Origin of the sequence: Luteococcus sp. Sow4_B9, assembly GCF_052116585.1 — a bacterium.
GTDB lineage: Bacteria > Actinomycetota > Actinomycetes > Propionibacteriales > Propionibacteriaceae > Luteococcus.
The window spans coordinates 1-57,379 of sequence record NZ_JBQKKT010000007.1; the positions used below are offsets into that span (position 1 = coordinate 1).

General features: G+C 67.6%; 46 protein-coding genes, 2 tRNA genes and 2 pseudogenes. 26 read left to right on the plus strand and 24 right to left on the minus strand.

Features of this window, described 5'->3' with window-relative positions; translation table 11 throughout:
• Nucleotides 1-168: 168 nt before the first annotated feature.
• Nucleotides 169-262, minus strand: a tRNA-Ser gene (locus ACTQ49_RS06175).
• Between the two features lie 220 nt (nt 263-482).
• Here ACTQ49_RS06175 and ACTQ49_RS06180 point away from each other — a divergent pair.
• Nucleotides 483-2,297, plus strand: coding sequence for an LCP family protein (locus ACTQ49_RS06180; protein ID WP_441826976.1), 1,815 nt, complete (start codon nt 483-485; stop codon nt 2,295-2,297).
• A gap of 180 nt (nt 2,298-2,477) precedes the next feature.
• On the opposite strand, the gene ACTQ49_RS06185 is transcribed toward ACTQ49_RS06180, so the two are convergent.
• Entirely contained in the window at nt 2,478-3,005 is a 528-nt protein-coding gene (locus ACTQ49_RS06185) for a hypothetical protein (protein WP_441826977.1), read from the minus strand.
• A gap of 30 nt (nt 3,006-3,035) precedes the next feature.
• Nucleotides 3,036-3,123, minus strand: a tRNA-Ser gene (locus ACTQ49_RS06190).
• A 90-nt stretch (nt 3,124-3,213) separates the two neighbouring features.
• On the opposite strand from ACTQ49_RS06190, the gene ACTQ49_RS06195 reads away from it, so the two are divergent.
• Both ACTQ49_RS06195 and ACTQ49_RS06200 read left to right on the plus strand, forming a co-directional pair.
• On the plus strand, nt 3,214-4,203 hold the full coding sequence (locus tag ACTQ49_RS06195) for an NAD(P)H-quinone oxidoreductase (protein ID WP_441826978.1): 990 nt from the start codon (nt 3,214-3,216) through the stop codon (nt 4,201-4,203).
• Nucleotides 4,200-4,778, plus strand: coding sequence for a DUF1349 domain-containing protein (locus ACTQ49_RS06200; RefSeq protein WP_441826979.1), 579 nt, complete (start codon nt 4,200-4,202; stop codon nt 4,776-4,778). Before ACTQ49_RS06195 ends, ACTQ49_RS06200 begins: the two co-directional genes overlap by 4 nt.
• Before the next feature lie 77 nt (nt 4,779-4,855).
• Here ACTQ49_RS06200 and ACTQ49_RS06205 read toward each other — a convergent pair whose 3' ends face one another.
• On the minus strand, nt 4,856-5,248 hold the full coding sequence (locus ACTQ49_RS06205; protein WP_441826980.1) for a hypothetical protein: 393 nt from the start codon (nt 5,246-5,248) through the stop codon (nt 4,856-4,858).
• A gap of 112 nt (nt 5,249-5,360) precedes the next feature.
• Between ACTQ49_RS06205 and argG the strand changes: the two genes are divergently transcribed.
• Nucleotides 5,361-6,788: an argininosuccinate synthase gene (argG, locus tag ACTQ49_RS06210; RefSeq protein ID WP_441827093.1), complete on the plus strand. Its 1,428-nt coding sequence runs from the start codon at nt 5,361-5,363 to the stop codon at nt 6,786-6,788.
• A 109-nt stretch (nt 6,789-6,897) separates the two neighbouring features.
• On the opposite strand, the gene ACTQ49_RS06215 is transcribed toward argG, so the two are convergent.
• The 3 genes from ACTQ49_RS06215 to ACTQ49_RS06225 form a co-directional block, all read right to left on the minus strand.
• Nucleotides 6,898-7,839, minus strand: coding sequence for a DUF1963 domain-containing protein (locus ACTQ49_RS06215; protein ID WP_441826981.1), 942 nt, complete (start codon nt 7,837-7,839; stop codon nt 6,898-6,900).
• A 213-nt stretch (nt 7,840-8,052) separates the two neighbouring features.
• On the minus strand, nt 8,053-8,319 hold the full coding sequence (locus ACTQ49_RS06220) for a hypothetical protein (protein WP_441826982.1): 267 nt from the start codon (nt 8,317-8,319) through the stop codon (nt 8,053-8,055).
• 46 nt (nt 8,320-8,365) lie between these two features.
• Nucleotides 8,366-10,108 carry a pyruvate dehydrogenase gene (locus ACTQ49_RS06225; protein ID WP_441826983.1) on the minus strand — a complete coding sequence of 581 codons (1,743 nt, stop codon included), beginning with the start codon at nt 10,106-10,108 and terminating at the stop codon, nt 8,366-8,368.
• A 161-nt stretch (nt 10,109-10,269) separates the two neighbouring features.
• Here ACTQ49_RS06225 and ACTQ49_RS06230 point away from each other — a divergent pair, with 161 nt between their 5' ends.
• From ACTQ49_RS06230 to ACTQ49_RS06240, 3 genes are all read left to right on the plus strand, one after another.
• Nucleotides 10,270-11,460: an amidohydrolase gene (locus ACTQ49_RS06230; protein ID WP_441826984.1), complete on the plus strand. Its 1,191-nt coding sequence runs from the start codon at nt 10,270-10,272 to the stop codon at nt 11,458-11,460.
• Nucleotides 11,457-12,959 (plus strand): MFS transporter, encoded by a 1,503-nt coding sequence (locus ACTQ49_RS06235; RefSeq protein WP_441826985.1) that lies wholly within the window; start codon nt 11,457-11,459, stop codon nt 12,957-12,959. The genes ACTQ49_RS06230 and ACTQ49_RS06235 overlap by 4 nt, the downstream gene beginning before the upstream one ends.
• Nucleotides 12,960-13,150: 191 nt before the next feature.
• Nucleotides 13,151-14,647 (plus strand): MFS transporter, encoded by a 1,497-nt coding sequence (locus ACTQ49_RS06240; protein WP_441826986.1) that lies wholly within the window; start codon nt 13,151-13,153, stop codon nt 14,645-14,647.
• A 24-nt stretch (nt 14,648-14,671) separates the two neighbouring features.
• Here ACTQ49_RS06240 and ACTQ49_RS06245 read toward each other — a convergent pair whose 3' ends face one another.
• From ACTQ49_RS06245 to ACTQ49_RS06260, 4 genes are all read right to left on the minus strand, one after another.
• Nucleotides 14,672-16,105 carry a DUF222 domain-containing protein gene (locus ACTQ49_RS06245; protein WP_441826987.1) on the minus strand — a complete coding sequence of 478 codons (1,434 nt, stop codon included), beginning with the start codon at nt 16,103-16,105 and terminating at the stop codon, nt 14,672-14,674.
• A 118-nt stretch (nt 16,106-16,223) separates the two neighbouring features.
• Nucleotides 16,224-18,161, minus strand: a complete 1,938-nt coding sequence (locus ACTQ49_RS06250) for an ABC transporter ATP-binding protein (protein WP_441826988.1) — start codon at nt 18,159-18,161, stop codon at nt 16,224-16,226.
• Nucleotides 18,158-20,152, minus strand: coding sequence for an ABC transporter ATP-binding protein (locus tag ACTQ49_RS06255; RefSeq protein WP_441826989.1), 1,995 nt, complete (start codon nt 20,150-20,152; stop codon nt 18,158-18,160). Before ACTQ49_RS06255 ends, ACTQ49_RS06250 begins: the two co-directional genes overlap by 4 nt.
• 68 nt (nt 20,153-20,220) lie before the next feature.
• Nucleotides 20,221-21,537, minus strand: a complete 1,317-nt coding sequence (locus ACTQ49_RS06260) for a DUF4921 family protein (RefSeq protein WP_441826990.1) — start codon at nt 21,535-21,537, stop codon at nt 20,221-20,223.
• A gap of 465 nt (nt 21,538-22,002) precedes the next feature.
• Here ACTQ49_RS06260 and ACTQ49_RS06265 point away from each other — a divergent pair, with 465 nt between their 5' ends.
• A complete protein-coding gene (locus ACTQ49_RS06265) occupies nt 22,003-22,572 on the plus strand; it encodes a WhiB family transcriptional regulator (protein ID WP_441826991.1) in 570 nt (189 codons plus the stop codon).
• Between the two features lie 112 nt (nt 22,573-22,684).
• Complete coding sequence (locus ACTQ49_RS06270; RefSeq protein WP_441827094.1) at nt 22,685-23,449, plus strand: HAD family hydrolase; 765 nt, start codon at nt 22,685-22,687, stop codon at nt 23,447-23,449.
• A gap of 122 nt (nt 23,450-23,571) precedes the next feature.
• Here ACTQ49_RS06270 and serS read toward each other — a convergent pair whose 3' ends face one another.
• Complete coding sequence (gene serS, locus ACTQ49_RS06275; protein ID WP_441826992.1) at nt 23,572-24,846, minus strand: serine--tRNA ligase; 1,275 nt, start codon at nt 24,844-24,846, stop codon at nt 23,572-23,574.
• A gap of 79 nt (nt 24,847-24,925) precedes the next feature.
• On the opposite strand from serS, the gene ACTQ49_RS06280 reads away from it, so the two are divergent.
• Nucleotides 24,926-26,491 (plus strand): YegS/Rv2252/BmrU family lipid kinase, encoded by a 1,566-nt coding sequence (locus ACTQ49_RS06280; RefSeq protein WP_441826993.1) that lies wholly within the window; start codon nt 24,926-24,928, stop codon nt 26,489-26,491.
• Here ACTQ49_RS06280 and ACTQ49_RS06285 read toward each other — a convergent pair whose 3' ends face one another.
• Together ACTQ49_RS06285 and ACTQ49_RS06290 are read right to left on the minus strand one after the other, a co-directional pair.
• Complete coding sequence (locus ACTQ49_RS06285) at nt 26,492-27,505, minus strand: zinc-dependent alcohol dehydrogenase family protein (RefSeq protein ID WP_441826994.1); 1,014 nt, start codon at nt 27,503-27,505, stop codon at nt 26,492-26,494. It abuts the gene before it with no gap.
• A 37-nt stretch (nt 27,506-27,542) separates the two neighbouring features.
• A pseudogene (locus ACTQ49_RS06290) lies at nt 27,543-27,875 on the minus strand (nuclear transport factor 2 family protein); the annotation flags it as partial.
• Nucleotides 27,876-28,121: 246 nt separating this feature from the next.
• Here ACTQ49_RS06290 and ACTQ49_RS06295 point away from each other — a divergent pair.
• Together ACTQ49_RS06295 and ACTQ49_RS06300 are read left to right on the plus strand one after the other, a co-directional pair.
• Nucleotides 28,122-28,628: pseudogene (locus tag ACTQ49_RS06295) on the plus strand (LysR family transcriptional regulator); the annotation flags it as partial.
• 80 nt (nt 28,629-28,708) lie between these two features.
• Nucleotides 28,709-29,005, plus strand: coding sequence for a hypothetical protein (locus ACTQ49_RS06300; protein ID WP_441827096.1), 297 nt, complete (start codon nt 28,709-28,711; stop codon nt 29,003-29,005).
• A gap of 15 nt (nt 29,006-29,020) precedes the next feature.
• Here ACTQ49_RS06300 and ACTQ49_RS06305 read toward each other — a convergent pair whose 3' ends face one another.
• Nucleotides 29,021-30,223, minus strand: a complete 1,203-nt coding sequence (locus ACTQ49_RS06305) for an MFS transporter (RefSeq protein WP_441826995.1) — start codon at nt 30,221-30,223, stop codon at nt 29,021-29,023.
• Nucleotides 30,224-30,502: 279 nt separating this feature from the next.
• Here ACTQ49_RS06305 and ACTQ49_RS06310 point away from each other — a divergent pair, with 279 nt between their 5' ends.
• The 7 genes from ACTQ49_RS06310 (at nt 30,503) to ACTQ49_RS06340 (ending at nt 40,480) form a co-directional block, all read left to right on the plus strand.
• Nucleotides 30,503-32,386, plus strand: coding sequence for a beta-glucoside-specific PTS transporter subunit IIABC (locus tag ACTQ49_RS06310; protein WP_441826996.1), 1,884 nt, complete (start codon nt 30,503-30,505; stop codon nt 32,384-32,386).
• A gap of 28 nt (nt 32,387-32,414) precedes the next feature.
• Nucleotides 32,415-33,824, plus strand: a complete 1,410-nt coding sequence (locus ACTQ49_RS06315) for a glycoside hydrolase family 1 protein (RefSeq protein ID WP_441826997.1) — start codon at nt 32,415-32,417, stop codon at nt 33,822-33,824.
• A gap of 110 nt (nt 33,825-33,934) precedes the next feature.
• Nucleotides 33,935-34,810, plus strand: a complete 876-nt coding sequence (locus tag ACTQ49_RS06320; RefSeq protein ID WP_441826998.1) for a PRD domain-containing protein — start codon at nt 33,935-33,937, stop codon at nt 34,808-34,810.
• A complete protein-coding gene (locus ACTQ49_RS06325; protein WP_441826999.1) occupies nt 34,803-35,615 on the plus strand; it encodes an HAD family hydrolase in 813 nt (270 codons plus the stop codon). The genes ACTQ49_RS06320 and ACTQ49_RS06325 overlap by 8 nt, the downstream gene beginning before the upstream one ends.
• Nucleotides 35,616-35,762: 147 nt before the next feature.
• On the plus strand, nt 35,763-36,743 hold the full coding sequence (locus ACTQ49_RS06330) for an aldo/keto reductase (protein ID WP_441827000.1): 981 nt from the start codon (nt 35,763-35,765) through the stop codon (nt 36,741-36,743).
• A gap of 94 nt (nt 36,744-36,837) precedes the next feature.
• A complete protein-coding gene (locus ACTQ49_RS06335; protein WP_441827001.1) occupies nt 36,838-39,366 on the plus strand; it encodes an FAD-dependent oxidoreductase in 2,529 nt (842 codons plus the stop codon).
• Nucleotides 39,367-39,805: 439 nt separating this feature from the next.
• Complete coding sequence (locus ACTQ49_RS06340) at nt 39,806-40,480, plus strand: hypothetical protein (protein ID WP_441827002.1); 675 nt, start codon at nt 39,806-39,808, stop codon at nt 40,478-40,480.
• 86 nt (nt 40,481-40,566) lie between these two features.
• Here the strand turns inward: ACTQ49_RS06340 and ACTQ49_RS06345 are convergent, their stop codons facing one another.
• On the minus strand, nt 40,567-41,967 hold the full coding sequence (locus tag ACTQ49_RS06345) for an Nramp family divalent metal transporter (protein WP_441827003.1): 1,401 nt from the start codon (nt 41,965-41,967) through the stop codon (nt 40,567-40,569).
• 132 nt (nt 41,968-42,099) lie between these two features.
• Between ACTQ49_RS06345 and ACTQ49_RS06350 the strand changes: the two genes are divergently transcribed.
• The gene (locus ACTQ49_RS06350; RefSeq protein WP_441827004.1) at nt 42,100-42,777 is read left to right on the plus strand and encodes an FMN-binding negative transcriptional regulator; all 678 of its coding nucleotides are present in this window, start codon (nt 42,100-42,102) and stop codon (nt 42,775-42,777) included.
• Between the two features lie 18 nt (nt 42,778-42,795).
• Here the strand turns inward: ACTQ49_RS06350 and ACTQ49_RS06355 are convergent, their stop codons facing one another.
• Both ACTQ49_RS06355 and pheA read right to left on the minus strand, forming a co-directional pair.
• Nucleotides 42,796-43,254, minus strand: a complete 459-nt coding sequence (locus ACTQ49_RS06355) for an SRPBCC family protein (protein WP_441827005.1) — start codon at nt 43,252-43,254, stop codon at nt 42,796-42,798.
• Nucleotides 43,251-44,174, minus strand: coding sequence for a prephenate dehydratase (pheA, locus tag ACTQ49_RS06360; RefSeq protein ID WP_441827006.1), 924 nt, complete (start codon nt 44,172-44,174; stop codon nt 43,251-43,253). The genes ACTQ49_RS06355 and pheA overlap by 4 nt, the downstream gene beginning before the upstream one ends.
• Nucleotides 44,175-44,328: 154 nt before the next feature.
• Here pheA and ACTQ49_RS06365 point away from each other — a divergent pair, with 154 nt between their 5' ends.
• Nucleotides 44,329-44,997, plus strand: coding sequence for a DUF5134 domain-containing protein (locus ACTQ49_RS06365; RefSeq protein WP_441827007.1), 669 nt, complete (start codon nt 44,329-44,331; stop codon nt 44,995-44,997).
• An 18-nt stretch (nt 44,998-45,015) separates the two neighbouring features.
• Here ACTQ49_RS06365 and ACTQ49_RS06370 read toward each other — a convergent pair whose 3' ends face one another.
• The 3 genes from ACTQ49_RS06370 to ACTQ49_RS06380 all read right to left on the minus strand — a co-directional run bounded on the left by ACTQ49_RS06370 (nt 45,016) and on the right by ACTQ49_RS06380 (nt 48,138).
• Nucleotides 45,016-45,879 (minus strand): Fpg/Nei family DNA glycosylase, encoded by an 864-nt coding sequence (locus ACTQ49_RS06370; RefSeq protein WP_441827008.1) that lies wholly within the window; start codon nt 45,877-45,879, stop codon nt 45,016-45,018.
• Nucleotides 45,872-46,684: a leucyl/phenylalanyl-tRNA--protein transferase gene (gene aat, locus ACTQ49_RS06375; protein ID WP_420176684.1), complete on the minus strand. Its 813-nt coding sequence runs from the start codon at nt 46,682-46,684 to the stop codon at nt 45,872-45,874. The genes ACTQ49_RS06370 and aat overlap by 8 nt, the downstream gene beginning before the upstream one ends.
• A 167-nt stretch (nt 46,685-46,851) precedes the next feature.
• On the minus strand, nt 46,852-48,138 hold the full coding sequence (locus ACTQ49_RS06380; RefSeq protein ID WP_441827009.1) for a citrate synthase: 1,287 nt from the start codon (nt 48,136-48,138) through the stop codon (nt 46,852-46,854).
• Nucleotides 48,139-48,333: 195 nt separating this feature from the next.
• Here ACTQ49_RS06380 and ACTQ49_RS06385 point away from each other — a divergent pair, with 195 nt between their 5' ends.
• Nucleotides 48,334-49,008, plus strand: coding sequence for an EcsC family protein (locus tag ACTQ49_RS06385; RefSeq protein ID WP_441827010.1), 675 nt, complete (start codon nt 48,334-48,336; stop codon nt 49,006-49,008).
• Between the two features lie 202 nt (nt 49,009-49,210).
• Here ACTQ49_RS06385 and alr read toward each other — a convergent pair whose 3' ends face one another.
• Nucleotides 49,211-50,335 (minus strand): alanine racemase, encoded by a 1,125-nt coding sequence (gene alr, locus ACTQ49_RS06390; RefSeq protein WP_441827011.1) that lies wholly within the window; start codon nt 50,333-50,335, stop codon nt 49,211-49,213.
• A gap of 249 nt (nt 50,336-50,584) precedes the next feature.
• Between alr and ACTQ49_RS06395 the strand changes: the two genes are divergently transcribed.
• From ACTQ49_RS06395 to ACTQ49_RS06410, 4 genes are all read left to right on the plus strand, one after another.
• Complete coding sequence (locus ACTQ49_RS06395) at nt 50,585-51,235, plus strand: LuxR C-terminal-related transcriptional regulator (RefSeq protein WP_441827012.1); 651 nt, start codon at nt 50,585-50,587, stop codon at nt 51,233-51,235.
• A 130-nt stretch (nt 51,236-51,365) separates the two neighbouring features.
• The gene (gene hemG / locus ACTQ49_RS06400; protein WP_441827013.1) at nt 51,366-52,775 is read left to right on the plus strand and encodes a protoporphyrinogen oxidase; all 1,410 of its coding nucleotides are present in this window, start codon (nt 51,366-51,368) and stop codon (nt 52,773-52,775) included.
• Nucleotides 52,772-54,037 carry a TIGR04053 family radical SAM/SPASM domain-containing protein gene (locus ACTQ49_RS06405; protein ID WP_441827014.1) on the plus strand — a complete coding sequence of 422 codons (1,266 nt, stop codon included), beginning with the start codon at nt 52,772-52,774 and terminating at the stop codon, nt 54,035-54,037. Before hemG ends, ACTQ49_RS06405 begins: the two co-directional genes overlap by 4 nt.
• Nucleotides 54,038-54,093: 56 nt before the next feature.
• The gene (locus ACTQ49_RS06410) at nt 54,094-54,693 is read left to right on the plus strand and encodes an HAD-IA family hydrolase (protein WP_441827015.1); all 600 of its coding nucleotides are present in this window, start codon (nt 54,094-54,096) and stop codon (nt 54,691-54,693) included.
• A gap of 33 nt (nt 54,694-54,726) precedes the next feature.
• Here ACTQ49_RS06410 and ACTQ49_RS06415 read toward each other — a convergent pair whose 3' ends face one another.
• Together ACTQ49_RS06415 and galK are read right to left on the minus strand one after the other, a co-directional pair.
• The gene (locus ACTQ49_RS06415; protein WP_441827016.1) at nt 54,727-56,094 is read right to left on the minus strand and encodes a UTP--glucose-1-phosphate uridylyltransferase; all 1,368 of its coding nucleotides are present in this window, start codon (nt 56,092-56,094) and stop codon (nt 54,727-54,729) included.
• Between the two features lie 25 nt (nt 56,095-56,119).
• Nucleotides 56,120-57,331 carry a galactokinase gene (gene galK / locus ACTQ49_RS06420; RefSeq protein ID WP_441827017.1) on the minus strand — a complete coding sequence of 404 codons (1,212 nt, stop codon included), beginning with the start codon at nt 57,329-57,331 and terminating at the stop codon, nt 56,120-56,122.
• Between the last annotated feature and the right edge of the window lie 48 nt (nt 57,332-57,379).

The window sequence follows — 57,379 nt, forward strand, 5'->3', positions numbered from 1 at the left end:
CCCGCCCGCGCCGCCCCCCCCCCCCCCCCCCGCCCCCCCCCCCCCCCCCCCCCCTGTATTCCCTGACCAAGCAGCATTCCCTGACCAAGCAGCACGTCCCTGGCCACGCACGACGCGTCAAAAACAAAGACCGCCGCGTCGATCCCGGGGGACCGACGCGGCGGCAGTTGGCGGAGGTGGCGAGATTTGAACTCGCGATGGGGTTTTAGCCCCAAACCCGCTTAGCAGGCGGGCGCCATAGACCTGACTAGGCGACACCTCCAACAAGGGACAAGCGTATCTGGTCCTGACGCCCGCGGCAAAGTCGGCATTCCGGCGCGACATGTCAGTCATCGTAATATCATGGTCAACAGACCTGTGGGGCGTGCCATGATGAACGAATTCGCACCGCCTCGAGCAGCCGGGAGGTCCCTTCCCGACACCCTTGGGGTGACTGCGGCATCGCAGCTAGCATTCCTTGAAGACCATCCAGAAGGACATCCATGGCAGAGGCTCGGCGGGCAGGTCAGCAGCGCGACGACGCACCGGGAACCCCGCGATACGCGGATCCGGACAGCGTCGTCGATGCGCCCGTGGTCCCTCGCCGCACCGTCGTCACCTGGGACGAGGAGTCACCCGACGACTGGCGGGATGAGGGAACTCCCCCATGGCACCGTTCTGATGGCGAGAAGCCCGGCGCACGCGCGACGGGCCGAACCTCCCCCGCGGCCGCACAACACCGCAGCGCCTTCCGCGACGGGCGCGAGCACAGCTTCCGCAGCTCCTTGGGCTGGACGGCACTGGGTGCCCTCTTCCCCGGACTTGGACTGTGGCCCACCCGTCGTCGCGCGATCGGTCTGGCCGTGCTGGGGGCCATGGTTCTGACGCTGCTGACGCTGATCCTGGTGACCCTCTGGCGGCCGGCAGCTGTCGCTGCCGTCGCGGTGAAGCCGGGGATGCTGCGTCTGGTGGGCATCGGGGCGATCCTGGGGGCCATGGTGCTCAGCGGCCTGGTCACACTCACGCACATGACCACTCGCCCCCATTCGGTCACGCCCCTGCAGCGCACGATCGGAACTGCGACAGTGGGCCTGCTGACCTTCATGATCAGCGCCCCGCTGATCGTCGGCGCCAGCTACACCCGCAGCCAGGCAAGCCTGGTCAACAATGTCTTCAAGAACGCGACCCGCTCGCTGACGCGCCCCGATCTGGGAACGGGCGACGTGTGGAAGAACAAGCCACGTCTCAACATCCTGCTCCTGGGCTCCGACTCCACGGCGGCGCGGACCGAGCACGGCGATGGTGTGCGGACCGACACCATCATGGTGGCCAGCATCAACACCAGCAATGGCGACACCACCCTGCTGCAGATCCCGCGCAACATGGCCCGCATGCCCTTCCCCGACGGCAGCCCCTTGCACGAGCTCTACCCGGACGGCTTCTACTCCGAGACCGCAGACAATCCCGACTACTTCGCCAATGCGATCTACGGCAATGTCCCCGCGCTGCACCCCGAGCTGTTCACCGCCACCGACTACCCGGGGGCCGATGCCCTCAAGGTCGGCGTGGGCGCCGCACTCGGCCTGGACATCGACTACTTCGCGATGATCAACATCGACGGTCTCACCCGCTTGATCGACGCCATGGGCGGCGTGCGACTCAATGTGAACTCACGCATCCCGGTGGCCGGCGACAGCGAGGGACGCGCCGCCACCGGATGGATCGAACCGGGCGAGGAGAAGCTGCTGAACGGCTATTACGCCATGTGGTACGCCCGCAGCCGCAAGGGCTCCACCGACTACAACCGCATGGGGCGCCAGACCTGCGTCGTGAAGGCGGTGATCGACCAGGCGGATCCGGCCACCCTGCTGACCCGCTACGAGGGCATCGCGTCGGCCTCCCAGGAGATGCTGGTCACCGACATCCCACAGGACGTGCTCTCCCCTCTGGTGAATCTGGCCCTTCGGGTCAAGGATGGTCACATCCGGCGGGTGCTCTTCGTGCACCAGAAGGATGGCTTCGACACCACGGATCCCGATTTCGAGATGATGCGGGCGAAGGTGGCGGCCGCCATCCAGGAGACCCAGGACGAGCCGTCCACCGAGCCCTCATCGCCCCCGGATCCTGCCGGCCAGCCCGCGGCACCGGCCAGTAGCGCTGCTCCGGCTCCCGAGACCACCCAGCCCACGCAGGCACCGAGCGAGGCGCCGGGCACTCCTTCGGCCACCCCAACGGTGCAGAGCGAGAATGTCGCCGACGCCTGCGCCTACAATCCGGAACCCGTCGACGGGCAGCCCCAGACTGACCAGCCCGGCTGAGCCCCGCACCCCCTTCTCCGCCCCGCACGGCCCAGCCCCGCACATTCCTGCCCCGCCTCCCGCACATTCCTGCCCCGCCTCCCGCACATTCCTGCCAGAAACAGATGCATATGCGGTGTCCAGTGCATTTGCTGCACTCGACACCGCCTATGCATCTGCTTCTGGCGCGCTGGAGCTGCGCTACTGCTTGTGGGAGACGACGTCCGGGTTCGGCGGCTGGTGCGGGTCGATCAGCGGCACGTTGATGGTCTCGCCGTAGCCACGGTCGGCATCCAGATGCTGGGCGACGGCCGCGACCAGCGCCTTCATCTCCTCGTCCTCGCCACCACCGGGGCAGATCAGGTGAGTTCGGCCCACCTCGCCGTGGTACAGCGTGAGGTGGGAGCCCTGGGCACTGGTCGTGACCTTGGTGACATCGCCCCAGGTGCCCGACTTGTCGGTGCCCGGCCCGTGGATGCGGTAGCCCTTGGGATCCAGGTCAACGAAGGTGCGCATCGTCACCATGGACCACCCAGCCATCGCGGCCAGCACCAGGCCGGCGATCAGGATGATGGCGGCCAGCACCACCCAGAGCAGGGCGGCCTCCTTGGCCGTGGCCAGGGAGACCAGCAGGGCCCCCAGCAGGGTCATCCCTGCCGCAATCACGAAGGCTCGAACCGGTGGACGCGGCTTCAGCACATAGGTGCGGGGATCAGGTGCGTCGGTCACGACTCTCCTCGTCGAGTGGGCGGACTGGGGTGGCGGCGAGGGTGGGATTCGAACCCACGGAGAGTTGCCCCTCGGCCGCTTTCAAGGCGGCTGCACTAGTCCACTATGCGACCTCGCCGTGCCCGGACCGTGGTCCGGAACATCCGCAATCCTATCCGACTGCGCCCGATCCCCTCGCCCACCACCGCCGCTGTGGCAGGCTGGAGCCATGCGTGCGATCACCGTGACCGAAGCAGGCGGCCCCGAGCAGATGCAGTGGAGCGAGGTGGAGACCCCCACCCCCGCTGCCGGCGAGGTGCTGGTGAAGACCATCGCGGCCGGCGTCAACCGCGCCGATCTGCTGCAGCGCAAGGGCCACTACCCGCCACCCCCCGGCATCAGCGAGATCATGGGTCTGGAGGCCACCGGAACGGTCGTGGAGCTGGGAGCCGGCGTCACCGGCCTGTCGGTGGGTGACGAGGTGGTCTGTCTGCTGGCAGGCGGCGGCTACGCGGAGTACTTCGTCGTGCCGCAGGGCCAGTGCATCGCCGTCCCGCAGGGTGTCGACGTCGTCTCCGCCGCGGCTCTCGTCGAGGTGGCCGCGACCGTGATGAGCAATATGGACCACGTCAACCTCAAGCCCGGGGAGACCTTCCTGGTGCACGGCGGGGCCGGCGGCATCGGCACCTTCGCCATCCAGTACGCCAAGGCCCTGGGGTGCCAGGTCATTGCCACGGCAGGCAATGAGCGCAAGCTGGATCACTGCCGTCAGATGGGGGCAGACCTGGCCATCGACTACCACGAGGACTGGGTGACAGCCATCACGGAGGCCACCGCCTCGGATGGCTTCCCCCACAAGGGCGTCGACGTGATTCTGGACGTGATGGGAGCCAAGTACCTGGAGATGAATGTCGACGTGCTTGCCCTCGACGGACGTCAGGTGACGATCGGCCTGCAGGGCGGCCGCAAGGGCACCCTGGACATGGGCAAGCTGCTCAACAAGCGGGCGACGGTGACCGCCACCAGCCTTCGTTTCCGTCCGCTGGAGCAGAAGGCGGAGATCTGCCAGCGCGTGGCGGAGGTGGTCTGGCCGATGATCGCCGACGGCCGGATCAAGCTGGCCCCGGAGACCCGCATCCCGATGTCGGAAGCCCGTCGGGCCCACGAACAGCTCGACGGTGGGGACAATGTCGGCAAGATCATCCTGGTGGCTCCGTGACCCGGATCGAGTGGTCAACGGGCACCTGGACGCATGAGCCGGCATCGGTGAGCACCAACCCGGATGGCCTATTGGTGACCTGTGTGGAGGGCAGTGACGCGTGGCGGCACACCAGCTATGGCTTCGTGCACGAAAGTGAGCACGCGCTGGTGGCCCCGCTGGAGCCCGACAGTGCGGTGGAGGTGGTCTTCCTCGCCGACTTCTCGCAGCAGTTCGACCAAGCGGGCGTCTACCTCTGCTGGGACAGTGAGCACTGGATCAAGGCCGGGTGTGAGTTTGCCGACGGCCGCCTCCAGGTGGGCGCCGTGGTCACCGACGGCCACTCCGACTGGTCAGTGCGGCCCGTCGACTGGCTGGGCCAGCGCGTACGTGTACGTGCCTCCTGGAGTGACGGGGCCGTGACGATCCGCGCCGGTTTGGACGGGGAGGCGCTGGAGCTGGTCCGAGTGGCTCCCTTCGACGCCCAGGCACCAGTCAGCGCAGGACCCTTCACCTGTGCCCCCACCAGAGCCGGCCTCACGACCCGGTTCACCAGCTGGGAGGTGCTCCCGGCGGACGTGTCGCTGCATCCCTGAGCCCTCGACAGGCTCGGGGAACATGACCCCGGCGGCCGAGCTTGTCGAGGCCCCTCGACAGGCTCGGGGAACGAAACTCAGCCGAAGATCATCCAGGCGAACCAGGTGCCCCAGACCACGGCCAGCAGGCCGAGGACCGCGGGGATGGCGATCCGCCACTCCCGGCCGGGCACCACGTCGGGTTCGTCGGAGATCTCGCCCCGCATCCGGGCGACGGCGGGCAGGGCGTAGTGGACGTCGACGGTGCTGCCCTCGGGCACCTCGATGGCCGCCGCCGCCAGTCCGGTCCTGCCGGTGGGGACCCGGCCGATCACCTCGAGCTCGTGTCGGCCGGGGCTCACCTCCAAGTCGTGCACCACCGCCGGATCGCCGGCCTCCAGATGATGGGGCTCTCGGTCCAGATGCACCAGCAGGGGCTCCTTGGCGTTGATCGCCAGGGCATGCAGACGAAGGATCGTGGGGTCAGCCATGGGGGCAGTCTTGCAGAACCGGGCCACCGGGAGCCGCCGCACGCCTGCCAGCGGGCATCCACCAGCAGAACTTGGAATAATTATTCGCAATGTCGAATAGATATGCGCTAAGCTGCGGGTCGTGTCCAAAGTTCTGACTTCCCTTCCGGCCGGCGAGAAGGTCGGCATCGCATTCTCCGGAGGCCTCGACACCTCCGTCGCCGTCGCGTGGATGCGCGAGAAGGGTGCGATCCCCTGCACCTACACCGCCCACATCGGCCAGTACGACGAGCCCGACATCGAATCGGTGCCCGGCCGCGCCGGCCAGTACGGCGCCGAGATCAGCCGCCTGGTGGACTGCCGAGAGCAGCTCGTCGAGGAGGGCCTCAGCGCCCTGGCCTGCGGCGCCTTCCACATCACCAGCGCCGGACGCGCCTACTTCAACACCACGCCGATCGGCCGCGCCGTCACCGGCACCCTGCTGGTGCGCGCCATGGCGGACGACGACGTGAACATCTGGGGCGACGGGTCCACCTACAAGGGCAACGACATCGAGCGCTTCTACCGCTACGGCCTGATGGCCAACCCGCAGCTGCGCATCTACAAGCCCTGGCTCGACGAGGACTTCGTGCGCGAGCTGGGCGGTCGCGACGAGATGAGCGTCTGGCTAACCCAGCGCGACCTCCCCTACCGCGACTCCAAGGAGAAGGCCTACTCCACCGACGCCAACATCTGGGGCGCCACCCACGAGGCGAAGACGCTGGAGCACCTGAACGTCGGGCTCGAGGATGTCGAGCCGATCATGGGTGTGAAGTTCTGGGATCCGTCGGTGAAGATCGAGACCGAGGACGTCAAGGTCACCTTCCACCAGGGCCGCCCCGTGGAGATCAACGGCGAGAGCTTCGCCAGCCCGGTGGACCTGGTGATGAAGGCCAATGAGATCGGCGGCCGCCACGGTCTGGGCATGAGCGACCAGATCGAGAACCGCATCATCGAGGCCAAGAGCCGCGGCATCTACGAGGCCCCCGGTATGGCACTGCTGTTCATCGCCTACGAGCGACTGCTGAATGCCATCCACAACGAGGACACCCTGCAGAACTACCACCAGCAGGGCCAGCGCCTGGGCCGCCTGCTCTACGAGGGCCGCTGGCTCGACCCGCAGAGCCTCATGCTGCGCGAGTCGATCACCCGCTGGGTGGCCAGCGCCGTCACCGGATCGGTGACCCTGCGCCTTCGTCGCGGCGAGGACTACTCGATCCTGGACACCGACGGCCCCAACTTCAGCTACCACGCCGAGAAGCTCTCCATGGAACGCGTCGAGGATGCCGCCTTTGGCCCCACCGACCGGATCGGCCAGCTGACCATGCGCAACCTGGACATCGCCGACTCCCGCGAGAAGCTGGAGATCTACGCCCAGCAGGGTGTGTTGGGCGGCGCCTCCGCCGAGCTGGTGGGTGAATTGGAGACCGGCTCCAGCAAGCAGATCGCGCAGATCGGCCTGACCACCGGCGAGGCCGAGGCCAGTCTGGACGCCGCCGCCATGGACTTCGGTCTGGACTGATCACCACCACGGGCGGTCACTCCCAGCCCGCACCCCGCACGCACCTGCGGCCCCGACGAATGGTCGGGGCCGCAGTGCTGTCCACGGGGGCGTGGTCAGTCTGTGCGCATCAGTCCGTCCGAACCAGACACCACGCCTTCTCGAAGGCCCGGGCGCGCAGGTCCGAGGCCCGCATCCAGACCTCGAGGCTGCCCGCGTCGCCGAACCAGCCGGACAGTGTGGTCCAGGACTCGATGTCGAACACCAGCAGGTATTCGTCGTCGGCATCCAGGGGCAGGACCTCGCGCAGGATTTCCTCGGCGACGCCGCGACCATGACTGGGATGGCCCGCCAGGTGCGAACTGGGGATGGGGTGCTCCTCCCGTCGCCAGAAGCGCTGCACCTGCCAACTGAGCTGCCAGTCCTCGTAGGCGTCCAGATAGGCGTCATGGTCCACCTCTGGCCCGCTCGCAACATCCTCCGGGCAGCGGATCGTGAAGCCGGGCATGGCCAACACCTGCTGACAGGCCGGCTCGGGCGGATCTCCGCCGTCGACGAGGGGCAAGCCCGCGGGCTCCGCCACCCATTGGACCAGCCACGCACCCTGTTCCCCGTCGGAGGCATCGCTGCCGTGACTGGTCAGGTCATGGAAGACCTCGAGGCTGCCCGTGGTCGGCAGGAGCGCCAAGGCGTGGGAGGGCTGCTCCGAGGCCCGGGTGCTCGCCCACGCAGTGCGACCGTCGGCGTCGACGATGCCCTGCACATCAGGCAGGGCGATGGAGGCGACGTGCGCCAGCTGCTGCCCGGATGCGGTGGTCGGCCACTTCTCTGGGTGGATGGCAGGGGCACCGATGGCGGGGCCGCCGAGCCATGAGACGGGCACCCCCTCGGCCCACAGTTCGCGGAGTTCCTCGTCGCCGGGTTCAAACGACTGCTCGCTGAACACGGGGGTCAGGGACGGGGCCGCAACGACGGGGTCAACTCCCGACGAGCGCAGCCAGCCCATGACCTCGGGTGGGTTGGCGTGAATCGGGACGGGGATCTCGAATTCTTCTTCGCTGGTGGCTGTCATGACCGTGCTCTCAAATCAGGGAGGGGAATCGTGCCAAAGTCAATGGAACCCCACCGAGGATCACGCCAACAGGATTGCACCTTGGCACGATCCTCGGTGGGCCCATGGTCAGCCCCTCACGCCACAGTGGCGCAGCAGCTCGACGCCGATACGGCGCTGGGTGGCCAGCCCCGACGAATGGTCGGGGCCGCAGTGCTGTCCACGGGGCATGGATCAGTTGTCATCCGTGTCGTCGGCATCGGACTGTCCGTCATCGCCGCGGTCATCATCCCCGTCGTCATTCGAGTTCGTGGAGTCCTCGTCATTGGAGGCCCCCTTCGAATCGTCCTTGTGATCATCGCGGTCAGCGTCGTCCTGGCCCGCCACGGTGGCGACCGGAGCCTCGGGCTCGTTCTCGTCGACGGTCGCGGTGTCATTGCAGGCGGTCAGCCCCAAGGACAGGATGCACAGCAGCGTGGCGAACAGGCGTCGAGTGGTCATGGTCTCTCCTTTGATCGGTCGATTGGGTCGTTCACCGTCTGGGGGGTCAGCGGCGCGGGATGTTGCGCAGGTTTGAGCGGGCCATGCTGACCACCTCGCCCGCCCCGTCATTGAAGACCGTTCGGCTCATGGCGGTGGCGAACCCGAAGACCTGGTCCAGGGTGACCTCGGGCGGGATGGACAGGGCATTCGGGTCGGTGACCACCTCCACCAAGGCCGGGCCCGGATGGTCCAGCGCCTCCCGATAGGCCTTCTCCAGGTCCTTGCCTTCCTCCACGCGGATGCCCTTGATGCCGATGGCCTGCGCCACCGCCGCGTAGTTTGCGTCGGGCACCTCCGTGCCGCTGGCAGGCAGACCCTCCACCAGCATCTCCAGCTTCACCATGCCCAGCGTCGAGTTGTTGAAGCAGACCACCGTCACCGGCAGCTGGTAGGTGGCAATGGTGAGCAGCTCCCCCAGCAGCATGGACAGCCCGCCGTCGCCGCTGACGCTGATCACCTGGCGCTGCGGGTAGGCGAACTGGGCGCCGATCGCGTGCGGCAGGGCATTGGCCATGGAGCCGTGCAGGAAGGAGCCGATCAGCCGGCGACGACCATTGGGCGTCACGTAGCGGGCCGTCCAGACATTGCACATGCCGGTGTCGGCGGTGAAGACCGCGTCGTCGCTGGCCACGTCGTCGAGCACGGCCATGGCGTACTCGGGATGGATCGGCGAGAGCTTCTTCGCATTGCGGGTGTAGGCATTGGTGCCCTTCTCCACAATGCGCTTGTGCTTCTTGAGCATCTCCTTGAGGAACTTGTCCTTGCGCTTCGGCTGCACCAGCGGGAGCAGCATCTGCAGCGTCGGGAGCACCTCACCGTGCACGGCGATGTCCACATTGGTGCGTCGCCCCAGCTTCTGGGCCGCGACGTCCACCTGCGCGGTGCGGGTGTTGGGCAGGAACTGGTCATAGGGGAAGTCCGTGCCCAGCAGCACCAGGAGATCGGCGTCCTCGATCCCCTGAGCCGCGGCGCCATAGCCCAACAGGCCGGTCATGCCCACGTCGTAGGGATTGTCGTACTGGATGAAGTCCTTGCCGCGCAGGGTGTGGCCCACCGGCGCATTGATCCGCCCGGCGAGCTCGATGACCTCGTCATGGGCCCCCTGGACGCCAATGCCGCAGAAGATCGCCACCTTCTCCGCCTGGTTGATGGCATCGGCCAGTTGCTGCACCATCTGCGGTTGCGGCTGCACCTGGCCCAGCACCACCGGGGTGTGGAGCGGAACATCGGCCGTGACCTCCTCGTCGGTCAGGTCGCCGGGGACGGTGACGACGCTGACGCCCTTGAGCGCAACAGCATGCTGGATGGCGGTCTCCACCACGCGCGGGCTCTGCGCCGGGGCGCTGATCATCTCCGCGTAGACGCTGCACTCGTCGAAGAGCTTCTCCGGGTGCGTGGCCTGGAAGAAGGAGACGCCGATCTGCGTCGTGGGGATGTGCGACGCGATCGCCAGCACCGGGGCACCGGAGCGGTTGGCGTCGTAGAGCCCATTGATCAGGTGCAGATTGCCCGGCCCGCACGAGCCAGCGCACACGGCCAGCTCACCGGTCAGCTGCGCGTCGGCCGCCGCCGCGAAGGCAGCCGCCTCCTCGTGCCGCACGTGGATCCAGTCGATGCCACCCGTCGCGGCACCCCCGGTGCGCCGCACCGCGTCGACGATCGGATTCAACGAGTCGCCCACAATTCCGTAGATGCGCCGCACTCCTGCGGCCTGGAGCTGCTCGACGATCTGGTCCGCGACCTTCATGGATGATCCTTTCCCGTGCACCTGGTCCACTTGCGCCTGCCCTTCCACGCTAGGCAGCACCCGCATCCGGATCGAGGAATTCAGCACTGGGCCAAATCGGACGCAGGAAACGCCACTCCGGTTCGGGGTCTAGCGTCATGTGCATCACGAAAGGAGCCACCATGGCCGACCTACCCCAGCTTCCCTATGACTGGCAGGAGCCGCTGTACAAGCACCTCCACCAGCATCCGGAGCTCTCCATGGAGGAGCACGAGACCCGCGCCGAGATCGCCCGACGCCTGAGCGAGTTCGGCTACGAGGTGCAGGAGATCGGAGGGGGCGTCGTGGGCGTCCTCACCAATGGCGACGGGGCCACGGTCTTGACCCGCGCCGACTTCGACGCCCTGCCCGTGGCCGAGACCACCGGCCTTCCCTACAGCTCGACGGTTGACGGCGTCATGCACGCCTGCGGGCACGACATGCACGTCACCTGCGCGCTGGGCGCCGCTCAGGCCATGGCCGAGACCAAGGATTCCTGGCAAGGCACCTACCTGGCCCTCTTCCAGCCCGGCGAGGAGATCGCCGCCGGCGCCCGCTCGATGGTTGATGACGGGCTGGTCAACAAGGTCCCCAGGCCCGACGTCTGCCTCTCCCAGCATGTGCTGGGCGGCCTGTCCGGCACCGTCTCCACTTCGCCGGGCGCCGTGCTCTCCGCCGGCGACAGCATCAAGGTCACCATCCATGGCAAGGGATCGCACGGGTCCATGCCGCATCTGGGCGTCGACCCGGTGGTGATCGCCGCCAGCATCGTCGTGCGCCTGCAAAGCATCGTGAGCCGCGTCATCGCCCCCGGCGACTTCGGCGTCGTGACCGTGGGCAGCATCCAGGCCGGCAGCAAGTCCAACATCATCCCGGACAGCGCCACCCTGCTGCTCAACGTGCGCACCTACGACGACGCGGTCCGCACCAAGGTGCTGGAGGCCATCGAGCGCATCGTGCGTGGCGAGTGCGAGGCCGGCGGCACGCCTCAGGAGCCCGACTTCGAGTACTACGACCGCTTCCCGCTGACGCTGAACGACGAAGCTACGACGGCACGCGTCACCGAGGCCTTCCGCGCCCACTTCGGCGAGGACAAGGTGACCCACATGGCGCCGGTCCCGGCCAGCGAAGACTTCAGCATCATCCCCGACGCCTTCGGCGTTCCCTACAGCTACTGGGGACTCGGCGGCTTCGAGGAAGGCGCCACCCCGGTGGGCAACCACAACCCCAAGTTCGCCCCCGCCATCCACCCCACCATCGAGACGGGCACCGCCGCGCTGGCGTCGGCCGTCCTCGCCTGGCTGGGCACCACCCCCGAGAGTGAGAACCGATGAGCACCACCACCGCCCCCGCATCCCAGGGCTTCCGTGGCAACGAGAAGCTGCTGTGGGGCATCGTCCTGGGTGTCACCACCTTCTGGCTGTTCGCGGGCACCACCGGCACGGTGGCCCGCAACATGCTGCAGGAGATCAACGGCCCCACCGCCACCCCCGGTGAGTGGGCCAATCCCTACATCTCGGTCAACCAGATGAACCTGGCGGTCTCCATCACCGCCCTGTTCAGCGGTCTGTTCATCGTGCTCGCCGGCGGTCTGGCCGACAAGCTCGGCCGCGTGAAGGTGGCCATCACCGGCAATGTGCTGGGTCTGGTGGGTTCGCTACTGGTGGTGCTGGCCAGCGGATCGCTGGCGCTGCCCCTGATGCTGACCGGCCGCGCGATCCAGGGCTTGTCCGCGGCGTGCATCATGCCGTCGACGATGGCCCTGCTGAAGGCCTACTGGGACGGCCCCGAGCGGCAGCGCGCCGTCTCCATGTGGTCCATCGGTTCCTGGGGTGGTTCCGGTCTGGCCGCCATCTTCGGTGGGTTCGTCGCCTCCAACCTGGGGTGGCGCTACATCTTCTGGGCGTCAATCCTGATCTCGATCATCTCGATCGCCATGATGTGGGGCACCCCGGAGAGCAAGGCCGAGCAGACCACCAGCAAGCGCTTCGACATCGTCGGCCTGCTGATCTTCATCGTCACCATCCTCTCGCTGATGATCGTCGTGATCTTCGGCGCCCAGCTCGGCTGGACCAGCCCCACCACGCTCGGCCTGGCCGCCGTGGCGCTCGTGGGCATGGCGGTCTTCGTCTGGTGGGAGCAGAAGCAGGACAACCCGTTCATGGACTTCGCGCTGTTCAAGAACAAGACCTTCACCGGCGCCACCATCTCCAACTTCACCATCAACGCCACCATCGGCCTGCTGATCGTCAGCCAGCAGATGCTGCAGCTGGCCCGCCCGGAGCGCTTCGACCCGTGGCGTGCCGGCCTGCTCACCCTGGGTTATGCAATCACCATCATCGGCTTCATCCGCGTGGGCGAGAAGCTGCTGCAGAAGTTCGGCCCCCGCAAGCCGATGCTCTGGGGTGCGGCGATCGTGGGCGTGGTCTGCATCCTGCTGGCCATGACGCAGACCTTGGTGGCCACCTACACCGTGCTGGCCGTGGTCGCCTACGCCCTGTTCGGCCTGGGCCTGGCCTTCTACGCCACGCCGTCCACCGATGCCGCGCTGTCCAACCTGCCGGCCGCCCAGTCCGGTTCCGGCTCTGGCATCTACAAGATGGCCTCCAGCCTGGGCTCCGCGATCGGCGCCGCCGTCTCGCTGGCCATCTTCACGGCCGTGATGGGCGGCGATGTCACCCAGATCGGCGAGGTGGTCCACATGCAGGGCGTCCAGTCCAATGCCGCCATCCGCTCCGCGGGCATGGTGACGATGCTGTTTAACCTGCTGCTGGTCGTGATCTCGATCATCTCGATCATGGTCACCGTCCCCAAGCAGGACGAGACGAACTGACGCGGTCTGCTGACCGACGAAGGCTCTGGGCGAGGGGCCCCCGATCACAGGGATCGGGGGCTCCTCGCCACCTTCGAGGACGCAAATCTCACATCCACAAGGGGCCCCAGGCGGCGCGTCGAGGCGTAGTTTCTGCACATGGAACGGGTGCATCGCACTTCCGATGGCACTTCCACCCCGAAGGAGCGACGATGACGTCCACCCAGTCCCGGCCCTACCAGGGCACCGAACGGCTCTTGTGGGGCTCCGTGCTGGGCTTGCTCACCTTCTGGCTCTTCGCCGGCAGCCTGGGCGCCGTCGCGCGCCGGGTGCTGACCGACATCAACGGCCCCTTCGACGATGCCGCCGGGACGGGCTGGAGTCACGCGACGGTCACCGTGAGTCAGATGAACATGGCCGTGGCGCTCACGGCCCTGTTCAGCGGCCTGTCCGTCGTGTTGATGGGTGGCTTCGCAGACCGCGTGGGGCGGGTCCGGATGGCGCTGATCGGCAATGTGCTGGGCGTATTGGGCTCCTTGTTGGTGGTCTTCGCGACCGGAGCTGTGGCCTTGCCAATGCTCCTGCTGGGACGAGCAGTCCAGGGCCTGTCCGGCGCCTGCATCATGCCGTCGACGTTGGCCCTGGTGAAGGCCTACTGGGACGGACCCGCCCGGCAACGCGCCGTCTCCATGTGGTCCACCTGCACCTTCGGCGGTTCCAGCCTGGCGGCTCTGTTCGGCGGATTCATGGCCTCCAATGTGGGGTGGCGCTACATCTTCTGGGCCTCCGCAGCGGCGTCGGTGATCTCCTTCCTGATGATCCGTGGCACACCGGAGAGCCGCGCGGAAGACACCGAACGGCACCGTTTCGACACCGTCGGGCTCCTGCTCTTCATGGTCACGGTGGTCTGCTTCATGGTGGTGGTGGTCTTCGGGCAGCAGCTCGGCTGGACCAGCCCCACGAGTCTGGGGCTGCTGGCGGGATCCGTCGTCGGGCTGGTGGCCTTCATCCTGTGGGAGAGGGGGCGTGAGCACCCCTTCATGGACTTCGCGCTCTTCCGCAACGTCACGTTCACCGGCGCTGTGCTCAGCAACATGCTGGTGAACATGACCATCGGCATGCTCATCGTCAGCCAGCAGATGCTCCAGCTGGCCCGGCCCGAACGGTTCGACGCCTGGCACGCCGGGCTGCTGACCGTCGGATTCGCCGTGGCCGTGATCAGCTGCATCCGTATCGGCGAGAAGCTGCTGCAGCGCTTCGGAGCGCGCAAGCCCATGATGTGGGGTGCCCTGACGCTGGCAGCCAGCGCCCTGCTGCTGGCCCAGACCGAGGTGCTCATAGACCTGTATGTCTGGTTGGCGGTGATCTCCTACACACTGTTCGGTCTGGGTCTGGCCCTGTTCGCGACGCCATCCACCGACGCGGCGCTGTCCAATCTGCCGCCCGCCCAGGCTGGCGCAGGTGCGGGCATCTTCAAGATGGCGTCCAGTCTGGGCAGCGCCCTGGGAGTGGCCGGCTCACTGGCGATCTTCTCGGGCGTGATGGGTGCGGGCGTCGGAACTGGCCGGATCATCGTGATGCAGGGAATCACCACGAATGCCCAGATCCGCACTGCCGGGATGGCCGCGCTGGGCTTCAATGCGGCGCTGGCCGTGTTGGCGCTGGTGGCGATTGTGCTGACCATCCCCAAGGGCACGAAGGCAGCCTGATCCACGGGCTGGCAATACGCCTGGTCAGCTGACGACGGGCGCAATGGGATTGTGGATCATCCAGGAGCGCGAGGGCGTGACCAGGTAGGCGAAACCGTCGGGGGAACGCCAGAAGAACATGCCGGGAGACAGCTGTCTGAGCAGCCACCCGCCGTGCGTCTTGGCCCGGTGCACCGTCCGGGACAGGGGGCCAAGATTGTCCAGCCTGGTGGGTGGTGGGGCCCCATGGGCTTCGAGTTCCTGCGGGGGTGGGCGCCACGGCTCGGTGTGGTCCAGATCGCACCGTTCGGCAGTCTTCTTCGATCCCGGAAAGACCTCGTAGGGATTGCGGGTTGTGACGAGCTGTCGCATCCGGGCACTGATCTCGTAGCTGTCCGACGGTGTGGTGCCCGCCGGATCGACCACTGGCTTCACCGTGATCCGGGTGTTCTGCAGCAGCTCGGCCATCCAGCTGGCCAGCACCGGACCGTGGCGTTCCATGCGCGCCAGGCCGTCCAGCTCCGCGACCGTGTTCTCCTCCACGTGCACGACCACGGTGGCCCGGGGAAGCAGCAGTTCGGGATCGACGGTGACCGCGCCACAGGTGTGGCCGCGCATCCCGCGGGCGGGACATCCGTCATCCGACGGCCCGTCCTCCAGCGGGAGCTCCGGATCATCGGCCGGATCCAGCAGGCTGGCCTGCAGGAGGTCCAGAGCCCGAGCCGGGTTCGCACAGATTCCCAGTGCCGTCGATCGGCGAACGTCTCGCGAGTCCTCGCAGCCGCCCTGGGCGAGGATCGCTGCCATCCGGTCCAGTTGCGCGTCAAGGAAGATCCCGTCGGCGGCACTGACCACTGCGGCCACCTGGGTGATGCCGTGGCCGGACCCGCCGATCCACACGCCGCGGGCCGCCTGCGCCGCCTGGAATTCATCGTGCGCCTGATCCGCGGGGGTGAGCTCCAGGACCAACCCCTCCGCGGTCCCCACCAGCCGGTGCGCTGACACGCCACCAACCAGAGGGGCCAACCGACGGTCCACCTCCAGGGCCTGCCGAAACGGCAGGCTGGATGTCTTGGCCACGATCGTCCGAGCCACGCCGACCCGCAGGAACCCGTCGCACATCTTCTGCCACAGCAGCGGCATTCGGTGCCTCAGCGAGAGGGCATCGCCGATGAGGCAGTTGGCCGATTCCCGGCTGATGTTCAGGGCCGCCGCAATCTCGAGCGACGCGAACTCAGCCACCTCCGGGGTCCCGTCATCGCCCAGCCGGACCGCCCCCTCCCCGAACAGGACAGTGGGCGACCCGGCGGGCCGATTCGCGACCGGATCAACAGCGTGAGGATCCACACCATGCATATCGGCACCATGCAGATCGGCAAAGTGCGCGGCCAACCGGAACTGTTCGGCCTCCGCCTGCCACGCCCGGCGACGTGCGGACAGCATGGCATCGACCGTCTGCGCCGAGGTCAATTCCTGCATGTCCACGCCTCCTCCCGGCAATGACCCACATCCGTCGAACTACAGTTCTATTGTAGCGCAGCGAAATGCGTGCGACAAGGTATTTCAGGCAGACTGTCAAGCCAAAGAAAGACCCCGATCAGCTGGTCCAAGCATTCCAGAGTGAGGCGTACTGACCATTCCGGGCCAGCAGCTCCTCGTGGCTGCCCAGCTCCGCGATCTTTCCGTCGATCACCACGGCGATCCGGTCTGCGTCGTGGGCAGTGTGCAGGCGATGGGCAATCGCGACGACCGTGCGCCCTTCCAACAGGCTGGACATGGAGCCCTCCAGATGGCGAGCGGTCTTGGGGTCGATCAGACTGGTGGCCTCGTCGAGCACCAAGGTGTGCGGGTCTGCCACGACAAGACGCGCCAGGGCCACCTGCTGCGCCTGCGCCGGGGTGAGCACTTGCTTGCCCGAACCCACCAGGGTGTCCAACTGCTCGGGCAGACGCTCCACCCAGTCGGCGGCCTCCACCGCTCGCAGGGCGTCCCAGACCTCCTCGTCCGTCGCCGAATCCTCGCGTGCCAGCACGATGTTGTCGCGCACGGAACCCACGAAGACGTGGTGCTCCTGCGTCACCAGAGCCACCTGCGTGCGCAGTTCGGTCAACGGCAGCTTCATCACGTCAACCCCACCGACGCGCACTTCCCCCGCTCGCGGGGCATTGATGCCGCTGAGCAGGCGCGCCAGCGTGGACTTGCCGGAACCCGACGGCCCGACGATCGCCATCCGCTCCCCCTGCTGCAGATCAAGGCTGACGCCGTGCAGCACGTCGTGTCCCTCGCGATAGGCGAAGCGCAGGCCGTCGGCCACCAGATGGTCGTCCACCGGCTGCTCACCGGAGGACTCACGGTCCGGTGGCACGGCCGCGATCCCGAGCAGACGGGTGGTGGAGGCCATGCCCACCTGCAAGCGATCGAGGGTCTGGATCAGACGGTCCATCGGCTCGACGAGCTGCTGCACATAGATGGCCGCGGCAGTGATCTGGCCGAGCGTGACCATGCCGTGGGCGTGACCCCAGGCTCCCAGCAGCACGATGAGCACGAGCGGCCCCTGATAGGCGTAGTCGACGCTGAGGAACATCTGATTGCGCAGGGTCATGGTGTACCGCTCGGCCTGGGCGGAGATCTCCACGTCTGCGTCGGTACGGCTGGCGCGTAGATCCTGCAGGCCCAGCGCCTCCACCGTACGAGCACCCTCCACCGTCTCGGCCAGGCCGGTGTTGATCTGTGAATAGGTGCCACCCTCGGTGATGTAGCCCATGGGTGCCTTGCGCAGGTAGCCCCGTGCCACCACCGTCAGCAGGACCAGTGACAGCACGCTCGGGAGTGCGAGCAACCACGAGTTCAGGAACATCGCCGCCAGCGTGAGGATGGTCATCACCGAGGCGATCACGAGTTGGGGCAGGGCCCAGCGGACAGCTCCGGACATGGTGCCGACGTCGCGGGTCACGCGAGTGACCAGGTCACCACTGGAGGCCCGCTCGACCGTGCCGAGTGGCAGCTTAAGCACGAAACGCACCACATACTCGCGCGCTTCGGCCAGCATGCTCTGCCCGAAGACGGCACTGGCACGCCGCGCACCGAAGGTGAGCAGCGTCTGCAGGAGCACCACGCCCACGACCGTGAGGGCGATCCCGTCGAGCTCAGTGGCCAGCGAGCCGCCTCCTTGGACAGCCCGGTCCACCAGCCCACCGAGCATCCGCGGCACGAGGAGCCCGACCGCCGCAGCAGCGGCATTGAGCACCACCAACCACACTGCGAGCGACCGGCGCCTGGAGACCATGTCCTTGAGGAAGGACACCACCGCGGAATCCGGAGCCACGGGCAGACCCCGCTCGGGATTGCGGGACTGGGCGTAGTACTCCTGCGCCCGCACGGCCCGCAGGTCGCGCCGCCGGCGCCATCCCCGAAGACGCAGCGGCAACCAGACGGACTGGTCAAGTCGCAATTCCTCTGGGATGTCACTGCCGGCCGGCGGGTCCTCGCGCCAGGTGCTGGCCGAGCTCGCGAGCAGGTCATCAGCGGTGCTCATCGCTCGTCTCCTCGGGCATCGTCGGTCTTCATCTGGGCATCGTCGCTCTTCGCCTGGGCGCCGGGCGCGACATCCCCGTCGTCGGGAAGTGCCTCCATGTCGCGGACCACCACGGCCCGGTAGTCAGAATTCGTGGCAGCCAGTTCGGCATGACTGCCCTGGGCAACCGCCTGCCCGTCCACCAGCAGGACCACGTCGTCGGCATGGTGCAGCAGTAGCGGTGAGACGGAGGTGACCACGGTGGTGCGGCCACGGCGATGTTCCGCCAGCCGTTCGGCGATCCTCGCCTCGGTGTGTGCATCCACGGCGCTGGTGGGTTCAACCAGCACGAGCACCTCCGGGTCCGCCAACAAGGCCCGGGCCAGCACCAGTCGCTGACGCTGCCCACCCGACAGGCCGCGGCCGCGCTCGTCCAGAATCCCCTGCCAGCCGCCGGGCAGGGCGTCGTAGACATCCTCGGCGGAGGCCGTGCGGAGGGCAGCCTCTGCCTGCTGCCGAGTGGCCCTGCCGTGCGGATCGAGGAGCTGCTGCAGGGTGCCAGCGAAGACCTGGGCATTGGTGTCATTGACCAGGACGCGGCGCCGTAGCTCCTCGAGCGAGACCGTCGACAGGTCCACGCCGTCGAAGCTCACCCCCCATGTGCGTTCGGCGATGTCCTCGTCCGCCGCGATGCGGCGCTGCAACAACGCCTCCTTCTCAGCGCGAGCCCGCTTGGCCGCGCGCCCCTTGAGCTCGTCGTCGACGGCCAGGCTGACCGGCTCCGACTCGGCCGGTAGGTAGCGCCCGATCCGGTCCGCCAGCGCTGCGGAGTCATCCGGGACGGCACTGACCACGACGGTCAGGCGGCCGGGCTGGATGACTGCGCCCGATTTCTCATCGACGATGACGGCATCGTGCGGCAGCGCAGTCCACTCCCCCACCTCTGGCCAGACGGGCTCCTGTCCCAGCACGGCGATGGTCTTCTTGGCGGACACGAGGCCCTGGACCCACTTCTGCACGAACTCGAAGAAGGTACTGATCGGCCAGACCATGAAGATGGCGTAGCCGAAGAAGCTCACCAGCTGCCCGATGCTCAGGCGTCCGGCGAGCATCTCGCGGGCGCCCAGCCAGGTCAGTACCACCAGGAGCAGGCCCGAGAGCAGCACACTGAGCGCATCAACGGCCGCCTGCCAGCTGCCCGCCGTCACACCGGCGCGCCGCACCTTCTGCGACTGGGCCGCGTAGTTGTCCCCGAAGGTGCGCTCGCCGCCAACCCCTCGCAGGATCCGCAGGCCCGCGACGATGTCCGTGGCCATTCCGGTCAGTTCGCTGGAACGGCCACGTTCGGCAGCCTGGGCGCGCTGCAAGGGCTTGAGCAGCGGCGTCGCCGCGCCCACCAGGAGCGGGGCCGCCACCAGCGTCACGAGGCCGAGCTTCACCGACTCCCCGAGCACGAGCACCGCGACGAAGACGAAGGCGCCCAGCGCGGCGATCGCCCTGCCGGTGACCTCGAAGACCATGCCGAAGGTTTCGGCGTCGCCGCCGGCGATGGACAGCATCTCGCCCGACGGTGTACGGCGAGTGGCGACGTGCCCCAGTTGGGTGGCCTTGCGGAGCACCAACTTCATCGTCTTGTACATGGCCACCAGAAAGCCGGTCACCGCACTGGTGTGCATCAGGGTGCCGCCGATCACACCGATGGTGATGCTGAGCGCCATCAGGCCCGCCCACGGCAGGGTCGCGGAGACGCTGCCCCGGCTGACCCCCTCGTCGATGGCGCGCCCCAGCAGCCACGGATTCACGGCGCTGGGCAGGAACATCATGACGCCGACGGCGGCGCTGGCGGTCACAAGGTCAGCCTGCTGACGCAGCTGCCAGCGCAGAAAACGTGCGGGGCTGCGGGTGTCCGGCTCGTCGGCCGACGCCGGGACACCCGGGTGGCCGCTCGTCGTGGCAAGGGCATCCCGGGTGCGTCTGGTGAAGGCCGTCGTGGCCGGAGGAAAGGTCTGCATGGCAGGACTGACCCTAGGGCCCACCGCCGACACTTTTCACCCGATTTTCGTCAGGCCGCGCTGACTTCTCAGACCGGGATGCTCCCCTTGGGCAGTCGACACTCGTCACCGATCCGCATTCCCGCAATCCTGCCCTCGGCCCGCAGCCGCTCCAGCTCCGGCAGCACCCGGTCGCGCACATCCCACGGGGACAACGTGTTCAGGTAGATCTTGGTGGCCCCCTCGAAGCCCGCCAGAGTGGAGATGCGCCACTTCAGGACGATCCGGAAGGGCACCGGCAGATCGGTCTCGACCGGCCCTTCGTCGAGCTGCGGCGGACGATGGTGCCACTCCTCATTGCAGGAGAGCCGGGCCCCACCGGCAGCATGCATGGCGTGTACCAGGTCGCTCATGGCGTCGAGCTGCACCGGACTGAGACGCCAGGGCTCCTGACGGTCGGCCAGGGAGTAGATCTCGATCGACGGATAGCGGTGTCCAAAGCCCGCGATCGCCACGGCGTGGTCATTCGCCGCCAGCACCAAGCCGTGCTCGATCGCGACATCCAGCAGGTATTCGTTGAAGGCATTGGGATTGCGGGCCAGGGTGTCAGCGGCCCCGTCCACATGGGCACCCACCTCGTCGATGGCGACCACCTGACGGTGCAGGTGCTCGAAGGACGCGCCCGCCGGTTTGAGCCAGTTCTGGAAGACCGAGACATATCGGACTGCGGCATTGCTGCGGTACAGGTCAGCCATCGCCTGCACGCTCATCGAGAAGTAGGCACGGTGCTCCGAAACGGTGAGCTCCCCCGACGAGGCGAGCTGGGCGGTGTCGGTGGCCCCGTCCACGTGATGGCGGCGGGGGATCACGAGTTCATGGGTGGTGCCCAGCCAGCCGACGGCAGCCCGGAGCAAGTCCTCCGCCGAGGGGTCCCCCGTCTCCTTCTGCAGCCGGTGTTTGAGCCGCCAGACGCGGTCCAGATGCGCCCTTCCATCCGGGTCTGCCAGGTACTCGCGGGCGCGCTCCTGGACCTCCTGGGTGGGCAGGACGCCATGATTGAGACGCCAGTAGTCCGCCGAGCAGATCTCGAAGAGATTGGGAATGCGGCGAAAATCCGGCTCCGTGGCGTCGAGCTGGCTGACATCGAGCCCGGTCAGCGTGCGCCAGCCGTCGCCGTCGCGCACGAGCCGCGCCTTCTCCGGCGGATTGTCCAGGTGGTGCCCCGGGCAGAAGGCGCAGGAATCCGCGACGCCACCCGGGGGCAGGGGCGTCGGCTCGTCGAGCGCGGCGGGAAGCGGCCGCTTGCCACGCCCTGGCATGGTCCACACCTGGGTCCCGGTGAAGGGATTGACCTGCTTGACCGTACCGTCCGGCAGGCGCTGCAGGAGTTCGTGACTGGGACTCATTGGGCCACCCTAACCCGCCTGACCGCCCACTGCCCGGGTGTGCGCCTCCCCGCCGGAGAGCGAGCCCGATTCTTAACCGAGAGAGTTCGAATGGGAAACTCTGGATGAATTGATCTCAGGGCGCGAGTACTCATTCCTGAACCTGAGCCAAAGCAACAGCAAACTCGAGCAGACTCACGATGAACACTCGGCCTCACCGGTTTTCCTGTCTAGTCAGGAAAACGACGGAAAGAGATCAAAGCTTTCACAGTCAAGCCAACGAACCATGAGTACAGATACTCAGAAAATTCTGAGCACCTGAGCTGAAGAGATTAGGGTAATTCGCCCCAGACTTCGGGTTTCACCGATGTTGGGAAACCTGAAAGGCTTGGCACGTCGAGCAAACAGCGTCACCAGATCGGGGCTGGGCGCTCGCAAGGGAAATCGTTCACCCATGAATCCCGCTCGAAAGTTGCCACTGAAGAAATGACCACACAGACCAAGACCGTCACCCCGGAACAGGCCTGCGTCGAACTCGCTTCGATCTTCCAGCATCCGCTGCTGGAAGAGCCGCATGCTCCGGCAAATGCCGAACAGCGCCACATGCAGACCCGGCTCACCCACCAGGCCGAACAGGCCTGTGGTCAGTGCCCCCTGCTGCACCGTTGCCTCTATGACGCCGTGGTGGAGCACGACGTCGCCGGATTCTGCGCGGGCACCACCCCCGCCCAGCGGTCCGCCATCCGCGCCCGCCTGGGTTTGCGCGTGAAGCCGGCGGACCTCGACAGCTTCGCTGGAGTCGTCACCCCAAACCGGCAGATCGACCCGCACGAGGTGCTGCGACTGCGCGCCGCCAATCCCCACGACTCGCTGGAGACCATCGCGGCCCGCCTCGGCTGCAGCCTGTCGACGGTCAAGCGCCATCTGCGCAAGGCCCGCACCAACCAGATCAAGCCCCGCTCCCTGCACCAGGTGCGCCCCAGCATGGAACAGGTGCTGCACGCCACCCGCCAGGTCCTCCACCGTGAGCCCGCGAAGCGATCGGAAGCCGCCTGACACGCCGTCTGACAAGTAGGGATGGGCGGGGATCGAAAGACCCCGGCCATCCCTGCGTCACGGAATGGTCACTGTTTGCTGGCATTCTCACTCCATGAGTTGGAAACCAGAGATGGTTGCTCTCGACATCGACGGAACCGTCGTTGATCTCGAGGGCAATCTGCCCGCCACCGTCCGCGACGCCGTCCAGAAGGTCCTCCGCAAGGACATTCCCGTGGTCCTGGCCACCGGACGATCATGGCAGGACACCGAGCCGATCTTCGACGCACTGGGCCTCCCGCCCGGCCCCGCTGTCACCTCCAATGGCGCAGTGGTGGTGGACTATCCGCCCTTCCGGCTGCGCAAGCAGGTCACCTTTGCCCCCGGTCCCGCCATCAACAAGGTGATGGCGCACTCTCCCCACCTACTGGTGGCCGTCGAGGATCCCCGGGGCGGCTACCGCCTCAACAAGCCCTTTCCCGACGGGGACCTGACCGGAGAGATGCGCATCCAGAGCGTCGAGGAATTGTGCTCCGAGCCCGTGACCCGGGTGATCATCCGCGACCCCAATGCCTCCAGCGAGGACTTCAAGAAGCTGGCCAAGAGCCTCGGGATGCGCGGTGTGAGCTATTTCATCGGATGGTCGGCATGGCTGGACATCGCGCCGGTGGGCGTCAACAAGGCCCACGGCCTCAAGGAGGTCTGCGCTGAACTCGGAGTCAAGCGCAAGCGCGTGCTGGCCATTGGCGACGGGCGCAATGACGTGCACATGCTCAAGTGGGCCGGCCGTGGCGTCGCCATGGGGGACGCTCCCGATGAGGTCAAGGAATGCGCCGACCACGTCACCGGCAAGTTCGCCGATGGCGGCACGACCGACGAGCTCGACCGCTGGTTCTGAACCTCCCTGACGGGCCAACGCCGCCTGCCCCTCACGAGGGGCAGGCGGCGTCGATTCTTCCCGGCTCGATTCTTCCCGGTGCACCGATCAGGCCCGGTACAGCGTTCAGGCCTGTGCGGCGATCAGGCCTTGGGCGTCAGCTTCTCGAGCCCACCCATGTACGGACGCAGGGCCAGCGGCACGTGCACCGATCCGTCGGCCTGCTGATGGTTCTCCAGCAGCATGATGATCATGCGGGTCATCGCGCACAGCGTGCCGTTGAGGGTGGCCAGCGGGCTGACCTCGCCGTCCTTGCGCTGACGGATGTTGAGGCGACGGGCCTGGAACTGGGTGCAGTTCGAGGTGCTGGTGATCTCGCGGTAGCGGTTCTGGGTGGGCAGCCAGGCGTAGCAGTCGTACTTGCGGGCCGCGCTCAGCCCCAGGTCTCCACTGGCCACGTCCAGCACCTGGAAGGGCAGTTCCAGGGCGGTGATGAACTCCTTCTCGAAGTTCAGCAGCTTCTGGTGCTCGGCCTCGGCATCGGCCGGATCGCAGTAGACGAACATCTCCCACTTGTCGAACCAGTGGACGCGGAAGATGCCGCGGGTGTCCTTGCCATAGGACCCCGCCTCACGACGGTAGGCCGGGCTGAAGCCGGCATAGTGCAGCGGCAGCTTGGCGGCCTCGATGATCTCGTCGGAGTGGTAGGCGGCCAGCGGCACCTCGGCGGTGCCCACCAGGTAGAGGTCGTCGTTCTCCAGGTGGTAGACGTCGGCGGCGGCCTGGCCCAGGAAGCCGGTGCCCTCCATAGCCGACGGCTTCACCAGGGCGGGCGGGATCATCGGGGTGAATCCCCACTCGAGGGCCTTGGCCATGGCGAACTGGCTCAGCGCGAACTCCAGCTGCGCACCGACACCGGTCAGGAAGTAGAAGCGCGATCCGGAGACCTTGGCACCACGCTCCATGTCGATGGCACCGAGCATCTCGCCCAGCTCCAGGTGGTCGCGGGGCTCGAAGCCCTCGGCGGCGAAGTCACGCGGCTGGCCGATGGTCTCGAGGACCTCACCGTCGTCCTCGCCTCCGGTGGGGACACCCTCGATGACCAGGTTGCCCAGCTGCTTCATCAGCTCGTCGTAGTTGCGGCCCGCCTCGTCGGCGGCGGCCTGGGCGGCCTTGACGTTGGCGGCAAGTTCCTTGGTGCGCGCCAGCAGCTGCTGCTTCTCCTCACCCTGGGCCTTGGCCACCTGCTTGCCGAGCTCCTTCTGCTCGGCACGCATGGTCTCGAAGGCCTGGATGTTGCTGCGACGCGACTCGTCGGCAGACAGCAGCTGGTCGACGACCTCCCCTGAGCCGCCGCGCGCAATCTCACTACGACGGATGCGGTCTGGGTCGGTGCGCAGCAGCTTGGGATCAATCATGGGGCACAGCCTACCGATGAGCGGCCGCCACCACCCACGAGGCCGGAAGGGCTTGGCAGCCCGTGAGAGAATCGACGCCATGCTTGCCCGCCTGGTCGACCGCTTCAGGCGTCACTTTGCCCAGACGACGCTAGTCGTCTCGCTGGTGGCGCTGGCTGCGTGGACCCTGGGCACCTTTGCCACCGACTGGCTGGCACCGCTCGACAGGGTCGCGGCCCGCCAGCACCTCACCCCCGGAAGTCCCGCCGCCCAGGTGTGGGAGGCCATCGCCGTCGTCACCCTGCCGGGGCTGCTCGCCATGCTGATGGTGGCGGTGGCGGCATGGGCCTGGCGGCGTCGCCTGCGCAACCTCTCCATGGCCTTGCTGCTCTCGGTGAGCCTGGCCTGGGCCTCGGCCAACCTGCTCAAGTTGCTGCTGGGCCGGCCCCGCCCAGACTCCCCCTTCGACGTCATCACCGCGCACGGCTCGAGCTACCCCAGCTCCCACGTGACGATGGCGACGACGGTGGCGCTGATGGTGGTGGCCACCACCACGACCACCCGGCAACCGGTGGACTCCCGCTACCTGTGGCGTCTGGTGGGCGTGCTCGGCGTGCTCACGATCTCGGCCGACCGGATCGTGATGAATGCGCATTGGCCCACCGACGTGGTGGCCGGTTTCCTGTTGGGTCTGGTCTGCGCCAGCCTGGCCTGCCTTGCCTGCCGGGTGCACATGCTCCCGCTGCCACCGCGTCACCGCGTCGACGGCCGGCCCCGCACCTGCGCGGTGATCTGGAATCCGTCCAAGGTGCTCGACCGGGCCAGCTTCCGTCGCACCCTGGAGTACGAGCTGGAAGCGCGTGGTTGGGCGGATGCCCTGTGGCTCTCGACCCGCCCCGACGATCCCGGTTACGCCATGGCTCGGGAAGCACTGGAGCGCGACGTCGACATGGTGGTGGTGGCCGGCGGTGACGGCACGGTGCGGGTGGTCTGCTCCGAACTGGCCAACAGTGGCATCCCGGTGGGCATCATCCCGGCGGGAACCGGCAATCTGCTGGCCCGCAACCTGGAGATCCCGCTGGACGAGGTGGCCGCGGCCCGGGTGGCCTTCAACGGCAAGCCCCGCCCGATCGACCTGGTGCGGGTACGAATCGATGGCGAGCAGAGCACCGAGCACTTCGCCGTGATGGCCGGCATCGGCATCGACGCCCGCATCATGCAGAACACCCGCCCCGAACTGAAGAAGATGGTGGGTTCGGCGGCCTACTTCCTGGCCGCGGCACAGGAACTGTCGGCCGAGCCGATGGACCTCACCTTCCAGGCCGACGACGGCCCCGTGCAGCACCGCCGCGCCATGATGGCCGTGGTGGGCAATGTCGGGATGTTGCAGGGCGGCATCCAGCTGCTTCCCAATGCGCGTCCCAACGATGGCCTGCTCGATCTGATCGTTGCCTCTCCCCGCGGTTACGTCGACATGGCCACCATGACCGCCCGTTTCCTGGGCCGCCGGGGCACGGTGGACGGCGTGGACCAGGTGCAGGCGCGTCGGGTACGCCTGGAGGTGGCCCAGCAGATGCCCTATGAGCTGGACGGTGACAGCGGTGGCCGCACCACGGTCTTCGAGGCCGAGGTGGCGCCCGGCGCCCTGCTGGTGATGCAGCACTGATCAGGGCCGCAGCAGCACCTTCGTCGCCGTGCGCTCGTCCATGGCCCGGTAGGCCTCGGCCACCTTCTCCAGCGGCAGCTCGTGGTCGAAGACCTTGCCCGGCTGGATCTTGCGGTCGAGCACCAATTGCAGCAGGTGTTCCAGGTAGTTGCGCACGGGGGCGACGCCACCCTGGACGCCCTGATTCCTCCAGAACATCTGCGTGATGTCCATGTCTCCGTGAGGAACGCCGACGACGCCCACCATGCCACCAGGGCGCAGGCAGTCGACGGCCTGCTTGCGGGAGTCCTCGGTGCCGACACACTCCAGCACGCAGTCCGCGCCGATGCCCTCGGTCAGTTCCTGGATCTTCTTCACACCTCCCTCACCTCGTTCGGGGACGATGTCGGTGGCGCCGAACTCCTTTGCGATCTTCTGACGGTCTGCATGGCGACTCATGGCAATGACCCGCTCGGCTCCCAGCTCGACGCTGGCGAGCACACCAGACAGGCCAACGGCACCGTCCCCGACGACGGCCACGGTCTTGCCCGGGCCGACGCCCGCGCTGACGGCAGCGTGCCAACCGGTGCACATCACGTCGGACAGCGCCAGCAGGTGCGGGATGAGGTCCTCGTCGGGCTGTCCGGGGGTGGCGATCAGGGTGCCGTCGGCCTGCGGGATGCGGATCTTCTCGGCCTGGCAGCCGTCGTAGCTGCCGCCATTGAGGCAGTTGGCGTGGGCACCCTTGAGGCAGACCGGGCAGGTGTTGTCGCTGAAGGTGAACCCGCCGACGACGAAGTCGCCGACCTTGACCGCGGTGACCTCCTCACCGGTCTGCTCGACGATGCCGACGTACTCATGCCCGACCGGCTCGGGGTCTCCCATTGCAGAGATGCCGCGGTAGCGCCACAGGTCCGAGCCGCACACGCAGGTGGCGACGGTGCGGATCACGGCGTCGGTGGGCTCGACGATGGTCGGGTCTTCTCGCTCTTCGTACCGCACGTCGTTGGCGGCGTGGAGGACTGCTCCGTACATGCTGTTCTCTCTTTCCCGGACGCAGAGGTCCGCTGCGTCAGGCGTGATGGGGGCGGGTCTCGGTCATCAGGAAGTGCTGCTCACGGTGGGCGATCAGCCACTGTCCGTCGCGCTCCACCAGGGTGTCGGTGTAGCGGATGTAGTTGTCGGAGACCACGTCCCCGTCCTCTCCGGCGCTGATCAGGGCGGCGCGGCAGTAGTGGACATCGGTCGCGGTGCCGTCACCGTTGAGGGTGATCACCTGCTGACCATTGAGGTGGTGCGAGGCCTTGACGTTCGTGGTGAAGGCCGAGAACTGACGGGTGAGTTCCTCGACGCCGTGGATGTCCATGGCGCGCTGGCCGCCCATGTACACCTCCACGTGCACGTCCGGGGTGAAGAAGGTGGACTAGGCGGCAACATCGCACTCCAGGTTGGCGAAACCGTCAATCACTTCGGCGATCGCCTGCTTGGCTTCAAGTTCTGCGAGGGACACGGTGGATCTCCTGTGTGGCATGGGTTCGAGACCTTCTCGATGTCTTCGAAGATAGTTTTCCTCAAGAGCATTCTTGATCGAGAATGACAATTGCCAATAAAGGTCTTTTATGACATGGGGTGAACCGTGAACACGAAGCAGATGGACTGCACGCTGGAACTGGCCTCGACGCTGCACTTCGGGCACGCTGCCACCAATCTGTTCATGAGCCAGCCGGCTCTGAGCTACCAGATCAAGACACTGGAGAAGGAACTGGGATTCACCCTCTTCGAGCGCAGTGGCCGCGGGGCGGCTCTCACCCCGGCGGGTTCTCAGTTCTGCCTGAGCCTTCGCTCGATCCGGGCCGACCTGCAGCAGGCCGTCGAACAGGGACAGAATGTGAGCAGTCGCTTTCGAGACTCGGTGCGCGTCGGGCTGCCCTACCGCTCGGCGTTGCCCCAGCTCCCCCGGGTCATGGCGAGGCTGGCCGAGCGGCACCCGGACACCTCGGTCACGCCAGTCTTTGGCCAGACGCTGCAACCCGAGGCGCTGGCCCGGGGAGAGCTCGACGTGCTCTTCGCCATGGGGGATGACGTGTGCCGCAGCGCCCACGTCAGGACACACCCCCTACGTCCCAGCCGAATCCTCCTCATCACCCGACCCAGCGATGCCCTGGCTCGCAAGGACATCGTTCTGCCTGCCGACCTGCGAGCCCGCACGCTGATGGTGGGTGGAGGGTCTCCCCCACCTTGCGCGCCGTCCAGCGACGCCTGGTCGAGACATTGGGGATCGACCACTTCAACAGCAACGACCACGACACCACGCTGGTCAACGTCGCCGCGGGCAGGGGTGTGTGTCTGGCTCCCGACTTCCTCGACGACCACACTGGCGCCTTTGCCTGGACCCCCTTCGACTGCCCGGAGACCGTGGACATCGTGCTGTGCACCCGACGGGAGGAGCGACGCCCGGCCGTGGTGGAGCTGGTGGAGATGCTGCTGGCGGGCCAGTCCGCATCCGATCGCAGTGCATCAAGTCCTGCTCGCTAAACTCCTTAGGAGCCGTCAGGCGGCGGACGGGTTGCGGGCCCACAGCCACGTGATGACGGCGGCGACGGCAGACATCGCGACGAAGCCGGTCATCACCTGCGGCAGCGTGAACAACCGGGTCAGTTGGCCGATCACCAGGTTGGGCACCATCGCGCCCAGATAGCAGGTCACATAGATCGCGGCCAGCACACCCGCCCGCTCCGACGGGGCCGTGCCCTGCAACAGGCCACGGATGCCCGAGGTGACGGTGAGCCCCTGCGAACAGCCGGCCAAGGCGCCGAAGAGCAGGAAGCCGACCATCGCACCACCGGAGAGGCTGGCCCACAGGCCCACCGCCCCGATCAGGAAGCCGGTGATGCCGATCCGCTGCGCCGTCGCCGGCAGGAAGCGGCCGCCAAGGCGAGCCCCAAGGATGCCGGGAACCATGAAGGAGCTGAAGACCAGAGCCATGCCCAGGGCCTTGTCGGTGTGCAGGTAGTCCTTGGTGATGCTGGGGCCCAGCGACTGGTAGGCGGCGCCCAGCGCCCACGTCGACATGAAGGTCGTCGCCGCCACCGGCATCAGGCGACGCACGTGGGGTGGCAGCGCCAACCTGGGCCGGAGCGAGGCCAGCACCCCGGGCGTGCGGGGATGGGTCTCGGGAGCCAGCAGCACCAGCACCAGGCTGACCCCCAGCAGGACGATCACGGCGAAGTAGACGGTGGTACGTGGCGCGGGCCCCAGGTCCACCAGCGCCCCCGACCCGAAGGCTCCCAGCGTCATCCCCACATTGGAACTCTGGGAGGTGATCAGCGTCGCCAGCCACGGGGGCCTCTCCGGGGCGGCGTCCACGACGTAGGCCATGACCGCGCTGGAGGCCAGACCACTGCCAACCCCCATCAGGAATCGGCCCAGCACCAGTGGCGCCACCGAGTCCACCCGCAGCAGCACCACGCACCCGGCCATCACCACGAGGAGGGTGGCGATGGTCAGTGGCCGTCGTCCCAGATGGGTGGACAACCGCCCCAGGAAGAGAAGCGCCGCGATGGTGCCCAGGAAGTAGAGCCCGACGGCCAGCGAGAGGTCGGCGGTGGTGACCCCGTTCTCCGCCCGGTAGGTGTTGTACAGCGGCAGGGGCGCGGCAGCGGCAACGAAGGAGGTCACGAGGGCCAACGTCGCGGCCACGAAGGCCAGGCCCTGCGGGCGCTGGTGCCGGGCTCCGGCGACTTGCTGCCCCATCCGGCCCCTCCCTCCCACGACACAGCCTGCCCCAGTATCGCCGGAGCGCGAGGCCCACTCAATCGTGTCCAAGTCGTAGCCGGACGGTCTTCCTCTCGTTGAGCAGACCCCCCTTCACAAGCGACTGACCGCATGATCTAATGTAGTCATCGTCCTCACGAGGACACCCAGGATTGTTACCCGGCCACGGTCGGGGCAAGACCCGGAACGCATCAGTGCGTTCTGGGTCTTTTTTGTTTTCCGGCCATAGTGGCCGGCATCAGGAAAGGAAGTCCGGCAATGGCGTCGGTTGATTACAGGAAGACGGCGGAGGAGATCCTCGCCAAGGTGGGCGGTGAGGCGAATGTCTCCGGCCTCACGCACTGCGCAACCCGGTTGCGACTCAAGCTGCGCGACGAGTCGAAGGCGGACACCGCCGCGGTGGAGCGGATCCCCGGTGTCATCACCGTGATGAAGGCCGGCGGCCAGTACCAGGTGGTGATCGGCAACAACGTGCCCAAGGTCTACGCCGCACTCGGCGAGATCTCCAAGCTCACCGGCGACACCGCCTCCGACGAGGACACCGGCCCCAAGGGCAGCCTGCTCAACCAGTTCATCCAGCTGATCAGTTCCATCTTCCTGCCGGTGCTGTGGCCACTGTCCGGCGCCGGCCTGTTCAAGGCCTTCCTGGCCGCCGCCACCACCTTCAAGTGGATCAGCACATCCAGCACCACCTACGCCATCCTGAACGCGTCGGCCGACGCACTGTTCAACTTCCTGCCGATCTTCCTGGCAGTCACCGCCGCCAAGCGCTTCAAGGCCAACCAGTTCACCGCCATGGCGATCGCCGGCGCGCTGGTCTACCCGACGATCATCGCGCTCAACGTGCCGGGGCAGAAGGTCGAGTTCTTCGGCATCCCGGTGGTGATGATGAGCTATGTCAGCTCCGTGCTGCCCATCGTGATCGGCGTGTGGCTGCAGAGCTACCTGGAGCGTGGCCTCAACAAGGTGCTGCCGGACTGGCTGCGCAACTTCATGACCCCGCTGCTCGCGATCGCCATCATGGTCCCGCTGATCCTCATCACCGTCGGCCCGGTGACCACCATCGCGGCCCAGGGCGTCAGCTCCGGCGTCAACTGGCTCTTCGCCACCGCCCCGTGGGCGGCCGGCGCCGTGATGGGCGGCCTGTGGCAGGTCTTCGTGCTCTTCGGCCTGCACTGGGGCCTGGTGCCGATCATGCTCAACGATCTCTCCACCCAGGGCTACACCCTGCTCGGCGGCCCGATCCCGCCCGCCGTGCTCGCCCAGGCCGCCGCCGCGCTGGCCGTGGCCCTGCGCACCCGCAGCGCCAAGCGTCGTGACATCGCCACCGCCGGTTCGCTGTCGGGCTTCGTCGCCGGCGTCACCGAGCCCGTCATCTACGGCGTGAACCTGCCGCTGAAGCTCCCCTTCTACGCCGGCATCGCCGGCGGTGCGGTGGGCGGCACAATCGCCGCCCTGGGTGGCAGTGCCAACAACCAGTTCGTCTTCCCCAGCCTGCTGGGCCTGCCCGCCTACATGCAGCACGGGAGCTTCGTCATGCAGCTGATCGGTTGTGCCGTCGCCGTGGGCATCGCCTTCGCAGTCACCTTCGTCGCCATGGACCGTGAACAGGCCGACGAGGTCGCCGACGTACTGCCAGATCCCGTCGTCGACGACGCCGATGCCACCCCCGCTCCCCTGACCGGCAGGGCCATCACCCTGGGCTCCCCCGTCGAGGGGGAGCTGGTGGCCCTGGCCGATGTCCCGGACAAGGTCTTCGCGTCGGGCGCCATGGGCTCCGGCTTCGGCGTGCAGCCTGCCAATGGCACCATTGTCGCTCCCTGCGACGGCACCATCATCGTCGCCACCAGGACCGGGCATGCCTACGGCCTGAAGTCCACAGACGGCGTCGAGGTGCTGGTCCACGTCGGCATCGACACCGTCCAGATGCAGGGCGACGGCTTCGAGACCTTGGTGAGCAAGGGCGACGTCGTCACCAAGGGCCAGCCGCTGTGCCGGGTGGACCTGGACCAGGTCGCCGCTGCCGGCTATGACCCCACCACGATCGTGGTGGTCACCAACACCACCAAGCTGTCCGAGGTGACGCCCGGGGCCGCCGGCCACGTCGCCGCCGGTGCCGACGCGTGCGTCGTCGTCGCCTGAGACCCCAACCCAGAAGGAGAATCACGACATGAGCGAACTGACATTCCCCGAAGGCTTCCTGTGGGGCGGCGCGCTGGCCGCCAACCAGTACGAGGGCGGCCACGACGCCGACGGCAAGGGCCTGAGCATCCAGGACGTGATGCCCAAGGGCATCATGGCGCCGCCCACCGAGGAACCGACGCCGGACAACCTCAAGCTGGAGGGCATCGACTTCTACCACCGCTACGCCGACGACATCGCCCTGTTCGCGGAGATGGGCTTCAAGGTCTTCCGCTTTTCGATCGGCTGGAGCCGCATCTTCCCCCAGGGCGATGAGGACACCCCCAACGAGGCGGGCCTGGCCTTCTACGACCGGGTGATCGACGAGTGCGAGAAGCACGGCATCGAACCGCTGGTCACCCTGAGCCACTACGAGACGCCGCTGCACCTGGCCAAGACCTACGACGGCTGGGTGGACCGCCGCTTGATCGGCTTCTACGAGAACTTCGCCCGCACCTGCTTCGAGCGCTACGGCAAGCGGGTGAAGTACTGGCTGACCTTCAACGAGATCAACTCGGTGCTGCACGCGCCGCTGATGTCCGGCGGCATCTGGACGCCCAAGGAGCAACTCTCCCAGCAGCAGCTGTACCAGGCCATCCACCATGAGCTGGTGGCCTCCGCGGCCGCCACCCGGATTGCCCACGAGCTCAACCCCGAGCTGCAGGTGGGCTGCATGATCCTGTCCATGCCCGCCTACCCGCTCACCCCGGCCCCGGCCGACGTGCTGGCCGGCAAGCTGCTCGAGCGCGACAACTACGCCTTCGGCGACGTGCACTGCCGCGGCGCCTACCCCGGCTACTTCCTGCGCAAGCTGGCCGAACTGGGCGTCGAGCTGGAGATCACCGACTCCGACCGCGAGACACTCAGGCACACCGTCGACTTCGTCAGTTTCAGCTACTACGTCAGTGTCTGTGCGTCGGCCGACCCGAGCATCGAGAAGGGCACCGGCAACATCTTCGCCGGGGTCCCGAACCCGACGCTGCCCGCCTCCGAATGGGGCTGGCAGATTGATCCCGTCGGGCTGCGCCTGGTGCTCAACGACTACTGGGACCGCTGGCAGAAGCCGCTGTTCATCGTCGAGAACGGCCTGGGCGCCAAGGACGAGCTCGTCGAGGTGGACGGTGTGAAGACCGTCGAGGACGACTACCGGATCCAGTACCTCAACGACCACCTGGTGCAGGTGCGCGAGGCCATCGCCGACGGCGTGAACCTGCTGGGCTACACGTGGTGGGGGCCGATCGACGTGGTCAGTGCCTCGACGGCGCAGCTGAGCAAGCGCTACGGCTTCATCTACGTCGACCGCAATGACGACGGCACCGGAACGCTGGAGCGCTACAAGAAGAAGTCCTTCGACTTCTACCGCGAGGTCATCGCCACCAATGGTGGAAGCCTGCGCTGACCAGGCCTGGTCTGGTCGAGGGTCGGGCCCGCCGGGAGCACGCGGCGGGCCCGGCCCTGACCACCGGCCCGGACCAAGTCCGGACCCGAGCGATGTGAGGAGGTGGGGCGATGGAGCTCCTGCGGGTCTTCAACAACAATGTGGTGCTCGCCCGCGCCGCCTCGGGCGACGAGGTGGTGCTCACCGGCCGCGGACTCGGCTTCAAGGCCAGGCCCGGCCAGCGGGTCGACGAGTCGAAGGTGGTGCGCATCTTCGTGCCCGACACCGGCCGCAATGCCGACAACTTCGCCGCCCTGCTTGCGGCCATCCCGCCCGAACACCTCGACCTGGCGGCACGGGCACTCGACGCGGTGCGTGGCGACCTGCCGCAGGGCTACCCGTCGAGCACCCTGGTGGCCCTGGCCGACCACCTGAGCTTCGCCATCAAGCGCGCCCGCAGCGACATCGAGGTCGACTACCCGCTGCGCGCCGAGATCGCCCACCTCTACCCGCAGGAGATCGCGACGGCCGAACGGCTGCTGGAACATGTCAACGCCGAGCTCGAGCGGCCCTTGGGCCCCGACGAGGCGATGCCGATCGCACTGCACCTGGTCAACGCCTCCTTCAAGGGCGGCGACCTGTCGAAGACCTACCAGATGACCGGCGTCTTCAGCCAGATCTTCGACATCGTCGAATCAGCCATGGAGACGCCGCTGGACCGCAACTCGGTCAACAGTGCGCGGTTCATCACCCACCTGCGCTACTTCTTCGTCCGGGCCCATGCCCGGCAGCAGCTGCACGACGACCTCACGCCGCTGCACTCCAGCATCGAGCAGACCTATCCCGACGCGGCACGCTCGGCCCGCCGCGTCGCCGAGATCCTGGAACTGCGACTGGGGGCGCCGGTGACCAGCAGCGAGACCACCTACCTGGCCATGCACATCGCACGGCTCACGTCCGCCGAACGCCCCGGCGAGGCACCCCGACCCGAGGAGAACCATGACTGAGTCCAAGATCCTGTTGCTCGACGTCGACGGCACCCTGGTCCGCTACGACACTTCGGTGCCCACCAGTGCCGCCGAGGCGGTGCGGGCCGCCCGCGCCCGGGGCCACGAGGTCTTCATCTGCACCGGGCGGGCCAAGGCCGAGGTCTACGAGCACCTGTGGGAGCTGGGGCTGGACGGCATGATCGGCGGCAACGGTTCCTACATCGAGCACCGCGGCGAGGTGGTGCACCACCAGGTGCTCGACGTCGACGTGGTGGAACAGGCCGTCGCCTGGCTGCAGGACAAGGGCCTGGCCTTCTACCTGGAGTGCAATTCCGGGCTCTTCGGCAGCGAGGACCTGCCGGAACAGGCCGCCGAGCGGCTCGGCAAGACCCCCGACTTCGTCCGCAGCATCTTCCCCGAGATGATCCACGACACCTCCCGCGGCCACGACGACGTCAACAAGATCAGCTTCGTGCTGCCGCGCGGCATGGAGCTCGACGAGCTGCACCGGCTCTTCGACGGCCGCGCCCGGATCGGCTCCTGGACCGCCGCCGGGGTCGAGGACGAGTTCGGCGAGATTGGCCAGCTGGGCGTCGACAAGGGAGCAGGCGTGCGCTTGCTCGCCGAGCACCTGGGCCGCGACGTGGCCGACATGATCGGCTTCGGCGACGCCCGCAGCGACATCCCGCTCCTGGCTGCCTGCGGCACCGGTGTCGCGATGGGACAGGCACCCCACGAGTTGCAGGCACTCGCCCACCTGGTGACCGCTCCCGTCGACGAGGATGGCCTGGCCAAGGCCTTCACCACCCTGGGACTTGTGTGAACACCCGCGTCGCCCCCACTCGCCAGCGCCCGTTCGGTCTGCTCGATTTCGCCGTGGAGTTCCACGACACACACAAGGACTACCCCACATCGGTGCGGTGAGCACGGACCCGTTCAACCACGACCCCACCCCAGAAGGAGAACGACCATGGAATACACCAAGCTCGGCCGAAGCGGCCTGGAAGTCTCACGCCTGTGCCTCGGCACGATGGGATTCGGCACGCCCGGCGAATGGATCCATGACTGGGTCATCGACGAGGATGCCAGCCGCGAGGTGGTCAAGACCGCCCTGGATGCCGGCATCAACTTCTTCGACACCGCCGACGTCTACTCCCGGGGCGGCAGCGAACGCATCCTGGGCAAACACCTCAAGGACATGGCCGATCGCGACGAGATCGTCCTTGCCACCAAGGTGAATGGCCGCATGCACGATGGCCCCAACGGCGAGGGCCTGTCGCGCAAGCACATCATGAGCGCCATCGACGCCAGTCTGGAACGGCTCGGCACCGACTACGTCGACCTCTACATCGTCCACCGCTGGGACTACACGACCCCGATCGAGGAGACGATGGAGGCACTCAACGACGTGGTGCGCTCCGGCAGGGCGCGCTACATCGGCGCCTCCGCCATGTTCGCCTGGCAATTCCTCGAGGCCCTGCACGTCAGCGAACAGCACGGCTGGTCGAAGTTCATCAGCATGCAGAACCACTACAACCTGCTCTACCGCGAGGAGGAACGGGAGATGCTGCCGCTGTGCCGCGCCAAGGGCATCGGCGTGACCCCGTACTCCCCGCTGGCCGCCGGACGGCTGGCCCGCGACTGGAATTCCACCTCGCAGCGCGCCGAGAGCGACTTCGTCGCCAGGCAGAAGTACGACTCCACCCAGGAGACCGACCACCGCATCGTCGACGCCGTGGGGCAGGTTGCCGAAAGCCACCGGGCGACGCGAGCCCAGGTGGCGCTGGCCTGGCTGCTGGCACAGGAACCCGTCGCCTCTCCATTGATCGGTGCGACGAAGCCGTCCCACATCACCTCGGCGCTGCCCGCGCTCGAACTGGAACTCACCGCGGAGGACCGCGCGCTGCTGCAGGAACACTATGTGCCGCACCAGGTGGTGGGGCCCCAGTAACACCCTTCCCCGCATCCGGCGGAACGACGATTGACTCTCCATATACCCCCCGGGGTACTATTGTGGTGATCGAAAGACCACACAGGAGAAGTCAATGAAACTCGTCGTCGTCGGTGGCGTTGCCGCCGGGATGTCCTTGGCCGCCCGAGCCCGCCGCCTTGATGAGCACGCACAGATCGTCGTGCTCGAACGCTCCCAGTACGTGTCCTTCGCCAACTGCGGGCTGCCCTACCACGTGGGCGGCACCATCGCAGACCGGGAGCGCCTGATCCTGCAGACCCCCGAGACGCTGCGCGAGTCCCTGGATCTCGACGTCCGCACCGGCCACGAGGTCACCGCCCTCGACGTCGAAGCCCGCACGGTCACCGTGCGCGAGCTGTCAACCGGCCGCACCTACACGGAGAACTACGACGAGCTGGGCCTGTGCATGGGCGCGACGGCCATCCAGCCCAAGCTCCCCGGCCACGATCTGCCCGGCATCCACACCCTGCGCCAGATCGAGGACATGGACGCCATCATCGAGCGCGCCAGCGCCGTCGAGTCGCGCTCCTCGAAGCCGCTGCGCGCCCTGGTGGTCGGCGCCGGCTTCATCGGCCTGGAGGCCGCGGAAAACCTCGTCGAACGGGGAGCCCAGGTGCACGTCGTCGAGATGGCCCCACAGATCCTGCCCCCGCTCGACCACGAGATTGCCGCACCCGTCGAACAGGTGCTGCGCACCGCTGGCGTGCAGCTGCACCTCGGCACCGCCGTGGAGTCCTTCGCCCCCGCCGACGGTGACACGGTGAAGGCCACGCTCGGCGACGGCACCACCCTTGACGCCGACCTCGTGATCATGTCGATCGGCGTGCGCCCCCTCACCGACCTCGCGGTCGCCGCCGGCATCGAGATCGGCCCGCGCGGCGGCATCGTCGTCGACGAGCAACAGCGCACCAGCGCCGAGCACGTCTGGGCGGCCGGTGACGTCGTCGAACACCGACACACCGTGCTGCCCGGCGAGCACCTGGTGCCCCTGGCCGGACCCGCCAACCGCCAGGGCCGCGTGGCCGCCGACAACATCTGCGGCCGCGAGGCCAGCTACAGGTCCAGCCAGGCCACGTCGGTGGTGAAGGTCTTCACCATGACGGCGGCAAGCACCGGCGCCAACGAGCGCCAGCTGAGTGCCGCGGGGCTGCCCCACACCGCCGTCCACGTGCACCCCACCGGTCACGCCGGCTACTACCCCGGCACCTCGCCGATGCACCTCAAGGTGCTCTTCGACCCCACCGACGGGCGCATCCTGGGCGCGCAGGGTGCCGGCACCGACGGCGTCGACAAGCGCATCGACGTGATCGCCACCGCGCTGCGCCTTGGCGGCACCGTGGCCGACCTCGAGGAGCTGGAGCTCTGCTACGCACCGCCCTTCGGATCTGCCAAGGACCCGGTGAACATGGCTGGATTCCTGGCCCACAACGTCATCAAGGGCGACGCGAAGCTCTGGTACCCCGGTGACTCGCTGGAGGGCTGCCGCGTCATCGACGTGCGCGAGCCCGAAGAGTTCGGAGTCTGGAGCCTCCCCAACTCCGAGAACATCCCGCTGGGCGAGCTGCGCGGCAGCTTCGACGGCTGGGACCGCAATCAGCCCGTCCGGCTGCTGTGCGCCGTTGGATTCCGCAGCTACCTGGCCCAGCGAATCCTGGTGCAGAACGGCTTCACCGACGTCGCCTTCCTCTCCGGCGGCACCGTCACCCACCGGGCCTGGTTCCCGGAGGACATCGAGAACTTCACGCCTGCCCAGGAGACCACCGTGCAGAACCCCCAGCCGACGAACCAGACCCCGCAGGACGGGAGCTTCGGCTTCCCCGATGCCACCGGCGTCACCCGCAATCTGCTCGACGTGGACTGCACCGGCCTGGCCTGCCCGGGCCCCATCATGAAGCTCACCGAGAGCATGAAGGACCTGAACCCCGGCGACGAGATCGTCGCGCACGTCTCCGATCCCGGATTCGCCGCCGACGCCCCGGCGTGGGCCCGGCGCAATGGCCACGAGCTGGTGGAGATCAAGCCCAGCGGGGCCGGACTGCGTGCCGTCTTCCGCAAGGGCGGGGCCGTGGCGGCCGGCGCGGGTCAGCCCGCCGGCCTGGCCGCCTCCGCCACCACCGGCGCGGCGTCGACCAAGGGCAAGAACTCCTTCGTCGTCTTCTCGGGCGACCTGGACAAGCTGATCGCCGCCTTCATCATCGCCAACGGTGCCCTGGCGATGGGCAATGACGTCAGCATGTTCTTCACCTTCTGGGGCCTCAACGCGCTGCGCGACCCGAAGGCGCCCAAGCGCGACATGAAGCCGATGGACAAGATGATGAAGGCCATGATGCCCTCCAGCGCCGACGCCCTGACGCTCTCGCAGATGCACATGGGCGGCGCCGGCACCGCGATGATCAAGCAGGTCATGAAGCAGCACAATGTGGCCAGCGTCCCGGAGCTCATCCAGTCCGCCATCGACAATGGGGCCCGGCTGATCGCCTGCACCATGACCATGGAGCTGCTCGGAATCGCCGAGAGTGACCTGCTTCCGGGCATCGAGTTCGGCGGTGTGGCCACCTTCCTCGATGAGGCGGGTGACTCGCAGACCACCCTGTTCATCTGAGCTCGGGGTGGCCCCGGCCCGGTCGCTTGGCGCGGGCCCGCCCCTCCCTGCGGCCCGAGTCTGACCACCGACGGGGTGGGTGACGCCTGCACGCGCTTCACCCACCCCGACAGCTGTCGTGTTCTCGTCGATACGTCCGTGACGCTGGAAGAGCCGCCCCCTGGGCGCTGGACACCCCCATCAACTCCGCACGTCCAGAACCCCCGGGCACCCGCTGCAACACGCGCCCCAAGAAATCCCACGTGCCCAGTGGCGCTGGGGCCCACCTCTGGCCCCATCCCGTGGAGCCGCTCCCGGAGCATCCTCGGCATCCCGTCGGCAACCCGATGCTCCGACCCCCGTGACAACTGCACATCTGGTGAGAACTCCGCCACGAATCCCGCGCCCTCTGCCACGGGTGCGCAACAATTGAACAATCAGCCAGCCCCGAGGAGTCATCGTGACACCGACGTCCCGAACCGAGAATCCCGCCAGCGACCTGGCCCAGCGCATCGGCGAGGTCATCCGACCTGCAGCGGCCGCACGACTCGCCTGGACCAGTGACCGGATCCAGCAGCTGCGCCGCGTCATCCAGAACGCCCACGTACCCAACGCGTCGGGGCAGAAGCTCCTCACCGCCCACCACGAGGTGGCCATCGACGGCCAGCGCGCCGAACGTACTGCCACGACCACCCTCGTCGTGGAAGCCACCGCCGACGATGTGCGTGGCTGGTCCATCTCCGTCGACGCGGACCAGAAGCACGCCACCGCGGAAGCGCTGCATGGCGCCACGCTCGGCCGGACCATTCCCGTCGACGACGGCGCCCAGGTCCACGAATTCCTCTTCGACCCTCCGCTCAAGAACGGCGAGGTGCGCCGCACACAACAGCGAATCACCTTCCACGGCACCGACGAGTGCACCACCATGGGCTACGCGCTCAGCCGTCCTGCGCAGCTGCTCACGCTGACCGTGCACTTCGAGGGCGAGCTGCCCCGACGGATCAAGCAGCCGGTCAAGACCGCCCAGGAGGACGCCTCGACGAAGGACGTCAAGGAACTGGACGTGGCCCAGACCGTCGAGGTGGTGCTCTCCAACCCGAAGGCCGGGGTGCACGCCCTGGAATGGGAGTGGTGATCCCTCCGCTCTGCCCACGCTGACCTGAACGAGGTGGCCGCCCGGAATCTCCCGGGCGGCCATGTCATTCCTTGGGGTAGGGGATCTCAGAACATGTCCAGAAGGGAGATTGCACCCACCGCGAAGACCGCCACGGCCGAGACCACCAGATAGGCCATGAAGAACCTCCCGTCCTTGATCCGGGGGTCGGTCTGGGCGTGCGAGAGGTAGAGCGTCGCCACGGCCACAGCCATCAGGTACAGGGCATTGAGGATGCCACCCAGGATCACCATCTGCAGCGGTGACTGAACCACCACTGCGAGGAGCCCCCAGATGATGGGCAGGAAGACCATCAGGAAACGCATCGCCTTGTCACGCGCGCCCCTGTCGTACCAGTCGAAGGCCCCGAAGAGTGAGGCCGCTGCCGCCGTCTGTCGGCTCAGGCTCGGCACATTGGCCAGGATCGTCTTGAACAATGCGATGGCAGCGAAGACCAGGAAGACTGCACCAGCCCAGCCCCCGATGGTGTCGTCAAAGATCCGTGAGAGCACCTTGAGCACCTCATTGCCCTTCGGCTCCAGGCCCTGGGGATGCAGCACCGCGGCACCCAGCATGTAGAAGGCCATGGTCGACAGGGTGTAGACCACCCAGCTCACCCAAGCGTCCTTCTTCATGACGGCCACCCACCCGCGGGCTCGTCGAGCCCATTCTTCCGAGCCGTCATTCGGCCCGGTCCAGGCGGCATACCCCTTCTCGACGCACCAGAAGGAGTAGGAGCTGATCTCCCCCGCGCCAACTCCCGTCAAACCGAACATGCCCAGGGCGATGCCCATCGTTCCGGCTGCGATCTTGAAGTGCATCCCGTCGGCCAGGTCCGTGCCACTCCACGCGAAAGGGGTGAGCTGGATGCCAAAGACCATCATGACAACGGCCGCGGTGACCAGGACGACCAATACCGTGGACACAGTCTCAACGATGCTGTAACGGTTGGTGAAGTGGATCGCGATGGCGATCGCCACCATCAGAACCACCCAGAATCCGACGGACATGGCAGACATGGGCGCCCCGGCCACCGGGATCAGCATCGACATGGCAAGTCCCGCTGCTGCCAGCACTCCCGCTTGGCTGGTGAGGAACTGCAGGAACATCAGGATCGCCAAGTAGCTCATCCAACCTCGTCTTCCGATGCGCGGCGGCACATCGTCGTAGCCCAGGGTGCCGGGGCGTCCCGTCGAGATGGACCACCGCGCCAGCTCGATCTGCACGGCGACCTTCACGAAGGTGGAGACCAGAACCAACCACAACAGGAGGAAGCCGACCTTGGCCCCCAGAGCTGTTGCGGTCAGGAGTTCGCCGGAGCCCACGACAGCGGCCGACGTGATCATGCCCGGGCCCAGGAATCTCAGGCTCGGACCCCAGCCAACCGGTGGCTCCTGGATCTTGGCGGGGTCGAGGACATAGGGATCGCCCTGCTCCTCGGTATTGGCGCCGACTGGCTCTTGGGCCATGGCGTTCTCCTGTGAACGTCGGGATGGGGTCGCTCCAAGCTATCCCCGCAATTCCGCGATCCGATGCACTTGGCAGGTTTTTCAGAAGCACCGCTCCGGCCGCGGCCTGCCACCCCGCCTACGCTGGAGCCCATGTACGTCCCCAACCACTTCCGCCTGTCCGACGAGCACGCCCGACGTCTGCTGGCGACGCCCCGCGTCGGAAACCTCATCACGGTGCACGACGACGGACCGGACGCCACCCTCGTGCCCTTCTTCCACGACGAACGGCGCAATGTGCTGGTCACGCATCTGGTGCGCAACAACCCGCAGGCGGCGCTGGAGGTGAACGGCCCCGCGATGGTCGTCTTCGACGAGGCCGATGCCTATGTCTCCCCGCGGTGGTATGCGACGAATGACAAGCTGCCCAATGTGCCCACCTGGGACTACATCACGGTGCACGTGTGGGGACCGATGCGCGTCGACGCGAGCCCCGAGGCCGCGCTGGCCGCCGCTCGCCAGCTCACGGAGCGGTTCGAGGATGAGGACGTGCTGGGCCCGGTAGGCGAGGAGAAGCTGCTGCGGATGGCCCGGGCCATCGTGCGGGTGGAGGTGGGCGTCGACCGCATCGAGGCGAAGGCGAAGATGAGCCAGAACCGTCATCCCGATGATGTCCGGAGTCTGATCGAGGCGCTGCAGGACCAGGGTGAAACCACGATGGTGGACTTCCTGCGCACCGTGAGCCTTCCCCACGCGGAACAGCGCCATGCGATGATCTCGGAGCTGCGCGGCGGTCAGGCCGTGGACGTGCGGCTGAACCCCGCCGACTGAGCCATGGCCGGCCCGGTCTCAGGCGTTGGCCTCGCACCAGCGTTTGAAGGCCTCCATCGAAGCCTGGGTGTTGGCGCGGAAGGCGGCCTGGCCCTGTTCGCCCAGCCCCTCGAGCATCCCGGGCGGCAGGTGGAAGACGTGGTCCGCGGTCCAGCGGGTGCCGCCGTGGGGCAGGTCGTCGCTGACAGGAAGGTCGGTGAAGCTGTTCTGGTTCAAATTGCGCACCGGGCCCAGCAGGTAGACCACGTCGTAGCGGGCGTCATCCCGGAACTCGACCTTCTCGATCATCTCGCCGCTGCCCGGGACACCCTCGAAGTGCAACTCGCTGACCGATCCCGGCTGGCCGCGTTCGCCCTGAACTGCTCGGTAGCTGACCAGCCCGGCCATCCATTCGGCGGCGCGGTCACCGTCGGTCATCAGCTCGATCACCCGGGCTCGCGGCGCGTGGATGTCCACCACGCAGCTGTACTGCATCATGCTTCGTCCCTTCCACTGGTGCGCAGCCGATCCAGCCACTCGGCCGCCGCGGCATAGGCCTCGTCGGTGGCGCTGGCGGGCACCCGGGTCTTCACCCGATCAGCACGGGCATAGGAGCCCAGGAAGACAACCCGCTTGCAGACCCGGTGCAGACCGGAAAGCGCCTCGCCCATCCGGGCATCCAGGACGTGACCTTCGGCGTCGATCGAGAAGCAGTACTGCCCCAGGGTGGTCTTGGTGGGACGCGACTCGATGCGGCTCAGGTTCACGCCGCGGCCAGTGAACTGGTCCAGGATCTCCTGCAGCGAACCGGGGTGGTCCTCCTGCATGTAGGCCACCAGCGTGGTCTTGTCTGCTCCGGTGGGGGCCGACGGGGCACTCTGCTTGGCCACCAGTACGAAGCGGGTCACGGCCGCGTCGTTGTCAGCGATGCCGGTGGCCACCGCTTCCAGCCCGTACATCTCCCCGGCGACGAGGGCACAGATCGCCGCATCGTGACGCGACTCGGGATTCGAGACCTCCAGCGCGCCCGCGGCGGTGGAACCCCCCTCGGTCATCACTTGGGCCTGCGGGACATTGGCGGCGATCCAGTCGCGGGTCTGGTTGTAGGCGTGGGGATGGGTGACGATGCTGCGAATCTGGTCGATGGACGTCCCCGGTCGCACGAACAGCCCGAACTGCACCGGGAGCAGCACCTCGCGCACGATCATCAGACGATCCCCGGAGGCCAGGTTGTCGAGCGTCGCCGAGACCCCGCCCTCCATGGAGTTCTCGATCGGGACGACGACGGCCTCCACCTCACCGGCACGCACCGCGTCGAGGGCGGCCGCCACCGTGGCGAAGGGACGGGCCTCGTCGCTGCTGATCGTGAGCAGCGCCTGATGGGTGAAGGTTCCGGCCGGGCCGAAGTATCCGAGCATGCAGGCGAGTCTAGGTCTCCGGCCCCCACGATCCGGTGGTGCTTGCACGGTGGACGAAACATTCGGCGAAAGTTCCCGGCACGCTCGGGAACCATTTGGGTTGCTCGGGCGACTGGTGCTGTGACATCCCAACCACGAGCATGGAGAACCCCATATGTTCACCCTCACAGCCGTCCCGGTGAAGTTCATCGGACTGTTGCTGCTGTTCACCTTCACCACCGCCTACGAGCTCCTGCAGACCGGCCGGGCCCGCAAGGCGATCCCGCGCACCTCGCACGGGCTGCACCTGGCGATGAGCGTGATCATGCTGCTGATGGTGCCCAAGAGCTGGTGGGTTCCCTTCCGCACGGTGGTGCCGGTGCCGATCTCGATCGCCGTGATGGCGCTGGGCGTGCTGTGGTTCGCATGGCTGGCGGTGCGCGCCGAAGCCGGGCAGCGCTCCCACGCGGTGGGCTGTGCCCTCATGTTCAGCGCGATGGTGTGGCACCTGGTGGCGATGATGGTGAAGATGCACAACATGAAGGCCATGCAGATGGCACCCATGTCGTCGAGCCAGCACACGATGAACCACGGCGCACCGCCCATGAACCACGGCGCCATGGCCACCGGGAGCGGCTCGACGCTGTGGTGGCTGGCCGTGATCGGCATCCCCCTGATGGCCTGGCTGCTGTGGGCCAGCTGGCGCGGTGCCGCGATGGCGGTGACCGAACCGGGCCACCGGCTGGCCGGCCTGAACGCCTTCGCCATGAACTTCGGCATGTTCTGGATGAGCACGGGACTGCTGGTGCCCATCCTGCCCTTCTTCAAGTACCTGGCCTTCTGACGAGCCCGGCGGGCCTGGCTACTTGAGCAGTTTGCTCATCCGACGATCCGCGAGCACCTTGCCGCCGGTCTGGCAGCCCGGGCAGTACTGCAGCGACGAGTCGGCGAAGCTCACCTGGGCGATCGTCGTGCCGCAGACCTCGCAGGGCTCGCCCGCGCGGCCATGCACCCGCAGGTTGCTGCGCTTGTCGTCCTTGAGGTCCTTGGCCGCCAGGCCGACGGCACGCTCGACCGCGTCGGTGAGCGTGCCGCGCAGGGCCGTGTAGAGCACGTCACGCTCGTCGCCGTCCAGGCCGGCGACGGGTCTGAAGGGGCTCAGGCGGGCTGCGTGCAGGATCTCGTCCGAGTAGGCATTGCCGATTCCCGCGATGGTGCGCTGGTCGCGCAGCACACCCTTGACTTGTGCCTTGCCCGCGGCATCCAGGATGGCGTCGAAGGACTGCCGCGTGAAGTCGGCTGCCAGCGGGTCTGGCCCCAAGGAGGCGATGGCCGGCACCTGCTGCGGGTCGGTGACCACGTGGATCGCCAGCTTGCGTTGGGTCCCGGCCTCGGTGAGGTCGAAACCGGCATCGTCGTCCAGCCCCACCCGCAGGCTCAGTGGCCCCTTGCCCGGGCGCACCGGACGGGTGGGCAGGGCCTCGTGCCACTTCACCCAGCCGGCCCGGGCCAGGTGGAAGCACAGGTGCAGTCCTTGCGCCTGGACGGCCAGGAACTTCCCGTGCCTGGCCACCCCGTCGATCTCGAGGCCCAGCAGCGCATCCAGCGGCGGATCGTAGGTCTTGAGGGCGCTGAAGGCCAGCAGCTCCACCCGGGCGAAGACCCGCCCACGCAGCCGCTCGTCCAGGAAGCCGCGCAGGGCTTCCACCTCGGGCAGTTCAGGCATCGTCGTCTCCTCCATCCCAGTGGGCCCACTCGTCCAGCTCGCCCCACTCGTCGCGCTCACCCCACGGTGTGGCGGTGGCCTGTCGCTCGGCGAACAGCTCCAGCAGCTGCGGCCCCGGCAGCGCGTCGCCAAGCCCCGGCGCGCCCCAGTCGAGCGGCGGGCAGTCGAGGGCCTGGTCGAGCAGGCTCAGGTACCCCACCCGTTCCAGCTCGACGACGCCCAGGCTGGCCAGGTGATCGGTGCGCCACTGGACGTCGAGCACCCGATTGGCGACGCCATCGCACAGCGCCGTGACCAAGCGCAGCAGTGCCACCTTGGAGGCGTCGCGGCCCAGGACGGGATCGTGGAACATGGACTCACCGGCGAACAGCCCACGGATCGCGACGCCGTAGAGCCCTCCGACGAGGTTGCCGTCGGCATCCCAGGTTTCCACCGAATGGGCGAAGCCTCGTTGGTGCAGCCGGGTGTAGACGCGACGGATGTCGTCGTCGATCCAGCCGTGCGGCCGCTGCGGATCAGCACAGCCCTCCAACACCTCGTCGAAGGCGGCATCCACCGTGGTCACGTAACGCTTCGCGCTCTTGCGCAGGCTCCGGCTGGCCTTGACCCGCGACAGCGGCAACACACCGCGCTGCATCGGCGACCACCAGCCCATCTCCCCCTCGAAGCCCGATTCGTGCAGGGGCATGGGGAACAGACCGGAGCAGTACGCCTGCAACGCCAATTCCTCGTCGAACTCAGTCGAGAAGGCGATCAGGTCCTGATCCGGCCATTGCGTCCAGGGACCGAAGACGTGGGCCAGCACGTCTCCGAGTGTGGCACTCGGCTGTGACAATTTCGCGTCGCGTGCCACGGGGCCCGGCAGCCGCGTGGGTTTGCGGGCTTCGCGTGGGTTGCAACCCGAGCGGAAGCCCAGAACCCGAGCGGAACCCCAGAACCCGAGCGGAACCCCAGAACCCGAGCGGCTGCACCTCAGCGCGCCTCGCGCGGCACCCACTCCACCAGTTCGGGGCCGACGTAGACCTGACGCGGCCGGTAGATGCGGCCCGCCGGATCCTCGTTGACCTCCTTCCAGTTGGCGATCCACCCCGGCATCCGGCCGATCGCGAACATCACCGTGTACATGTTCAGCGGGATGCCGATGGCGCGCAGCAGGATCCCGGAGTAGAAGTCCACATTCGGGTACAGCTTGCGCTCGACGAAGTAGTCGTCGTTGAGGGCGACCTCCTCCAGCTCCAGCGCGATGTCCAACAGGGGATCGTGCACGCCCTGGGCCTGCAGCAGGTCGTCGACGGCGGTCTTGAGGATCCGGGAACGAGGATCGAAGTTGCGGTAGACGCGGTGCCCGAAGCCCTGCAGCTTGATGCCCGAGGTCTTGTCCTTGACCTGGGCCACGTATTCGGCCGTGCTCATCCCCGAACGGTGCAACTGCTGCAGCATCTGGACTGCCGCCATGTTGGCCCCTCCGTGCCGCGGGCCCCACAGCGCCGCGACGCCCGCGGAGCAGGCGGTGTAGAGGTTCGCCTGCGAGCTGGCCACCATCCGCACCGTCGAGGTGGAGCAGTTCTGCTCGTGGTCGGCGTGGAGCACGAAGAACAGGTTGAGCGCCCGCTGCACCTCGGGGGTGGGCTCGTAGAGCTTGTAGGGCAGGGAGAACATCATGTGCAGCAGGTTCTCGACGTACTTCAGGTCATGCCGCGGGTAGATCAGCGGCTCGCCCTTGTGCGACTTGTAGGAGGCGGCCGCGATGGTGCGCACCTTGCTCATCAGGTGGGCGGCGGCGTGCAGGAAGCTCTCCTCGTCGGTGATCTTGGGACGCGTGTGGGTGCTCATCGCGTTGATCATCGAATTCATGATGGCCATCGGGTGGCCACTCTCGTGGAAGGCCTCGAAGTGCTTGCCCATGTCCGGGTGCAAGGCCGAGGACTGCATCAGCAGGTCGGAGAAGTGGTCACGTTCCGTCTGGGTGGGCAGGTGCCCGAAGATCACCAGCCAGGCGGTCTCCACGAAGGAGGACTTGTTCTGCGCCAACTGTTCGATCGGGACGCCGCGGTAGCGCAGGATGCCCTGCTCGCCGTCGATGAAGCTGATGGCCGAACAGCAGGAGCCCGTGTTGCCGTAGCCGTCGTCCAGGGTGATCAGGCCGGTCTGGGCGCGCAGCCGACTGATGTCGATGGCGCGTTCGCCCATGCTGCCGGTGACCACGGGAAGTTCGTGACTGACACCGTCGACGACCAAGGTGATGGTCTGCTGGTCCATTTCTCCTACCTTCCGTAGTGGATTACCCCATCGTCGGCCCTCCGTCCGGGATTCGGGCACACGGTCCGCATGGTGGCCGCAAGGTCGGGGCTTTGCGCCCACCGCGAATGCGGGTGCAATCAGGGGGCCGCACGCTGGGGAGAGGCCGCGGGCTCGACTACCGTGGATCCGACGGCAACACGAAGGAGTCACCCCATGGGCGCAGCAAGGGACATCGGCAAGAACATTCTGGCGCAGGCACCGAATCTGGCGCCCGGCGCTTCCGCGATGGTGCTGCGCAAGGCGCTCGAGCTCGCCATCGACGGCGTGGGCCGCGTCCCCGGCGCCAAGTCGACCGCCGCCAATGCCCTGCAGAAGTCCGGCTCGGCCGAGATGGCCATCGATGCCGTCATCAAGCAGCATGTGGCGATGGCCGGCGCCCAGGGCTTCCTCACCAATCTGGGCGGACTGGCGACGCTGGCCGTGAGCATCCCCGCCAATGTCTCGGGCGTGGCCATCGTCCAGTGCCGCATGGTGGCGGCCATCGCCCACCTGCGCGGTTACGACATCGAGGATCCGCGGGTGCGCAGCGCGATCCTGATGTGCCTGCTGGGCGAGTCGAATGCCAAGGGTGCAGTACAGCGTCAGGAACTGCCCAGCTCCGCACTGGCCATCGCCACCGCACCCGTCCATGACCCCGAGCTGGACAACACGATCAGCGAGAAGGTGCTCTCCAACCTGATGGGTCAGGTGGGCGGCAAGCGTGTCAGCGTGCTCGCGAGCAAGCGGATCCCCGTGGTCGGTGGCGGAGTGGGTGCCGCCACCGACGGCTGGTCCACCTGGACCACCGGATCCTTTGCCAAGACCCAGTTCATCAACCGTCGACGCTGAGCCCGTCTGAGGGGCGGGCGGGGCCCTACGCCGCGTGGGATTCTGACCCTCGCGTGGGTCTGGTCTCCTCGCGTGGATTTCTGACCCTCGCGTGGGTCTGGTCTCCTCGCGACGGTTGCACCACACGCGGGACCACCAAACCCACGCGACGGCCGGTAACCCACGCCCACGCGCCCTCGGAGCAGCACCACGCGCCCTCGGATCAGTGCTCCGAATACACCCGCGTCACCCGAGCGCTGACCAGGCAGGTGACCTCATAGCTGATGGTCTCCATCCGCTCGGCCAGCTCGTCGGCGGTGATGACCTGCCCTCCCTGTCTCCCGAGCAGCACCACCTCGTCGCCAGCGCGGACACCTGCGCCGTCGGGCCCCAGGTCCACCATCAACTGGTCCATGCACACCCTGCCGACCACCGGGCAGCTGCGCCCACCCACCAGAACCCTTCCACCATTGGAATTGCGACGGCTGTAGCCATCCGCATAGCCGACGGGGACCGTCACCAACCAGGTGTCCTGATCGGCAGCCCAGGTTCGGCCATAGCCCACGGTTTCCCCTGCCCGGATCCTTTTTACGAAGGAGACGCGGCTGACCAGGGACATGGCTGGCTCGAGCGGAACCACCCTGGGCGTGCTCGCGTCGGGATAGTAGCCGTAGGCCATGATCCCCGGGCGCACCATCGTCATCCCCCTCAGGTCATGGCCCAGGATGGCGCCCGACGGAGCACCGTGCACCAGCGGGACCGGTCCTCGAGCGGACTGCACGGTGTCCACCACGTCCAGGAAACGGTCGAACTCCGCACGGGTGTAGTCCTGCCCGTCAGCCATGTCGCTGACCGGCGGGTGGGTGAAGATCCCCTCCAGCACCAGGTTGGGGCTGGAATCGATCAGGGTCACGAGGTTCAGGACGTCCTCCGGCTCCGTCCCGATCCGTCGCATGCCCGTGTCCACCTTGAGATGCACCGGCGTGGGGACCTCGGCCTGGGCCGCGGCCTCGTGGGCCTGGCGGACCGTGGCCTCGTCGACGACGGTCAGCGTCGCCCCGGCCCGGACCGCATCGGGAAGCTCTTGCGGAAAACAGTGCGAGAGCTTGAGGATCGGCAGGGTGATGCCCGCGGCCCGCAGCTGGAGAACCTCCGGCACCGTGGCAACCGCCAGCCGGTCTGCACAGCCCGTGCGCTGGACCATCTGCGCCACCGCCACAGCGCCGTGCCCATAGGCATTGGCCTTGACGGCGACGGCAATTTCGCGGTCCCCGGCCAGCCGTCGAACCGCCTCCAGATTGCGACGGATGGCGGAGAGGTTGACCGGAGCATGGGTGGCGTACAGCACCCGACCATCATCCCACCGGCCCCCCGCGTCGGCACGCGCATTCCACGTGCCCCGCCCACCAGGCTCCACACCCGATCGCACCGCCGGAATCCACTGCACCCGAACGCGATGGACGATGAATTGGAGTGGATTCCCAACATTCCATTAACTCATTTGACAATGACGAAGACCTCGCCCCTACGGGTGAACCGCGCAAAACGAATGCGGATTCGGTGAATTCACTACCGGATTCCTGTGATAATCACCCGAGTGAGTACTCCACTGAAGGTCACCCTCGTCAACGACTACGAGATCGTGCTGGCAGGCATCCGGGAGATGCTCACCCCGCACGCTGACCGGGTACAGATCGTCGACGCCGGCGAGACACCCCTGGACCAAGTGGACATCGTGCTGCACGACACCTATGGCCAGGACCTGCAGTCCTGGCGTGTGGCGCGTCGCAGCTCGACCGCCGGGCACGCCCCCAAAGTGGTCCTGTTCACGTGGAACTGCTCGCCCGAACTGACCCGGCTGGCCCTCTCACACGGCGTCGATGCCGTCATCTCCAAGACGCTCGACGCCCCACAGCTGGTGGAACACCTGGAACGCGTGGCCGCCGGAGAACGAGGAGCGTGCCCCGCCTGCGAACAGCAGACCGACGTTGAGGCCTCCAGCCCACAGGCCAGCTCCTGGCCGGGCCGCCCGCTGGGCCTTTCCATGCGAGAAGCCGAGATGATCACCCTGATCTCCCAGGGACTCACCAATGTCGAGATCGCCGAGCACACGGACCTGAGCCCCAATTCCGTGAAGTCCTACATCCGCTCCGCCTACCGGAAGATCGGGGTGACGCAACGCAGTCAGGCGGTGGCCTGGGGCATCGACCACGGGATGGTCCCTGACCGGGCCAGCGCCACGCACTGAGCCCGCCTCGCAGCCCATCGCCACACCCCACGAGGCGCCCCCATCTTCCAGCCACCCCCGGCCGAATATGCACGGTCCACTCCGGGTAGAGTCGCCAGCATCAGACCAGAGGCGGGACGAGGAGGTGGCAATGGTGGCTGCACGTCGCGTCGTGGTCGTCGGAGCCGGGGTCACCGGGTTGGTGGCCGCACGGGAACTGGCCAAGGACGAGTCGCTCGAGGTCATCTGCCTCGAGGCCTCTGACCGGGTCGGTGGGCAGCTGAACACCATCGAGGTGGACGGTGCCCACGTCGATGTCGGGGCCGAGGCCATCCACCTGGGGGCTCCCCACGTCGCTGCTCTGGTCCGCGAACTGGGACTGGATGCCGACGTCATCGGTGCCGCACCCGGCAGCTCCGTGCTGGCCACGCGCAAGGGCCTGCGCCCACTGCCCGCCGGCGTGGGACCGACGGGCCCCACCAAGATCCTTCCCGTGCTGAAGTCCGGCATCCTGAGCCCGCTCGGCCTGATCCGCGCAGGTCTGGAGCCCCTGATGGCACGCCGTCGATTCCCGGATGACATGGGGGTTGGCGAGTTCACCGCCCGCCGCTTCGGCCGCGAGGTGACCGACACCTTCGTCGATCCACTGCTCGGAAACCTGCACGGTGGCGACATCCGCCACCTCTCCCTGCAGTCCACCGCCGCCCAGCTCACCGCCACGGCCGCCGAAGGGCAGTCGATGCTGCTGAAGACGCTCAAACCCGCCAAGGGCGCGGCCCCGGCCCCCTCCGGGAGTGTCCTGCCGATGTTCGCCTCCTGGCCGGAGGGACTGTCCACCTTCACCCGTGCACTGGCCACCCAGACCAAGGCCACCATCCGGACCGGCTGCCCGGCCACAGGGCTCACCCACGTCGGTTCCCAGTGGCAGGTTCACCTGGCCGACGGCGAGACCGTCACCGCTGACCACGTCCTGGTCACCACGCCCTCGGCGGCCAGTGCCGCGCTACTGCGCGGAAGCTGCCCGGAGGCGGTGGAACTCTACGAAGGTGTCCCCACGGCATCCGTCGCCACCGTGCTGCTGGGATGGGAACGCGATGACGTCGCCAACAATCCGACACTGCGCGATGCCAACGGCATCCTGCTGCCCAGCAACCGGGCGCGCACCTTCAAGGCCGCCACGAATCTGACCCGCAAGTGGCCCACCCTGACCAGCCGCCACCACCTGCTGCGCGCCTCCGTCGGCCGCGACGGCAACAGCCTGGCCGATGACCTCAGCGACGACCAGCTCACCAGCCGCGTCGCCGCCGAGCTCGGTGAACTGATCGGGCTCACGGCGGCTCCCCAGGTGCGCGCCGTGCACCGCTGGCCCCACTCCATGCCCCAGCTCCGCCCCGGCCACAAGGCCAGGGTGGCCCGCGCCCGAGCGGCCCTGGCCACCTTGGGCGGAATCACGATTGCAGGCTGCAGCGTCGACGGCTTGGGCATCGGCTCCACCGTCGCCTCCGGCCAGCGCGCCGCCCGCGACATCCTCTCCGCAATGAAGGACACGAACGAACTGTGACCACCACCGCAGACCACACGGACCAGATCGGGCAGGACCCGCACGGCGACGACCAGGGCACCCGACGCCACCACGCCCCCGTCGTGCGAACCATCCGCCACGACATCAACACCAAGCCCTTCATCGTCATCTGGGAGACCACCCGCGCCTGCCAGCTGGTGTGCAAGCACTGCCGCGCCGACGCCCAGCACCGCGCCCACCCCGACCAGCTCACCACCGAGCAGGGCAAGGCCCTGTTGGACGACCTAGCCGCCTACCCGGCGCCCCGCCCCATCGTCGTCTTCACCGGCGGCGACGCCTTCGAGCGCGACGACCTCGCCGAACTGTGCCGCTACGGCACGGAGCAGGGCCTGTCGATCTCGCTGTCCCCGTCGATCACCCCGCTGGTGACCCCCGAACGCCTCCACGAGATGCGCGAGGCCGGCGGCAAGGCCATCTCGCTGAGCCTGGACGGCGCCACCGCCGAGACCCACGACTCCTTCCGCGGCTTCCCCGGCACCTTCGACGCCTCGCTGCAGGCGGCCCAGTGGATGCTGGCCGAGGGCTTCCGGCTCCAGGTGAACTCCGTCTTCACCAAGAAGACCATCCGCGAGGCCCCGCTGATGCTGAAGACCGTCCTCGAGATGGGCGCCTTCATGTGGTACACCTTCATGCTCGTCCCCACCGGCCGCGGCGCCGACCTGCAGGCGCTCAGCCCCGACGAGCGCGAAGACGTCCTCAACTGGCTGCACGACATCAGCGACCGGATCGCCATCAAGACCACCGAGGCCCCCCAGTACCGTCGCATCGCCATCCAGCGTGAGCAGGCCCGCGAGCACGGCGTCCCGATCCCCGACCAGGTGGCGCACCGCGGGGAGCTCTACGAATACCTCACGGCGGAGACCACCCGCCTGTTGGGCGACCACGCCGAGAAGCCCCGCCGCCCGCGCGCCCCGATGGCCGTCAACTCCGGCTCCGGCTTCGCCTTCATCGACCACCTGGGCGATGTCTACCCCAATGGCTTCCTGCCAGTGCACTGCGGCAATGTGAAGCAGCTGCCCTTCCACGAGATCTACCAGGACTCGCCGGTCTTCCAGGCGCTGCGCCGGCCCGACGAGTTCAAGGGCAAGTGCGGCGTGTGCGAGTTCAACAAGCTGTGCGGCGGCTCCCGCTCCACGGCCTACGCCACCACCGGGGACTACCTTGCCAGCGACCCCACCTGCGCCTACACGCCTCCGGCCTGGAGCGAGCAGATCGAGGCGACGCCCCGCCACATGGGGTGAGCCCCGCGCCCGGACCCGCCATTGATCCTCATGCGCTGACTACCTAGGCTCTCGGCATGCAGAAGATCATCGTGGATCTGGGCGGGGTGCTGGTCTCGGAGACGACGCAGGTGCGCGACGCCGCCAAGGCCCTTGGCGTCGCCCCGCACGAGATCACGCGCCGCTACTGGTCGGAGCGTGATGCGTGGGACCGCGGCGATGACGATCTGGCGTACTGGGGCGCGGTCGCAGAGGGAGCCGGTGTCACCATCACCGCCGCGATCGCCGACCAGCTGGCCAGGCACGACTCACGCCTGTGGACCACACTTCGCCCGGACGCCTTCCGACTGCTCGTCGACCTGGCCGATCAAGGACGCGAAGTCTGGGTGCTGAGCAATGCCGCCGCCTGCTTCAACCGGGCGATCGCCGAGTCCGAGTGGAGCGAGCTGGTCCGCGGCTGGTTCGTCTCCGGCGCGTTGGGCATGGTCAAGCCTGACGACGAGATCTACCGTCACGTCGAGGATGCCCTGGGAGTTGCCGGGGAGGAGCTGGCCTTCGTCGATGATCGTCCCGAGAACGTCGCCGCAGCCCGGGAGCGCGGCTGGACCACCCACCTGTGGGAGTCGGACGTAGAGACCAGGAAGTGGCTGGTGGGGTTGGGCGTGTTGGAGGGTTGAGCACGTCGCGTGGCACGACAAGGGCTGACGCCCTCACGCCAGGACGGTGCCATCCTCGATCATCCGCGGCTCGGCGGCGCTGACCTGCACGTCGCCGACCACCTGGACGTCGCGACCGAAGCTCACCTCACCGTTGACACGCAGCGAGGTCGCCTGGCGCAGCCCCAGCGGATGCGGCACCAGCCGGGAGAAGTCCTGCACCAGCTTGTAGTGGCCGTCCAACTCCACCCGGGGCGTCTCGGCCCGGGCCTGCAGCAGCCCGTCCTCGTCCAGCTCGTAGAGGTCGCTGCGAAGCAGCAACAGCTCGTTGGTGGTCTTCACCGGCAGGAAGCGCTCCCGCCCGACGCAGATCGCGGTCGCTCCCTCGAAGACCTCGATGGCCGCGCCCATGGCGCTCTCCATCTGGTAGACCTTCGGCGAGTCCGGCCTGGTGGGGTCCACATTCTTCTCGTTGCGGATCAGCGGCAGGCCCAGCACCCCGTCGCGCTGCGCCATCTCCCGGTGCAGCACCCGAAGGTCTACCCACAGGTTGTTGGTGTGGAAGTAGGGGTGGTGATCGGTGTCGGTGAAGAAGTGCATCTGTTCGGGCAGGGTCTGCGCGGTGTCCCGCAGGATCAACTGCCCGTCGCTGCGACGGGCCGCCAGGTGTCCACCCTTGCGGTCATTGACGGTGCGGCGGCACAGTTCGGCGGCGTAGGGTGCGCCCGAGGCGGCAAACCAGCCCGCCATCGTCGCGTCGGGGCTGGCGCCGAGGTTGTCACCATTGGTCACCATCATGCGTTCGAACCCGGCCTGCAGCAACTGCTCCAGGATGCCGCTGCCGTAGAGGGCCGTGTAGACGTCGCCGTGGCCCGGCGGGCACCACTCCAGCGACGGGTCCTCGGGCCACTCCACCGGCGTCAGGTCGTCGACGCGCAGCTTCGGTTCCTGGTTCTGCACGAAGGCCAAGGGCAGACCGTCGACGGCCAGCTCGGGGTACTCGGCCAGCGACTCGAGGGTGTCGTCGTGGGTGCGGAAGGAGTTCATGAACAGCAGCGGCAGCCGCACACCGTGCTTGGCGCGGGCCGCCAGCACCTGCTGGACGATGATGTCCAGGAAGGTCTTGCCGTCGCGCACCTCCAGCAGGTTCTTGGCCTTGTCCAGGCCCATCGAGGTGCCCAGCCCGCCGTTGAGCTTGACCACGACGGTGCGGTCGAGGGCCTCGCGGGCCTGCTCGGGATCCACCTCCAGGTCGGCCAGCTTCACCGGCTCGGCCATCGGTTCGATGGTCTCCTCCGCAATGAAGCCGGCGGCACCCTGCTCCAGCCGCGCGTACTGGTCCTGGAAGGTGCGGATCGCGGCCGGCATAACGCCCGCCGCCTCCATCTTGGCCACTGCCTGCTGCAGTCCTGTCGTGCTCATCGTCGTCTCCTGTCGGTGGGGCGGGTCAGGCCATCCGCTGGCCCGGTGCGGCCGCGGTCGCAAGGTGGAGCTGCGGTTCGGGGGTGCCGTGCTGCTGGGCGGCGGCCGCCATCGCCTGGCCGATCTGGTCGGCCTGGTCGGCGCGCACCAGCGCGATCACGCTGCCGCCGAAGCCTCCGCCGGTGATCCGAGAGCCCAGCGCCCCGGCGGCCAGAGCTGCGTCCACCAGCACGTCGGTCTCCTTCACGCTGACCTCGTAGTCGTCGCGCAGCGAGGCGTGCGAGGCGCTCAGCAGTTCGCCGGCCTCCTCGAAACGTTCCGCGCGCAGCGCTGCGACGAAGTCCTGCACGCGCCAAGTCTCGGTGAGCACGTGACGCACACGACGCCGCAGCACGTCTTCTGGCAGCGTGGCGAGCACCTCGTCCAGCTGGGACGGATCCGTGGCATCGGCGGTCTCGCGAAGGCTCTTCACACCCAGCAGTTCGGCGGCCTGTTCACAGTGGGCGCGACGGGCCCCGTACTGGCCGTCGCCCAGCGCGTGGCTGGCGCGGCTGTCGGCCACCAGCAGGCACAGGCCGTGGGCGGACATGTCGAAGCCGATGTGCTCGACGGTGTTCGCGGCGCAGTCCAGCAGCAGTGCGTGGCCGTCCTGGGTGCGCAGCGATGCGGCCTGGTCGAGCCCCCCGGTGGGGGCGCCGGCCACCTCGTTCTCGGCGCGCACGCACAGCGCGGCCAGCTGGGCCCGATCCTCGGGGTTATCCCCCAGCGGCCGGTCCGCGAGCTCGGCCGCGGCCAACCCCACGGCACATTCGATGGCTGCCGACGACGACAGGCCCGCCCCCACCGGCACGCACGAGGCGATGGCCAGGTCGAGCCCTGGAACCTCGACGCCGTCCTGGCGCAGCGCCCACACCGGACCGCCTGCGTAGGCGGCCCAGCCGTAGAGGCCACCGGGTGCGAGGTCATCAAGACTTCCGTTCCACGGCTGGTCGGCCTGGAAGTCGGTGACCATCCGCACCTGCCGGTCGTCGCGACGCCGCGCCGCCACATAGGTGCGATGCGGCAGGGCGATCGGCAGGCAGTATCCACCGTTGTAGTCGATGTGTTCACCGATGACGTTCACGCGGCCCGGCGAGGCCCACACACCGTCGGGCGCCTGGCCGTAGGTGGCGGTGAACAGTTCGGTGGCGCGGGCGATCCCCTCGTCGGCGCTCCAGGCGGTGTCAAGGTCCAACATCTGGTCTCCGGTCTGTGTGGCCGAGGCACAACTGGATGTGTTCCGGCT

Bases quoted from the DNA above. Each gene is read 5' to 3' on its own strand.
- ACTQ49_RS06180 (WP_441826976.1), top strand. From the start codon at position 483: ATGGCAGAGGCTCGGCGGGCAGGTCAGCAGCGCGACGACGCACCGGGA.
- ACTQ49_RS06195 (WP_441826978.1), top strand. From the start codon at position 3,214: ATGCGTGCGATCACCGTGACCGAAGCAGGCGGCCCCGAGCAGATGCAG.
- ACTQ49_RS06205 (WP_441826980.1), bottom strand. From the start codon at position 5,248: ATGGCTGACCCCACGATCCTTCGTCTGCATGCCCTGGCGATCAACGCC.
- ACTQ49_RS06215 (WP_441826981.1), bottom strand. From the start codon at position 7,839: ATGACAGCCACCAGCGAAGAAGAATTCGAGATCCCCGTCCCGATTCAC.
- ACTQ49_RS06220 (WP_441826982.1), bottom strand. From the start codon at position 8,319: ATGACCACTCGACGCCTGTTCGCCACGCTGCTGTGCATCCTGTCCTTG.
- ACTQ49_RS06225 (WP_441826983.1), bottom strand. From the start codon at position 10,108: ATGAAGGTCGCGGACCAGATCGTCGAGCAGCTCCAGGCCGCAGGAGTG.
- ACTQ49_RS06230 (WP_441826984.1), top strand. From the start codon at position 10,270: ATGGCCGACCTACCCCAGCTTCCCTATGACTGGCAGGAGCCGCTGTAC.
- ACTQ49_RS06235 (WP_441826985.1), top strand. From the start codon at position 11,457: ATGAGCACCACCACCGCCCCCGCATCCCAGGGCTTCCGTGGCAACGAG.
- ACTQ49_RS06240 (WP_441826986.1), top strand. From the start codon at position 13,151: ATGACGTCCACCCAGTCCCGGCCCTACCAGGGCACCGAACGGCTCTTG.
- ACTQ49_RS06245 (WP_441826987.1), bottom strand. From the start codon at position 16,105: ATGCAGGAATTGACCTCGGCGCAGACGGTCGATGCCATGCTGTCCGCA.
- ACTQ49_RS06250 (WP_441826988.1), bottom strand. From the start codon at position 18,161: ATGAGCACCGCTGATGACCTGCTCGCGAGCTCGGCCAGCACCTGGCGC.
- ACTQ49_RS06255 (WP_441826989.1), bottom strand. From the start codon at position 20,152: ATGCAGACCTTTCCTCCGGCCACGACGGCCTTCACCAGACGCACCCGG.
- ACTQ49_RS06260 (WP_441826990.1), bottom strand. From the start codon at position 21,537: ATGAGTCCCAGTCACGAACTCCTGCAGCGCCTGCCGGACGGTACGGTC.
- ACTQ49_RS06265 (WP_441826991.1), top strand. From the start codon at position 22,003: ATGACCACACAGACCAAGACCGTCACCCCGGAACAGGCCTGCGTCGAA.
- ACTQ49_RS06270 (WP_441827094.1), top strand. From the start codon at position 22,685: ATGGTTGCTCTCGACATCGACGGAACCGTCGTTGATCTCGAGGGCAAT.
- serS (WP_441826992.1), bottom strand. From the start codon at position 24,846: ATGATTGATCCCAAGCTGCTGCGCACCGACCCAGACCGCATCCGTCGT.
- ACTQ49_RS06280 (WP_441826993.1), top strand. From the start codon at position 24,926: ATGCTTGCCCGCCTGGTCGACCGCTTCAGGCGTCACTTTGCCCAGACG.
- ACTQ49_RS06285 (WP_441826994.1), bottom strand. From the start codon at position 27,505: ATGTACGGAGCAGTCCTCCACGCCGCCAACGACGTGCGGTACGAAGAG.
- ACTQ49_RS06305 (WP_441826995.1), bottom strand. From the start codon at position 30,223: ATGGGGCAGCAAGTCGCCGGAGCCCGGCACCAGCGCCCGCAGGGCCTG.
- ACTQ49_RS06310 (WP_441826996.1), top strand. From the start codon at position 30,503: ATGGCGTCGGTTGATTACAGGAAGACGGCGGAGGAGATCCTCGCCAAG.
- ACTQ49_RS06315 (WP_441826997.1), top strand. From the start codon at position 32,415: ATGAGCGAACTGACATTCCCCGAAGGCTTCCTGTGGGGCGGCGCGCTG.
- ACTQ49_RS06320 (WP_441826998.1), top strand. From the start codon at position 33,935: ATGGAGCTCCTGCGGGTCTTCAACAACAATGTGGTGCTCGCCCGCGCC.
- ACTQ49_RS06325 (WP_441826999.1), top strand. From the start codon at position 34,803: ATGACTGAGTCCAAGATCCTGTTGCTCGACGTCGACGGCACCCTGGTC.
- ACTQ49_RS06330 (WP_441827000.1), top strand. From the start codon at position 35,763: ATGGAATACACCAAGCTCGGCCGAAGCGGCCTGGAAGTCTCACGCCTG.
- ACTQ49_RS06335 (WP_441827001.1), top strand. From the start codon at position 36,838: ATGAAACTCGTCGTCGTCGGTGGCGTTGCCGCCGGGATGTCCTTGGCC.
- ACTQ49_RS06345 (WP_441827003.1), bottom strand. From the start codon at position 41,967: ATGGCCCAAGAGCCAGTCGGCGCCAATACCGAGGAGCAGGGCGATCCC.
- ACTQ49_RS06350 (WP_441827004.1), top strand. From the start codon at position 42,100: ATGTACGTCCCCAACCACTTCCGCCTGTCCGACGAGCACGCCCGACGT.
- ACTQ49_RS06355 (WP_441827005.1), bottom strand. From the start codon at position 43,254: ATGATGCAGTACAGCTGCGTGGTGGACATCCACGCGCCGCGAGCCCGG.
- pheA (WP_441827006.1), bottom strand. From the start codon at position 44,174: ATGCTCGGATACTTCGGCCCGGCCGGAACCTTCACCCATCAGGCGCTG.
- ACTQ49_RS06365 (WP_441827007.1), top strand. From the start codon at position 44,329: ATGTTCACCCTCACAGCCGTCCCGGTGAAGTTCATCGGACTGTTGCTG.
- ACTQ49_RS06370 (WP_441827008.1), bottom strand. From the start codon at position 45,879: ATGCCTGAACTGCCCGAGGTGGAAGCCCTGCGCGGCTTCCTGGACGAG.
- ACTQ49_RS06380 (WP_441827009.1), bottom strand. From the start codon at position 48,138: ATGGACCAGCAGACCATCACCTTGGTCGTCGACGGTGTCAGTCACGAA.
- ACTQ49_RS06385 (WP_441827010.1), top strand. From the start codon at position 48,334: ATGGGCGCAGCAAGGGACATCGGCAAGAACATTCTGGCGCAGGCACCG.
- hemG (WP_441827013.1), top strand. From the start codon at position 51,366: ATGGTGGCTGCACGTCGCGTCGTGGTCGTCGGAGCCGGGGTCACCGGG.
- ACTQ49_RS06410 (WP_441827015.1), top strand. From the start codon at position 54,094: ATGCAGAAGATCATCGTGGATCTGGGCGGGGTGCTGGTCTCGGAGACG.
- ACTQ49_RS06415 (WP_441827016.1), bottom strand. From the start codon at position 56,094: ATGAGCACGACAGGACTGCAGCAGGCAGTGGCCAAGATGGAGGCGGCG.
- galK (WP_441827017.1), bottom strand. From the start codon at position 57,331: ATGTTGGACCTTGACACCGCCTGGAGCGCCGACGAGGGGATCGCCCGC.